The sequence below is a fragment of the Streptomyces sp. DSM 120436 genome (assembly GCF_055778765.1).
The window spans coordinates 963615-1019401 of sequence record NZ_JBSKBS010000001.1; the positions used below are offsets into that span (position 1 = coordinate 963615).

General features: G+C 73.6%; 55 protein-coding genes, 1 pseudogene and 1 riboswitch (2 of these 57 cut by a window edge). Of the genes and pseudogenes, 25 read left to right on the top strand and 31 right to left on the bottom strand.

The features are described from left to right. On the bottom strand, positions 1–769 hold the 5' portion of the coding sequence (locus ACWH4W_RS04300) for a DUF3027 domain-containing protein (RefSeq protein WP_473074502.1). 158 nt of this gene lie to the left of the window's left edge; only the first 769 of its 927 coding nucleotides appear in the window; its start codon is at positions 767–769; its stop codon lies beyond the left edge, outside the window. 334 nt (positions 770–1103) lie between these two features. Between ACWH4W_RS04300 and ACWH4W_RS04305 the strand changes: the two genes are divergently transcribed. The 4 genes from ACWH4W_RS04305 (at position 1104) to ACWH4W_RS04320 (ending at position 4885) form a co-directional block, all read left to right on the top strand. After that, positions 1104–2534, top strand: a complete 1431-nt coding sequence (locus ACWH4W_RS04305; RefSeq protein WP_473074503.1) for an MFS transporter — start codon at positions 1104–1106, stop codon at positions 2532–2534. 287 nt (positions 2535–2821) lie between these two features. Beyond that, complete coding sequence (locus tag ACWH4W_RS04310; protein WP_473074504.1) at positions 2822–3277, top strand: DUF2771 domain-containing protein; 456 nt, start codon at positions 2822–2824, stop codon at positions 3275–3277. Positions 3278–3300: 23 nt separating this feature from the next. Then, complete coding sequence (locus ACWH4W_RS04315) at positions 3301–3999, top strand: futalosine hydrolase (protein ID WP_473074505.1); 699 nt, start codon at positions 3301–3303, stop codon at positions 3997–3999. Then, entirely contained in the window at positions 3986–4885 is a 900-nt protein-coding gene (locus tag ACWH4W_RS04320; RefSeq protein ID WP_473074506.1) for a 1,4-dihydroxy-6-naphtoate synthase, read from the top strand. Before ACWH4W_RS04315 ends, ACWH4W_RS04320 begins: the two co-directional genes overlap by 14 nt. A gap of 18 nt (positions 4886–4903) precedes the next feature. Here ACWH4W_RS04320 and ACWH4W_RS04325 read toward each other — a convergent pair whose 3' ends face one another. After that, positions 4904–5287, bottom strand: a complete 384-nt coding sequence (locus ACWH4W_RS04325; protein WP_473074507.1) for a cold-shock protein — start codon at positions 5285–5287, stop codon at positions 4904–4906. Positions 5288–5450: 163 nt separating this feature from the next. Here ACWH4W_RS04325 and ACWH4W_RS04330 point away from each other — a divergent pair, with 163 nt between their 5' ends. Beyond that, a complete protein-coding gene (locus ACWH4W_RS04330; RefSeq protein WP_473074508.1) occupies positions 5451–5723 on the top strand; it encodes a hypothetical protein in 273 nt (90 codons plus the stop codon). Here the strand turns inward: ACWH4W_RS04330 and ACWH4W_RS04335 are convergent. Both ACWH4W_RS04335 and ACWH4W_RS04340 read right to left on the bottom strand, forming a co-directional pair. Beyond that, positions 5705–6337 (bottom strand): HAD family hydrolase, encoded by a 633-nt coding sequence (locus ACWH4W_RS04335; RefSeq protein WP_473074509.1) that lies wholly within the window; start codon positions 6335–6337, stop codon positions 5705–5707. The genes ACWH4W_RS04330 and ACWH4W_RS04335 overlap by 19 nt on opposite strands. Positions 6338–6368: 31 nt before the next feature. Next, positions 6369–7403 (bottom strand): hypothetical protein, encoded by a 1035-nt coding sequence (locus ACWH4W_RS04340; RefSeq protein ID WP_473074510.1) that lies wholly within the window; start codon positions 7401–7403, stop codon positions 6369–6371. Between the two features lie 117 nt (positions 7404–7520). Between ACWH4W_RS04340 and ACWH4W_RS04345 the strand changes: the two genes are divergently transcribed. Together ACWH4W_RS04345 and ACWH4W_RS04350 are read left to right on the top strand one after the other, a co-directional pair. Then, a complete protein-coding gene (locus ACWH4W_RS04345) occupies positions 7521–10205 on the top strand; it encodes a helicase-associated domain-containing protein (protein ID WP_473074511.1) in 2685 nt (894 codons plus the stop codon). Positions 10206–10355: 150 nt separating this feature from the next. Continuing rightward, on the top strand, positions 10356–11999 hold the full coding sequence (locus tag ACWH4W_RS04350) for a DNA repair helicase XPB (RefSeq protein WP_473074512.1): 1644 nt from the start codon (positions 10356–10358) through the stop codon (positions 11997–11999). Positions 12000–12017: 18 nt separating this feature from the next. Here the strand turns inward: ACWH4W_RS04350 and ACWH4W_RS04355 are convergent, their stop codons facing one another. From ACWH4W_RS04355 to ACWH4W_RS04375, 5 genes and pseudogenes are all read right to left on the bottom strand, one after another. Beyond that, positions 12018–12401, bottom strand: a complete 384-nt coding sequence (locus ACWH4W_RS04355; protein ID WP_473074513.1) for a hypothetical protein — start codon at positions 12399–12401, stop codon at positions 12018–12020. 164 nt (positions 12402–12565) lie between these two features. Beyond that, on the bottom strand, positions 12566–13378 hold the full coding sequence (locus ACWH4W_RS04360; RefSeq protein ID WP_473074514.1) for an ABC transporter permease: 813 nt from the start codon (positions 13376–13378) through the stop codon (positions 12566–12568). Beyond that, positions 13375–14352, bottom strand: a complete 978-nt coding sequence (locus ACWH4W_RS04365; RefSeq protein WP_473074515.1) for an ATP-binding cassette domain-containing protein — start codon at positions 14350–14352, stop codon at positions 13375–13377. The genes ACWH4W_RS04360 and ACWH4W_RS04365 overlap by 4 nt, the downstream gene beginning before the upstream one ends. A gap of 241 nt (positions 14353–14593) precedes the next feature. After that, positions 14594–14776, bottom strand: a pseudogene (locus tag ACWH4W_RS04370) (hypothetical protein); the annotation flags it as partial. Positions 14777–14891: 115 nt separating this feature from the next. After that, complete coding sequence (locus ACWH4W_RS04375; protein ID WP_473074516.1) at positions 14892–15845, bottom strand: aldo/keto reductase family oxidoreductase; 954 nt, start codon at positions 15843–15845, stop codon at positions 14892–14894. A gap of 102 nt (positions 15846–15947) precedes the next feature. Between ACWH4W_RS04375 and ACWH4W_RS04380 the strand changes: the two genes are divergently transcribed. Further along, positions 15948–16847: a helix-turn-helix domain-containing protein gene (locus ACWH4W_RS04380; protein WP_473074517.1), complete on the top strand. Its 900-nt coding sequence runs from the start codon at positions 15948–15950 to the stop codon at positions 16845–16847. Positions 16848–16987: 140 nt separating this feature from the next. Beyond that, complete coding sequence (locus ACWH4W_RS04385; RefSeq protein WP_473074518.1) at positions 16988–19075, top strand: HelD family protein; 2088 nt, start codon at positions 16988–16990, stop codon at positions 19073–19075. 20 nt (positions 19076–19095) lie between these two features. Here ACWH4W_RS04385 and ACWH4W_RS04390 read toward each other — a convergent pair whose 3' ends face one another. From ACWH4W_RS04390 to ACWH4W_RS04415, 6 genes are all read right to left on the bottom strand, one after another. Further along, positions 19096–19674 (bottom strand): DUF6368 family protein, encoded by a 579-nt coding sequence (locus ACWH4W_RS04390; RefSeq protein WP_473074519.1) that lies wholly within the window; start codon positions 19672–19674, stop codon positions 19096–19098. Next, positions 19571–20230, bottom strand: coding sequence for an SMI1/KNR4 family protein (locus ACWH4W_RS04395; RefSeq protein WP_473074520.1), 660 nt, complete (start codon positions 20228–20230; stop codon positions 19571–19573). Before ACWH4W_RS04395 ends, ACWH4W_RS04390 begins: the two co-directional genes overlap by 104 nt. Positions 20231–20292: 62 nt before the next feature. Continuing rightward, positions 20293–20982, bottom strand: a complete 690-nt coding sequence (locus ACWH4W_RS04400; protein WP_473074521.1) for a copper homeostasis protein CutC — start codon at positions 20980–20982, stop codon at positions 20293–20295. Positions 20983–21107: 125 nt separating this feature from the next. After that, a complete protein-coding gene (locus tag ACWH4W_RS04405; RefSeq protein WP_473074522.1) occupies positions 21108–21785 on the bottom strand; it encodes a maleylpyruvate isomerase family mycothiol-dependent enzyme in 678 nt (225 codons plus the stop codon). 82 nt (positions 21786–21867) lie between these two features. Then, positions 21868–22749 (bottom strand): alpha/beta fold hydrolase, encoded by an 882-nt coding sequence (locus ACWH4W_RS04410; RefSeq protein ID WP_473074523.1) that lies wholly within the window; start codon positions 22747–22749, stop codon positions 21868–21870. A 100-nt stretch (positions 22750–22849) separates the two neighbouring features. Further along, entirely contained in the window at positions 22850–25471 is a 2622-nt protein-coding gene (locus tag ACWH4W_RS04415) for an ABC transporter permease (RefSeq protein WP_473074524.1), read from the bottom strand. Between the two features lie 244 nt (positions 25472–25715). Between ACWH4W_RS04415 and ACWH4W_RS04420 the strand changes: the two genes are divergently transcribed. After that, entirely contained in the window at positions 25716–26357 is a 642-nt protein-coding gene (locus ACWH4W_RS04420) for a TetR/AcrR family transcriptional regulator (protein ID WP_473074525.1), read from the top strand. A gap of 253 nt (positions 26358–26610) precedes the next feature. Here the strand turns inward: ACWH4W_RS04420 and ACWH4W_RS04425 are convergent, their stop codons facing one another. Both ACWH4W_RS04425 and ACWH4W_RS04430 read right to left on the bottom strand, forming a co-directional pair. Then, on the bottom strand, positions 26611–26841 hold the full coding sequence (locus ACWH4W_RS04425; RefSeq protein WP_473074526.1) for a DUF397 domain-containing protein: 231 nt from the start codon (positions 26839–26841) through the stop codon (positions 26611–26613). Further along, positions 26838–27683 (bottom strand): helix-turn-helix domain-containing protein, encoded by an 846-nt coding sequence (locus ACWH4W_RS04430; RefSeq protein WP_473074527.1) that lies wholly within the window; start codon positions 27681–27683, stop codon positions 26838–26840. Before ACWH4W_RS04430 ends, ACWH4W_RS04425 begins: the two co-directional genes overlap by 4 nt. A gap of 109 nt (positions 27684–27792) precedes the next feature. Here ACWH4W_RS04430 and ACWH4W_RS04435 point away from each other — a divergent pair, with 109 nt between their 5' ends. From ACWH4W_RS04435 to ACWH4W_RS04445, 3 genes are all read left to right on the top strand, one after another. Next, positions 27793–28293 carry an ATP-binding protein gene (locus ACWH4W_RS04435; protein WP_473074528.1) on the top strand — a complete coding sequence of 167 codons (501 nt, stop codon included), beginning with the start codon at positions 27793–27795 and terminating at the stop codon, positions 28291–28293. An 86-nt stretch (positions 28294–28379) separates the two neighbouring features. Next, entirely contained in the window at positions 28380–29042 is a 663-nt protein-coding gene (locus ACWH4W_RS04440) for an HD domain-containing protein (RefSeq protein WP_473074529.1), read from the top strand. Between the two features lie 34 nt (positions 29043–29076). After that, positions 29077–30120: a GNAT family N-acetyltransferase gene (locus ACWH4W_RS04445; protein WP_473077413.1), complete on the top strand. Its 1044-nt coding sequence runs from the start codon at positions 29077–29079 to the stop codon at positions 30118–30120. 42 nt (positions 30121–30162) lie between these two features. Here the strand turns inward: ACWH4W_RS04445 and ACWH4W_RS04450 are convergent, their stop codons facing one another. Both ACWH4W_RS04450 and ACWH4W_RS04455 read right to left on the bottom strand, forming a co-directional pair. Then, positions 30163–30444, bottom strand: a complete 282-nt coding sequence (locus ACWH4W_RS04450) for a DUF4031 domain-containing protein (protein WP_473074530.1) — start codon at positions 30442–30444, stop codon at positions 30163–30165. After that, complete coding sequence (locus tag ACWH4W_RS04455; RefSeq protein ID WP_473074531.1) at positions 30441–30839, bottom strand: hypothetical protein; 399 nt, start codon at positions 30837–30839, stop codon at positions 30441–30443. The genes ACWH4W_RS04450 and ACWH4W_RS04455 overlap by 4 nt, the downstream gene beginning before the upstream one ends. A 57-nt stretch (positions 30840–30896) precedes the next feature. On the opposite strand from ACWH4W_RS04455, the gene ACWH4W_RS04460 reads away from it, so the two are divergent. The 3 genes from ACWH4W_RS04460 (at position 30897) to ACWH4W_RS04470 (ending at position 33465) form a co-directional block, all read left to right on the top strand. Next, positions 30897–31832 (top strand): MurR/RpiR family transcriptional regulator, encoded by a 936-nt coding sequence (locus ACWH4W_RS04460; RefSeq protein WP_473074532.1) that lies wholly within the window; start codon positions 30897–30899, stop codon positions 31830–31832. Between the two features lie 78 nt (positions 31833–31910). Then, positions 31911–32846 carry an N-acetylmuramic acid 6-phosphate etherase gene (gene murQ / locus ACWH4W_RS04465; RefSeq protein WP_473074533.1) on the top strand — a complete coding sequence of 312 codons (936 nt, stop codon included), beginning with the start codon at positions 31911–31913 and terminating at the stop codon, positions 32844–32846. A gap of 49 nt (positions 32847–32895) precedes the next feature. Then, complete coding sequence (locus ACWH4W_RS04470) at positions 32896–33465, top strand: hypothetical protein (protein ID WP_473074534.1); 570 nt, start codon at positions 32896–32898, stop codon at positions 33463–33465. Between the two features lie 167 nt (positions 33466–33632). Here ACWH4W_RS04470 and ACWH4W_RS04475 read toward each other — a convergent pair whose 3' ends face one another. The 5 genes from ACWH4W_RS04475 to thrC form a co-directional block, all read right to left on the bottom strand. Continuing rightward, the gene (locus ACWH4W_RS04475; RefSeq protein ID WP_473074535.1) at positions 33633–34760 is read right to left on the bottom strand and encodes an NADH:flavin oxidoreductase; all 1128 of its coding nucleotides are present in this window, start codon (positions 34758–34760) and stop codon (positions 33633–33635) included. A gap of 233 nt (positions 34761–34993) precedes the next feature. Further along, a complete protein-coding gene (groL, locus tag ACWH4W_RS04480; RefSeq protein ID WP_106413656.1) occupies positions 34994–36616 on the bottom strand; it encodes a chaperonin GroEL in 1623 nt (540 codons plus the stop codon). 703 nt (positions 36617–37319) lie between these two features. Then, positions 37320–37523 (bottom strand): cold-shock protein, encoded by a 204-nt coding sequence (locus ACWH4W_RS04485; protein WP_004986573.1) that lies wholly within the window; start codon positions 37521–37523, stop codon positions 37320–37322. A gap of 429 nt (positions 37524–37952) precedes the next feature. Further along, the gene (locus ACWH4W_RS04490; protein ID WP_473074536.1) at positions 37953–38228 is read right to left on the bottom strand and encodes a ubiquitin-like small modifier protein 1; all 276 of its coding nucleotides are present in this window, start codon (positions 38226–38228) and stop codon (positions 37953–37955) included. Between the two features lie 111 nt (positions 38229–38339). Continuing rightward, a complete protein-coding gene (gene thrC, locus ACWH4W_RS04495; RefSeq protein WP_473074537.1) occupies positions 38340–39629 on the bottom strand; it encodes a threonine synthase in 1290 nt (429 codons plus the stop codon). Positions 39630–39646: 17 nt separating this feature from the next. Beyond that, positions 39647–39794, bottom strand: a riboswitch (SAM riboswitch). A 136-nt stretch (positions 39795–39930) separates the two neighbouring features. Here thrC and ACWH4W_RS04500 point away from each other — a divergent pair. From ACWH4W_RS04500 to otsB, 3 genes are all read left to right on the top strand, one after another. Then, the gene (locus tag ACWH4W_RS04500; protein WP_473074538.1) at positions 39931–40899 is read left to right on the top strand and encodes a glucosyl-3-phosphoglycerate synthase; all 969 of its coding nucleotides are present in this window, start codon (positions 39931–39933) and stop codon (positions 40897–40899) included. Positions 40900–40971: 72 nt separating this feature from the next. Further along, positions 40972–42372 carry an alpha,alpha-trehalose-phosphate synthase (UDP-forming) gene (locus tag ACWH4W_RS04505; protein WP_473074539.1) on the top strand — a complete coding sequence of 467 codons (1401 nt, stop codon included), beginning with the start codon at positions 40972–40974 and terminating at the stop codon, positions 42370–42372. Positions 42373–42566: 194 nt separating this feature from the next. Further along, positions 42567–43427, top strand: coding sequence for a trehalose-phosphatase (otsB, locus tag ACWH4W_RS04510; RefSeq protein WP_473074540.1), 861 nt, complete (start codon positions 42567–42569; stop codon positions 43425–43427). A 256-nt stretch (positions 43428–43683) separates the two neighbouring features. On the opposite strand, the gene ACWH4W_RS04515 is transcribed toward otsB, so the two are convergent. Together ACWH4W_RS04515 and ACWH4W_RS04520 are read right to left on the bottom strand one after the other, a co-directional pair. Next, on the bottom strand, positions 43684–43920 hold the full coding sequence (locus tag ACWH4W_RS04515; RefSeq protein WP_106413650.1) for a DUF3263 domain-containing protein: 237 nt from the start codon (positions 43918–43920) through the stop codon (positions 43684–43686). Between the two features lie 9 nt (positions 43921–43929). Beyond that, positions 43930–45240 (bottom strand): extracellular solute-binding protein, encoded by a 1311-nt coding sequence (locus ACWH4W_RS04520; protein WP_473074541.1) that lies wholly within the window; start codon positions 45238–45240, stop codon positions 43930–43932. A gap of 76 nt (positions 45241–45316) precedes the next feature. Here ACWH4W_RS04520 and ACWH4W_RS04525 point away from each other — a divergent pair, with 76 nt between their 5' ends. From ACWH4W_RS04525 to ACWH4W_RS04535, 3 genes are all read left to right on the top strand, one after another. Then, entirely contained in the window at positions 45317–46261 is a 945-nt protein-coding gene (locus tag ACWH4W_RS04525; RefSeq protein ID WP_473074542.1) for an ROK family protein, read from the top strand. Further along, entirely contained in the window at positions 46261–47424 is a 1164-nt protein-coding gene (gene nagA, locus ACWH4W_RS04530; protein WP_473074543.1) for an N-acetylglucosamine-6-phosphate deacetylase, read from the top strand. The genes ACWH4W_RS04525 and nagA overlap by 1 nt, the downstream gene beginning before the upstream one ends. Positions 47425–47542: 118 nt before the next feature. Next, positions 47543–48472, top strand: a complete 930-nt coding sequence (locus tag ACWH4W_RS04535; protein ID WP_473074544.1) for a 1-phosphofructokinase family hexose kinase — start codon at positions 47543–47545, stop codon at positions 48470–48472. Positions 48473–48485: 13 nt separating this feature from the next. On the opposite strand, the gene ACWH4W_RS04540 is transcribed toward ACWH4W_RS04535, so the two are convergent. Next, the gene (locus ACWH4W_RS04540; RefSeq protein ID WP_473074545.1) at positions 48486–49409 is read right to left on the bottom strand and encodes a carbohydrate-binding protein; all 924 of its coding nucleotides are present in this window, start codon (positions 49407–49409) and stop codon (positions 48486–48488) included. 114 nt (positions 49410–49523) lie between these two features. Then, on the bottom strand, positions 49524–51212 hold the full coding sequence (gene cdgB, locus ACWH4W_RS04545) for a diguanylate cyclase CdgB (protein WP_473074546.1): 1689 nt from the start codon (positions 51210–51212) through the stop codon (positions 49524–49526). 316 nt (positions 51213–51528) lie between these two features. Here cdgB and ACWH4W_RS04550 point away from each other — a divergent pair, with 316 nt between their 5' ends. Beyond that, complete coding sequence (locus ACWH4W_RS04550; RefSeq protein ID WP_473074547.1) at positions 51529–52110, top strand: flavin reductase family protein; 582 nt, start codon at positions 51529–51531, stop codon at positions 52108–52110. Between the two features lie 99 nt (positions 52111–52209). On the opposite strand, the gene arfB is transcribed toward ACWH4W_RS04550, so the two are convergent. Further along, positions 52210–52635, bottom strand: a complete 426-nt coding sequence (gene arfB, locus ACWH4W_RS04555; RefSeq protein WP_473074548.1) for an alternative ribosome rescue aminoacyl-tRNA hydrolase ArfB — start codon at positions 52633–52635, stop codon at positions 52210–52212. Between the two features lie 161 nt (positions 52636–52796). Here arfB and ACWH4W_RS04560 point away from each other — a divergent pair, with 161 nt between their 5' ends. Then, positions 52797–53372, top strand: coding sequence for a TerD family protein (locus tag ACWH4W_RS04560; RefSeq protein WP_048459028.1), 576 nt, complete (start codon positions 52797–52799; stop codon positions 53370–53372). A gap of 102 nt (positions 53373–53474) precedes the next feature. On the opposite strand, the gene ACWH4W_RS04565 is transcribed toward ACWH4W_RS04560, so the two are convergent. After that, positions 53475–54887 carry a M1 family metallopeptidase gene (locus ACWH4W_RS04565; RefSeq protein WP_473074549.1) on the bottom strand — a complete coding sequence of 471 codons (1413 nt, stop codon included), beginning with the start codon at positions 54885–54887 and terminating at the stop codon, positions 53475–53477. A 50-nt stretch (positions 54888–54937) separates the two neighbouring features. Between ACWH4W_RS04565 and ACWH4W_RS04570 the strand changes: the two genes are divergently transcribed. Then, the gene (locus ACWH4W_RS04570; protein WP_473074550.1) at positions 54938–55438 is read left to right on the top strand and encodes a hypothetical protein; all 501 of its coding nucleotides are present in this window, start codon (positions 54938–54940) and stop codon (positions 55436–55438) included. A 28-nt stretch (positions 55439–55466) separates the two neighbouring features. On the opposite strand, the gene ACWH4W_RS04575 is transcribed toward ACWH4W_RS04570, so the two are convergent. Further along, a protein-coding gene (locus ACWH4W_RS04575) for a pentapeptide repeat-containing protein (RefSeq protein ID WP_473074551.1) crosses the window boundary here: on the bottom strand, positions 55467–55787 show its 3' portion. Its footprint extends 357 nt past the window's final position; the window shows 321 of its 678 coding nt (coding positions 358–678); the start codon falls outside the window, past its right edge; its stop codon occupies positions 55467–55469.

A 55787-nucleotide genomic window follows, 5' to 3' on the forward strand; every position in this document is an offset into this window, starting at 1 on the left:
CGCCGCAGCCGTAGGCGAGGGAGACGACCCGGCCGTCGGCCGGGGAGAACTCGTTGGCGCACACGCCGAACGCCTGGCCCAGCGAGCCGCCGATCGGGGCGAGGAAACCGCAGGACACGCAGGAGGCGGGGGCCGCCTGCGCCATCGGGGTCTTCGCGCCGAACGCCTCCTCCCAGCGGTCGGCGGCGGCGTGCAGCCCGTAGCGGGAGAGGACGCGGGCGCGGCGCATGCCCAGTTCCTCGGCGACCGCGGCGATCGAACCGCGGGACGGGGCGACGGTCTGCTCGGCCGGGGTGCCGCCGGTGAGCTCGGCGTCCTCGGCCTCCGCGATGCCGGTCAGGTCCTCGGTCAGCGCGGAGTTCGGCGGCGGCTCGTCCTCGCCGGTGTAGCCGGGCTCCAGGCGCGGGTCGTCGGCCTCGGTGGGCAGCAGGTCGCCGGGGCCCAGGTCGCCGGGGCGCAGCCGCTCGCTCCACGGCACCCATTCGGGCGCGAGGACGGCGTCGGGGCCGGGCAGCAGGACGACCTCGTCCACCGTGACGATCTTGGCGCGGGAGGCGCGGGCGACGGTGACGGCCCACCGCCAGCCGCGGTAGCCGAGCTCGCGGCACCCGAAGAAGTGCGTGACGACGCGGTCGCCCTCGGAGACCATCCCCTCGTGCTCGCCGACCACCCCGGGCGCGGCGGCCTCCTCGGCTGCGGCGCGGGCGAGGTCGACGGCCTCGGCGCACAGACGGTCGGGGGTGCGGCTTCGCGTTGTCGCTGCGCTCACAGGTATCGCTTCTCTCCTACGCCGTCTCACGAGTGCGCCACTCCCAGCGCGGGGGGCGGACGGAGCGGACCGGGGGACCGCGTCGACGTCCGCGCCGCATCGTGCTCGGGCGCGCCACCATCCATTCTGCGGGATGGCTGAGATACGCACGCTACCTGCTCGCGTGCGCTGGGCCTACACCGACGGTTGTTACGGAACGGCGCGCGCCGGTTTCCCCGGGCGGACGGCGGCCTTCCGCGCCGTCCCGGCGCGTTCGGCCGTACCGCGGGCACCCGGCGGGGCACGTCCCCGGTGTTACGGCACTACCTCCCGCCATCTCGGGCACTATGACGTCGTGGCCACCGCACGCACACCCCAGGGCGCCACCGGAACCGGTGGGCCCGCGAAGGACAGGGAACGCGGCCGGCGCCTCGGCACGGTCCGGGCGGGCGGCCGTCTCCGCGCGTTCGGCCGGGCCCTGCGCTTCCCGGTGACCGGAACCGCCCGCGGCATCCGCAAGGTGACCCACGCGCACGGCGCCGGCGAGTCCGGCCTGGGCAAGCTGATCGAACTGCACGGGGTGAACGGCGCCGGCGACGTGATGATCACGGTGGCCCTGGCCTCCACCGTGTTCTTCTCCGTCCCCACCGACGAGGCGCGCGGGCGGGTCGCCCTGTACCTGGCCATCACGATGGCGCCGTTCACGCTGCTCGCCCCGGTCGTCGGCCCGCTGCTCGACAGGCTCCCGCACGGCCGCCGGGCCGCGATGGCGGGCGCGATGCTCGCCCGTGCGCTGCTCGCGCTGGTGCTGTCCGGCGCGGTGGTCAGCGGCGGTCTGGAGCTGTACCCGGCCGCACTGGGCGTGCTGGTGGCGTCCAAGGCGTACGGGGTGGTCAGAAGCGCGGTCGTGCCGCGGCTGCTGCCGCCCGCCTTCTCCCTGGTGAAGGCGAACTCGCGGGTGACCCTCGGCGGGCTGCTCGCCACCGGCATCGCGGCGCCGATCGGCGCGGGCCTCCAGCAGATCGGGCCGCGCTGGCCGCTGTACGGGGCGTTCGCGCTGTTCGTGACGGGCATGTTCCTGTCGTTCCGGCTGCCGCCGAAGGTGGACTCCGCCAAGGGCGAGGACGTGGCGCTGCTCGCCGCCGACGAGCAGCACCTGCACGTGCCGCGCCGCAAGGCGGGCAAGCCCGGGCTGCGCACCGTCGGCCCCGCGGTCACCCACGCGCTGGCCGCCAACGCCTCCATCCGCTGCCTCACCGGCTTCCTCATCTTCTTCCTGGCGTTCCTGCTGCGCGAGCACCCGATGACCGGGCAGAGCGCGGCGGTGTCGCTGGGCATCGTCGGCGTGGCGGCCGGCGCGGGCAACGCGCTCGGCACGGCCGTCGGCGCGGGCCTGCGGTCCCGCGCGCCGGAGATCATCATCGTGACGGTGGTGGCGGTGGTGCTGGGGGCCGCGGTCACGGCGGCGGTGTTCTTCGGCGCGGTGCTGGTGGCGTGCCTCGCGGCGGTCGCCGGGTTCGCGCAGGCACTCGCCAAGCTGTCGCTGGACGCGCTGATCCAGCGGGACGTGCCCGAACAGGTGCGGACGTCCGCGTTCGCCCGGTCGGAGACGCTGCTCCAGATGGCGTGGGTGCTGGGCGGCGCGATCGGCATCGCGATGCCGCTGATCGGCACGCTGGGGCTCGCGGTGGGCGCGGCGATCATCGGCACGGGCTGGCTGACGACCGTCCGCGGGCTGCTCCGCTCGGCCCGCCAGGGACACGCGGGAAGCCCGCGGGTGGTGTGAGGCGGGACCGCACCGCGCACCCGCGAGTGACGCGACGCCGGACCGCACCACACAGACCCGCGAGTGACGCGACGCCGGACCGCACCACACAGACCCGCGAGTGACGCGACGCCGGACCGCACCACACAGACCCGCGAGTGACCTGACACGGAACCGCACCACATCCCCGCGAGTGGCGTAACGCGGGGCCACGCCGCACCCCACGTGGGGAGCGGGGCACACCTGCCCGATAGCCTTCCGCCATGACCACGTTGCCCCGCGGCGCAGCCGCTAAGACACACCGCGCTGTGCGACGCCGCCGTGCCGTCGCCGCCGCCGGCGCCGTATCCGCAGGACTGCTCGTCCTGACCGCCTGCGACAAGCCGACGGCGATCTCCACCATCACGGTGGGCAGCGACTCGGTGAGCTCCGAGGCGACCTGCGGTGGCGAGGGCAAGGCCCTGACCACCGAGTCCCTCAACAAGTGCCTCCAGGACAAGGGCATCGACGAGATCAAGGTCGACCCCACGGAGACCGTGCGCTTCGGTGTCGACCCGGAGATCGCCGACAACGGCTGGACGATCCTGCTGAACGGGCAGCCGCTCGTCGAGTCCAGCAAGAAGACCTACCAGGCCATCCCGGGCAGCGTGTTCTTCAACGCCCAGTACGGCGCCCAGGGCGACTCGACCCTGGTGTCGGTCAAGGAGGGCGAGGACGAGGCCACGGGTCTGTGGTCCTTCCGCCTGAAGAAGGACGAGGACTGATCACGTCCCTCGCACGCGTCCTCGTGGCCACCGCGGTCCCCGCCGAGCGGGACGCGGTGGCCCGGGCGTTCCCGGGCCCGGTGCGGGAGCGGAAGCTGCCCGGCGCGGTCGTGCACGCGGTCGCCGGCGGGCCCGGCCTGCTCGCCGCCGGGGTCGGCCCGGCGCTCGCCGCCGCGTCCACGGCCGCCGCGCTGACCGCCGCCGCCCTGGACGGCCGCCCCTACGCCCTCGTCGTCTGCGCCGGGATCGGCGGCGGCTTCGCGCCGCACGCGCCCCTCGGGTCCCTCGTCGTCGCCGACGCGATCACCGCGGCCGATCTCGGCGCCGAGACGGCCGACGGATTCCTGCCGGTCACCGAGCTCGGCTTCGGCACCGTCACCCACCGTCCGCCCGCGCCCCTGGTGGAGGCGGCCGCCGCCGCGGCCGGGGCGCGCACCGGCACCGTCCTCACCGTGTCCACGGTGACCGGCACCGCCGCCCGCACCGCCGCGCTGCGCGCCCGGCACCCGGACGCCCTCGCCGAGGGCATGGAGGGCTTCGGCGTCGCCGAGGCCGCCGCCGCGCAGGGAGTGCCCGTGCTCGAGGTACGGGCGGTGTCGAACCCCGTCGGCCCCCGCGACCGCGCCGCCTGGCGCGTCGGCGACGCCCTCGCCGCCCTCACCGAGGGCTTCGGGAAGCTCGCATCCGTATTGGAGAGTTGGAACCGGCATGACCACCGTTGAGCAGCAGCAGCGGCTGCGCATCGCCTACTCGCCCTGCCCGAACGACACCTTCGTCTTCGACGCCCTCGCCCACGGCCGCGTCCCCGGCGCGCCCGCCCTCGACGTCACCTTCGCCGACATCGACCTCACCAACGGCATGGCCGAGCGCGGCGAACTGGACGTGCTGAAGGTGTCGTACGCGGTGCTGCCGTACGTCCTCGACGCGTACGCGCTGCTGCCCTGCGGGGGGGCGCTGGGGCGGGGCTGCGGGCCGCTGGTGCTGACCCGCGAGGCGGAGGATGGGGGCACCTCCCAGCTCGAGCGAAGCCGAGAGGCTGGGGGACTCACCGGGCGCACGGTCGCGGTGCCGAGCGAGAAGTCGACGGCGTACCTGCTGTTCCGGCTGTGGGCGGCGGACGTGGTGCCCGGGAAGGTCGGGAAGATCGTGGTGATGCCGTTCCACGAGATCATGCCCGCCGTGCGGGACGGGAGGGTCGACGCCGGTCTCGTCATCCACGAGGCGCGCTTCACGTACCAGGACTACGGGCTGCACAAGCTCGCGGACCTGGGCGAGCACTGGGAGAGCACCACCGGGCTGCCGATCCCGCTGGGCGCGATCCTCGCCCGGCGCTCGCTCGGCGAGCAGACGCTGACCCGGCTCGCGGACGCGATCCGCGCGTCCGTGCGGGCGGCCTGGGACGACCCGGAGGCCTCCCGCCCGTACGTGATGGAGCACGCCCAGGAGATGGACCCGGCCGTCGCCGACCAGCACATCGGGCTGTACGTGAACGAGTTCACCGCCGACCTCGGCGAGGACGGCTACGCGGCCGTGCGCGGGCTGCTCACCCGCGCGGCGGCCGAGGGGCTGGTGCCGCCCCTCGGCCCGGACGCGCTGCGGTTCCCGTGAGGCGGGCGGCCCGGCGCCTCAGACGTCGAGCTGGTCGGCGACCGCGCGGAGCAGGCCCGCGATCTTCTTGCCGGCCGCGCGGTCGGGGTAGCGGCCGCGCTCCAGCGACGGCGTGATGTTCTCCAGCAGCGTCGTGAGGTCCTGCACGATCGAGGCCAGCTCGTCGGGCTTCTTGCGCTGGGCGGCCGCGACCGAGGGGGTCGGGTCCAGGACGGTCAGGGAGAGTGCCTGGTCGCCGCGCTGTCCGGCGACCACGCCGAACTCCACGCGCTGGCCCGGCTTCAGGGCCTCGACTCCGGCGGGAAGGACCGAGGAATGCACGAAGACGTCGCCGCCGTCGTCACGGGAGAGAAAGCCGAAGCCCTTTTCAACATTGAACCACTTGACTTTGCCGGTGGGCACGTCTGTCCTCGTCCTCGTACTCGTCGGGAAACTGCATCGGAAAACGGCTCTCGATAGCACTCGGGCGGGCCCGATGACCCGCCGGTACCCAGGCTAATGGTCCTCGGGCCGGTGACAAGACGTCACCGCGTCGTTCCCTCGCGCAGGGAACTACCCTGGTCCGGTGCGTGACAAAACCCAAGCGAATTCCGCCGCGCCCGGTGACGGCCTGGTCCGTGCCGGCGCCATCGTCTTCTTCATCGGCGCCGTGGCCACTCTGGTCACGGTCGCCCCGCTGTTCCTCGGCACGACACCCTTTCCGACGTACATGTTCGGACTGAGCATGCTCATGGGGGTCGGATTCGCCGTCGCCGGTGCCGGAGTGCTGCGTTCCGTCGCCGCGGGGCGGCGGCGGGCGCGGGCGGGTGCGGTGTCCGGTCAGCCGTCCGAGCAGTAGTCCGAGAACCAGCGGGGGAATTCCGTCAGATCGGTGAGGACGGCGTCCGCGCCGGCCTCCCGGAGTTCCGCGGCGTCGCACGGGCCGGTGGCCACCGCGACCGACACCGCGCCGGCGGTGCGCGCCCCGCGCACGTCGCCGGTGTGGTCGCCGACGTACACGGACGCGCCGTGCTCGCGCAGCGCCAGCGCCTTCCGCTCGGCCCACAGGTCGCCGATCACGGCGTCCGGCTCGATGCCGAGGTGCGCCAGGTGCAGCTTGGCGTTGGGCTCGTACTTCGCGGTCACCACGATCGCCCGGCCGCCCCGCGCCCGCACGGCGGCCATCGCCTCCCGCGCGCCGGGCAGCGCGGGCGTCGGCGTGATCGCGTACTCCGGGTACATCGCCCGGTACAGCTCCGCCGTCTCGGCGATCCGTTCGGCCGGGAACCAGTTCGCCAGTTCGTCCGCCAGCGGCGGCCCGAGCCGGCTGACCGCGAGGTCGGCGTCGACGTACGTCCCGGTCCGCTCGGCCAGCGCCCGGTAGCAGGCCCGGATCCCGGGCCGCGAGTCGATGAGGGTCATGTCGAGGTCGAACCCGACGGTGGGCGGGGCGGGCGGGGTCGTGGAAGCCATGTGCGCCATTGTGCGACACCGTGGGTCGCGGTCAGCGTTCGCGTTGGGAGCGCCAGACCAGGAACAGGGCCGAGGCGATCGCCGCCGTGCGGATGATCCAGGGCCAGGTCTCGGTGAGGGCCGCGTTCATCTGGCCCTCCGGGACGGGGGCGCCCCAGCGGCCCGCGGTGCGGCCCCAGAGCCAGACCATGCCGCCGACGAGGGAGAGGCCCGGGAGGACGACCACCGCCGCCTTGACCTCCGCCGGGGTGAGACGGCGGGAGGCGTAGGCGATGAGCCAGCCGAGGATCAGGGCGAACCAGTTGCCCAGCACCGCGCCCGCGACCAGCGAGGCCGCGGCGACCAGCAGCAGGGGGTTGCTCCAGCGGCGGGACGGCAGGAGCGGCAGGCGGCGGCGTGCGGGGGCGGGGGGCGCTTCGGCCGCCCCGGTGGCGGCCGGTTCCTCGGGGGCGGGCTCCTCCCGCGTCGGGGGCTGTTTGAGGAGCTCGGGGATCTCCACGCCGCCGACGAAGCCGGGCACCTCGTCGCCCACGCCGAACGGGCTGTCGTCCACCCGCCACCAGTCGGGCCGGGTCGCGCTGTCGCCGAGTTCGTCGGCGCCGGCGCGGTGCGGCGGGGACGGCGCGTCGGCCGGAGCGGCGGGCGGGGGCGCGGGGGTGGACGGGCGGGGGCGGGGGACGACCTTGCGCAGCATGCCGCCCACGGAGCCGCCGGGCCTGGGCGCGGCGGACTTCGACGCGGTGGTTCTGGACGCGGTCGGCTCGGCGCTCCGCTCCGGTTCGCGCTGCACCGGCACGGCCGTCGGCTGCTGCGACGCGCCCGGCGCGGAGCCGGTCGCCGGGTCCTCCGCCGCGGCGACCACCTCGGTCGGCGTGCCGATGCGGGCGATGATGCGGCGGACGGCCGCGGGCGAGTCGACCACGGCCTTGGCGCGGCGCCGGTCGATCTCGTCGCGCAGCTCCGCGACCAGCCGCATCCGTGCCGCCGACGGCAGTTGCCGTTGCTGCGCCACGTCGCCGACACGGCTCAGATACTCGTAGACGACCTGGTCGCTCTCGATACCCACGAAGTCCCCTCCGGGACGGATGCGTCGGGACACCGTCGCCCGACGGTACCGCGACGGCGGCGGGCCGGCCCAACTCCCGGCACGTCCCGGACGCACCCACCCGCTAACGTGAGGCGGATGAGCACCGAGGAGAACCCCGCGGCGACGACCCCCCGTTCCCTCGCCGAGGCGCTCCGGGGGCGGGACGACGCCTCGCTGGCCGCGCTCCTGCGCAGCCGGCCGGATCTCATCACGCCCGTGCCCGCCGACCTCACCCAGCTCGCCACCCGTGCGGGCACGCGCGCCTCGGTGGTCCGCGCGCTGGAGCGGCTCGACCGGTTCGCGCTGCAGACCGCGCAGGCGCTGGCGGTGGCGTCGGAGCCTGCGGCGTACGGGGAGCTGCTGGGGCTGATGGCGGGTGACGACGGCGACCCGGCGGTGTCCGCGGCGCTGCCGCACGCCCTCGGCACGCTCCGTGAACAGGCCCTGGTGTGGGGCGGTGACGACCGGCTGCGGCTGGTGCGCACCGCCCGTGAGCTGCTCGCGCCGTCGCCGCAGCACCCGTCGCCGACCGGTCTGGGCCCCACCGTGCGGGAGGCGGCCGCGGGGATCTCGCCGGGCCGCGTCCAGGAGATCGTGGCGGCTGCCGGGCTGCCGTCGACGCACGACCCCGTCTCCGCCGTCGCGGCGCTGACGGACCTCTTCAGCGATCCGGAGCGGATGTCCGCGCTGCTCGACCAGGCGCCGAGCGAGTCGGTGGAGGTGCTGGAGCGGCTGGTGTGGGGTCCGCCGTACGGGCAGGTGACCGCCGATCCGGCGCCCCGGCTGCGGTGGCTGCTGGACCGGGGTCTGCTGCTGCCGACGGCGCCCGGCACCGTGGTCCTGCCCCGCGAGGTGGCGCTGCGGCTGCGCGCCGGGCGGGCGCACCGGACGACGGAGCCGGTGCCGCCGCCCGTGGAGGCGGCCGCCGCGCACCGCCCTCAGATCGTGGACGCGACGGCGGCGGGCCAGGCGTACACGGCGCTGGCGACGGTGGAGGAGCTGCTGAAGGACTGGCACGAGGGCGGTCCCGCGGTGCTGCGGGCCGGCGGGCTGAGCGTGCGGGACCTGAAGCGGACCGCCGGGGCGCTGGACGTGTCCGAGCCGGTGGCCGCGTTCTGGGTCGAACTGGCCTACGCGGCCGGGTTGCTGGCGTCCGACGGGGGCGCGGGCGCCTCCCGCTCCGCCAAGGGAGGGGAGGAGGAGCGGTACGCGGCGACCCCGGCGTACGACGAGTGGCTGGAGCGGCCGGCCGGTGAGCGGTGGGCACGGCTGGCGACGGCGTGGCTCGCGGCGACCCGGACGCCGGGGCTGGTCGGGGAGCGGGACGCGAAGGACCGCACGCTGTCCGCGCTGGGCCCGGGTCTGGACCGTTCGGCCGCTCCGGAGGTGCGGCACCGGGTGCTGGCCCTGCTGGCGGGGCTCCCGGAGGGCGCCGCGCCGCACACCGGGTCGGTGCTGGCGCGCCTGCGCTGGGAGCGGCCGCCGCGCGTGGTCCGCACCGGGGACGGCGCGCCCGCTCCGTACGCCCGCCGGACGCCGGGGCAGCCCGCCGAGGGGACGCGGGAGCACCCGGACGAGCAGGGGTACGGGAGCGGCGGGGACGGGGACGACCTGCGGTCGCGGCTCGCCCGCTGGGCGCTGGCCGAGGCGGAGATGCTCGGCGTCACCGGGCGCGGCGCGCTCTCCTCGCACGGGCGGGCGCTGATCGGCGCGCCCGCGCCCCGGCGCCCGGAGGCGGAACCCGAGCCGGCGGGGCCGGGCGACAAGCTGCCCGTGCACCACCGGCGGGTCCCGCCGCCGCCCGCCCTCTCCCCCGCCGAGCGGGCGACCGCCGCCGCGGCCGCCGCCCGGCTGCTCGAACCGCTGCTGCCCGAGCCGCTGGAACACGTGCTGCTCCAGGCCGATCTGACGGCGGTCGCGCCGGGCCCGCTGGAGCGGCCGCTCGCCGAGATGCTGGGCGTGCTGGCGGACGTGGAGTCGAAGGGGGGCGCGACCGTCTACCGGTTCACGCCCGGCTCGGTGCGGCGCGCCCTGGACTCCGGGCGGTCGGCCGCCGACCTGCACGCCTTCCTCGCCGCGCACTCCCGCACGCCGGTGCCGCAGCCGCTGGCGTACCTCATCGACGACGTGGCCCGTCGGCACGGGCACCTGCGGGTGGGGGCCGCCTCCTCGTACGTGCGCTGCGACGACGACGCGGTGCTGGACGAGATCCTCGCCGACCGGCGCGCCGCCGAGCTGGGCCTGCGGCGGCTCGCCCCGACGGTGCTGGCCGCGCGGACCGACCCGGTGGGGCTGCTGGAGGGGCTGCGCGCGATGGGGTTCGCGCCGGCCGCCGAGTCGGCGGAGGGCGACGTGCTGATCACCCGTGCGGACGCCTACCGCACGCCCCCGCGCACGCCCCCCGAGCCGGTGCCGGACGGGCCGCCCGTCCCGGACGACACGCTGCTCTCGGCGGCGGTCCGCGCCGTCCGCGCGGGCGACCTCGCCGCCACCGCGCCCCGCAGGCCGGCCGGCGGCGGCCCGGCGGGCGCGGTGCGCGGCGAGCTGCCCCGCACGACCGCCGCCGAGACCCTGGCCACCCTCCAGGCCGCCGTCCTCACCAACGACACCCTGTGGATCGGTTATGTGAACGCCGAGGGGGCCGCCAGTCAGCGCGTCATCGCGCCCGTCCGCGTCGAGGGCGGCTTCGTGACGGCCTACGACCACACGGCCGACGAGGTCCGCACGTACCCGCTGCACCGGATCACGGGGGTGGCGGAACTGGCGGACGACGCCGGCTGACGGCCGGCCGGGGCGTCCGGTGGCGAAGGTCACGTGCGCCCCGGGGCTCGGGGTCGCGCGACGGGCGGTCCGGGTGGAATGCCGTCGGGCAGACTGGACGTTTGGCCGTGCAGTGCCCGTGCCGAGCCCGTCGCAGAAAGGCAGCCGCGCGTGAATGGTCCGCTCATCGTCCAGTCCGACAAAACCCTGCTCCTGGAGGTCGACCACGAGCAGGCCGACGACTGCCGTCGCGCCATCGCGCCGTTCGCCGAACTGGAGCGGGCCCCCGAGCACATCCACACCTACCGGGTGACCCCGCTCGGCCTGTGGAACGCGCGGGCCGCCGGACACGACGCCGAGCAGGTCGTCGACGCGCTGGTGCAGTACAGCCGCTACCCCGTGCCGCACGCGCTGCTCGTCGACATCGCCGAGACGATGGACCGCTACGGCCGGCTCAGCCTGGTCAAGCACCCCGCGCACGGCCTGGTCCTCACCACCACCGACCGCCCGGTGCTGGAGGAGGTGCTGCGCTCCAAGCGCGTCGCCCCGCTCGTCGGCGCCCGCATCGACCCGGACACGGTCGCCGTGCACCCCTCCGAGCGCGGCCAGATCAAGCAGACCCTGCTGAAGCTGGGCTGGCCCGCCGAGGACCTCGCCGGGTACGTGGACGGCGAGGCGCACCCGATCGAGCTGGCCGAGGACGGCTGGGCGCTGCGCCCGTACCAGAAGCAGGCCGTGGAAAACTTCTGGCACGGCGGCTCCGGCGTCGTCGTCCTCCCCTGCGGCGCCGGCAAGACGCTGGTCGGCGCGGGCGCGATGGCGCAGGCGAAGTCGACCACGCTGATCCTGGTCACCAACACCGTCTCGGCCCGGCAGTGGAAGCACGAGCTGGTGAGGCGGACGTCGCTGACCGAGGACGAGATCGGCGAGTACAGCGGCACGAGGAAGGAGATCCGCCCCGTCACCATCGCCACCTACCAGGTGCTGACGACGAAGCGGAAGGGCGTCTACCCCCACCTGGAGCTGTTCGACTCCCGTGACTGGGGCCTGATCGTCTACGACGAGGTGCACCTGCTGCCCGCGCCCGTCTTCAAGTTCACCGCCGACCTCCAGGCCCGCCGCCGGCTCGGTCTGACGGCGACCCTGGTGCGCGAGGACGGCCGCGAGTCGGACGTGTTCTCGCTGATCGGCCCGAAGCGGTTCGACGCGCCGTGGAAGGAGATCGAGGCGCAGGGCTACATCGCGCCCGCCGACTGCGTGGAGGTCCGCGTCAACCTCACCGACTCCGAGCGGCTGGCGTACGCGACGGCCGAGCAGGAGGAGAAGTACCGCTTCTGCTCGACGACCGCCACCAAGCGACGGGTGACGGAGGCGATCGTCCGCCGGTTCGCGGGGCAGCAGATCCTGGTCATCGGCCAGTACATCGACCAGCTCGACGAGCTGGGCGAACACCTGGACGCGCCGGTCATCAAGGGCGAGACGTCCAACGCCCAGCGGGAGAAGCTGTTCGAGGCGTTCCGGCAGGGCGAGCTGAGCGTGCTGGTGGTGTCGAAGGTCGCGAACTTCTCGATCGACCTGCCGGAGGCGACGGTCGCCGTCCAGGTGTCCGGCACCTTCGGGTCCCGGCAGGAGGAGGCGCAGCGGCTGGGCCGCGTGCTGCGGCCGAAGGCGGACGGCCACCAGGCGCACTTCTACTCCGTGGTCGCCCGCGACACCGTCGACCAGGACTTCGCGGCGCACCGCCAGCGGTTCCTGGCCGAGCAGGGGTACGCCTACCGGATCGTGGACGCGGAGGAACTCCTCGCCGAGAGCTGACCGGCCGACCGTCGCACGTCACCCCTCGGGCAGGTGGAACACCAGCGCGAGGACGGTCAGCCAGGGCAGCAGCGACAGTCCGGCCAGCCAGAGGCGCGGCACCGTCCAGCGGCGGGTCCGGGGCAGCAGCCACGCGGCGGCGCAGGCGGCCACGCCGAGGAGACCGCCGAGGGCCAGGGTGCCGTGCACGACGTCGAGGGCGGTCGTCAGGGCCGGCGAGCAGTCGTCGGGACCGCAGCTGTCCGTCGCCATGACGGAGAGCGCCCCGAACAGCAGCGCGAGCGGCGCCAGTACCGACCCGAGCGCGGTGGCCACGGCGGGCGCCACCCACGCGCGGGGGTCCCGCTCGGCCCGGTACTGCCGGTCCGGCGGGACGTCGGGTGCGGCGCTGTTCCGGTTCATGCGGCCAGTGAAGCGGCCCCGGGCGACAGGCGCACCGGGGCCGCTACTCAATCCGGCGGGCGTACGCGTACTCAGACGGTCCGCCCGCGGGGCCGTCGTCCGTTCTTCGGGTCGCGGGTGCCTCGTTCGGGGCGGCGGGTGGTTCGCCTCGGGTCGCGGGCGGCTCACTTCGGGTCGCGGGCGAACGAGGACGTCGACCAGACGTAGCCGAGCACCACCAGCGCCACGCACCAGGCCACGGCCAGCCACCCGTGGTGCCCGATCCCGCTGCCCAGCAGCAGCCCCCGCAGGGTCTCGATGGCCGGTGTGAACGGCTGGTACTCCGCGACCGGCCGGAACCACCCCGGCATCCCCTCGACCGGGACGAACGCGCTGGACAGCAGCGGCAGCAGGATCAGCGGGGTCGCGTTGTTGCTGGCGGCCTCCGCGTTCGGGGCGCCGAGCCCCATGCCGACCGCGATCCAGGTGAGCGCCGTCGCGAACAGCACCAGCAGACCGAAGGCGGCCAGCCACTCCAGCGCCGTGGCGTCCGTCGAGCGGAAACCGATCGCCACGGCGACCGCGCCCACGACGACCACGCTCAGGACGGCCTTCAGCACGCTGCCGACCACGTGCCCGACGAGCACCGAGCCGCGGTGGACGGCCATCGTGCGGAAGCGGGACACGATCCCCTCCGTCATGTCCATCGACACGGACACCGCGGTGCCGATCGCGGTGGAGCCGATGGTCATCAGCAGCAGCCCGGGCACCAGGTAGGCGACGTACGCGGACCGGCCGCCGCCGCCCAGCCCCGCGCTCATCACGTCCCCGAAGACGTACACGAAGAGCAGGAGCAGCATGACCGGCGTGAGCAGCAGGTTGAGGGTGAGGGACGGGTAGCGCCGCGCGTGCAGCAGGTTGCGGCGCACCATCGTGGACGAGTCGCGCAGGGCGAGGGAGAGGCCGCTCGGGCGGGCGGGGGTCTGCAGGGCACTCATCGGACGGTCTCCTTCGAGGGGGCGGAGGGCGGGGCGGGGACGGCGGCGCCTCCGGTGAGGGCGAAGAAGACGTCGTCGAGGTCGGGGGTGTGCACGGTCAGCTCGTCCGCCTCCACACCGGCGGAGTCGAGCCGGTCGAGCACGGCGCGCAGTTCGCGCTGGCTGCCGCCGCTGGGGAGGCTCAGGGTCAGGGCCGCGTCGTCCGGGGCGGCCCCGGACAGGACGGCGGCGGCGGACCGGTAGCCGGCCGGGTCGGTGAAGCGGAGCCGGACGTGTCCGCCGGGGACGATCCGCTTCAGCTCCTCCGCGGTGCCGTCGGCGGCGATCCGGCCGTCGTGCAGGACGGCGATGCGGTGGGCGAGCTGGTCGGCCTCCTCCAGGTACTGGGTGGTGAGGAAGACGGTCACCCCGCCGGTGACCAGCTCGCGGATGATGCCCCACATGGTGTGACGGGAACGGGGGTCGAGTCCGGTGGTCGGCTCGTCCAGGAAGATGATCCGCGGATTCCCGACCAGGGTCATGGCGATGTCGAGCCGGCGCTTCATGCCGCCCGAGTAGGTGGACGCGGGCTTCTTCGCCGCCTCGGCGAGGTCGAAGCGTTCCAGCAGCTCGGCGGCGACCCGCCGGCCCTCGCGGCGGGGCAGGTGGTGCAGGTCCGCCATCAGCAGCATGTTCTCCTCGCCGCTGATCAGACCGTCGACGGCGGAGAACTGTCCGGTGACGCCGATCGCGGCCCGCACGGCCTGCGGGTCGGCGGCGAGGTCGTGCCCGCCGACCCGCAGGTCGCCCGCGTCCGCGCCGACGAGCGTGGAGAGGATCTTGACGACCGTGGTCTTGCCCGCGCCGTTCGGCCCGAGCAGGGAGAAGACCGTGCCTTCCGCGACGGCGAGATCGACGCCGTCGAGGACGGTCCTGTCGCCGTACGACTTGCGCAGCCCGCTCGCCGCGATGGCGAGGGGAGTGTCGGACCGCATGGGGTCTCCTTTGCGTCGCAGCGTGTTTCTGATATCGAAAACGCTACGGTGCGTTCACTGAACGGGCAACGCACTTATTGCACAGGAAACACATTCGCGCAGTTCAGAGCTATTAAATTGTTGCAATACCTTGCAGAACAATGCAATAGGACAAGGTGCAGTCGTTGCAATGAAAAGAAGGCGAACGCTATGCCTGCGCGGGCGCGCGAGCTGCCGCACGCGGTGCCGGAGGGAGGAGCTGGCGGCGGCGGACGCCGGCCTCCGGGCCGTACTCGCCGAGGACGATCACGTCGAGGGCCGCGCCGAGGAACACCTTCACGGCGCGCAGGGCGTCACCGACGCGGTGCGGGTGACTGCCCCGGGCCGGGGCGGCGCCGCTCGGGCGGACCGGCGGACTCGTGGGGTGCACGGTGGCTGCGCTCATGTGCCCCTGGTTGCCCTCCGGCCCGGTACGGGCGTCGGCCCACGGGACCGGACCGTCGGGCCGCCGCGTACACCCGCGGAACGAGCCGTCCCTCTCCGGCAGGACGGGGCCACCCCTAGGGGGTGGCGGCCCCCGGGGCGCCCCCGATCGTGTCGAGGGCGGCCAGGTCCTCCTCGGTCAGGGTGAGGCCCGCGCCGGCGACGTTCTCCCGCAGGTGCGCCACCGACGACGTGCCCGGAATCAGCAGGATGTTCGGCGAGCGGTGCAGCAGCCAGGCGAGGGCGACCGCCATCGGCCGCACGCCGTGCCGGTCGGCCACCGCCGACAGCGTGGCCGACTGAAGGGGCGTGAACCCGCCGAGCGGGAAGTACGGCACGTACGCGATGCCCTGCTCCGCGAGCCGGTCGATCAGGTCGTCGTCCTGCCGGTGGGCGAGGTTGTAGAGGTTCTGCACGCAGACGAACGGCGCGATGGTCTCCGCCTCGGCGACCTGGGCGGCGGTCGCGTTGCTCAGGCCGAGGTGCCGGATCAGGCCCTCCCGCTGCAGTTCGACGAGGGTCTCGTACGCCTTCGCCGGCGAACCCGGCCGCGGTCCCGTGGCGTCACCGAGCCGCAGGTTGACCAGGTCCAGGGTGTCGACGCCGAGGGTCTCCAGGTTCTCGTGGACGGCGCGGCGCAGGTCGTCGGGTTCGCGGGCCGGGGGCCAGCCGCCGTCGGCGTCCCGGCGCGCGCCCACCTTGGTGACGATGTGCAGCGTCTCCGGGTACGGGTGCAGGGCCTCGCGGATCAGCCGGTTGGTGACGTGCGGGCCGTAGGCGTCGGCGGTGTCGATGTGGGTGATGCCGAGGCGCACGGCCTCGCGCAGCACGGCGAGGGCGCCCTCGTGGTCGGCCGGCGGGCCCATCACGCCGGGCCCGGCGAGCTGCATGGCGCCGTACCCGAAGCGGGTGACGGTCAGGTCGCCCATCGTCCAGGTGCCGCCGGGGAGGGTGGTCGGCTCCGTGGTCGTGGTCGGCTCCGTGGTCGTGGTCGGACCCGTGGTCGTGGTCGTGGTGCGCGATGTGGTCATGTCCCCACGGTCCGCCGTGGGCGGCGGCCCGCCCAGTTCCCCGCCGGTCCTGGGAGTGACAGGACCAGGATCGGAACGCCCCGCCCTCTTACGCTGGGACGCATGTCTGAGGAGAACCGGCTCGGTGACTACCTCCGGGCGCGCCGGGAGCAGGTGACCCCGGCCGACCTGGGGCTGCCGTCCCACGGCGTGCGCCGGGTGCCCGGACTGCGCCGCGAGGAGGTCGCCCTGCTCGCGGGCATCAGCTCCGACTACTACCTGCGGCTGGAACAGGGCCGCGACCGCAATCCGTCCGCGCAGGTCCTCGACGCGCTCGCCCGGGTGCTGCTGCTCGACGACACCGCCACGGCGTACCTCCACCAGCTCGCCGCGCCCCGGCCGCGCGCCCGGCGCCGGCCGTCCCGGCGGCCCGCCGTCCCGCCGGCCACGGCGCAGCTGCTGGAGTCGATCGGGCTGCCGGCGTTCGTGACGGACCGGGCCCTCGACGTGATCGCGGTGAACCCGCTGGCCGCCGCGCTGGTGCCGACCCTGCGGGTGGGGGAGAACCGGCTGCGGTCGTTCTTCCTCGACCCGGCCGAGCGGGATCTGCACGCGGACTGGCCGGCCACGGCCGCGCAGTGCGTCGCCGTGTTCCGGAAGCGGCTGGGGCCGGACGCGGACGATCCGCGGGTGGTGCGGCTCGTCGGCGAACTCTCGCTGGCGAGCGCGGAGTTCCGGAAGGTGTGGGCCCGGCACGACGTGCGGCCGGTCGTGGACAAGCCGATCCGGATGAACCACCCGCAGGTCGGCGAGCTGAGCCTCACCCTGTCCAAGCTGGACGTCGACGGCCCGGACGGGCTGGCGCTCGCGGCGTACCACGCGGCGCCGGGCAGCGAGGACGCGGAGCGGCTGGCGCTGCTGGCGTCCCTGGCGACGGGGCCGGCGCGGCGCGGCGTGTCGGGCGCGGACCGCCGTACGGGGCGCGCGGAAAACCGTTTGGACCGCCCCCGCCCCACGACCTAGAATCTCCGCTCTCTTCCCGCCTCCCTCACGGAGCGCCGCCGTCCGGACGGAAACCGGCCGGCATTCCTTCCCCGCGGCACACCCGCAGCAGGTCTTTCGGAGGCACCCCCTTGTCCGCGTCCGCGCCCGTAGACGAGCCCGTGAACGACCCCGTGGACGGTCCCACCGCCCCGGCCGACGACCCCCTCGCCCGCGAACGCGCCCACCTCGCCGCGTCCCGCGCCGCCCTGCGCGCCATGCGGGAGGACGTGGAGGCGCTCGACATCCGCGACGTCACGGCCAACTGGGTGAACGCGGAGGTGCTGCAGCACCAGATCGACGAGCGGATCAAGGCGCTGGCCGACCTCAGCGACACCCCGCTGTTCTTCGGCCGCCTCGACCACCTGCACGCGCCGGGCGCGGAGCGGGCCGAGGGGGCGGAGGGCGAGCACCCGCAGCCGGAGGCTGCTTACCGAACACTGCACATCGGGCGCCGGCACGTGCACGACGCGGACGGCGACCCGATGGTGATCGACTGGCGTGCGCCGGTGTCGCAGCCGTTCTACCGGGCGTCCAAGAAGGACCCGATGGACATCGGGCTGCGCCGCCGCTTCGGCTACACCGGCGGCGACCTCACCGCGTACGAGGACGAGCACCTCTCCGACCCGGCCGAGGCGGCGACCACCAGCAAGCTGCTCCAGCAGGAGATCGAGCGCCCGCGCGTCGGCCCGATGCGCGACATCGTCGCCACGATCCAGCCGGAGCAGGACGAGATCGTACGGTCCGGGCTGTCGGGCAGCGTGTGCGTGCAGGGCGGCCCCGGCACCGGCAAGACGGCCGTCGGCCTGCACCGGGTCGCGTACCTCCTCTACGCCCACCGCGAGCGCCTGGCCCGTACGGGCACCCTGGTCGTCGGCCCGAACCGCTCCTTCCTGCACTACATCGAGCAGGTGCTCCCCGCGCTGGGCGAACTCACCGTCGCCCAGGCCACGGTGGACGACCTGGTGGCGCACGTGGAGGTGCGCGGCACGGACGACGCGACGGCGGCGACGGTCAAGGGCGACGCGCGCATGGCCCGGGTCCTGCGCAAAGCCCTCTACTCCCACGTCACGATGCCGGCGGAACCGGTCGTGGTCGTGCGCGGCTCCCGCCGCTGGCGCGTCCCGGCGTACGAACTCGAGAAGATCGTGCGGCAGTTGCTCGGCCGGGACATCCGTTACGGCGCGGCCCGGGAGGCGCTGCCGCAGCGGATCGCGCACGCGGTGCTGGTGCGGATGGAACGGGCGGGCGAGGCGCCGGACGACCGGGTGCAGGACGCGGTGGCGCGCAACGCGGCGGTGAAGGCGGCCGTGAAGGCGGTGTGGCCGGCCGTGGACCCGGCGAAGCTGGTGCTGCGGCTGCTGGGGGACGCGGAGTTCCTGGCGGAGCACGCGGAGGGGCTGCTCGACGAGCAGGAGCAGAAGGCGATCGTCCGGGCGAAGCCGGCGCGTTCGGTGAAGTCGGCGACGTGGTCGGCGGCGGACGCGGTGCTGATCGACGAGGCGGCGGACCTGATCCAGCGCACGCCCTCGCTGGGGCACGTGGTGCTGGACGAGGCCCAGGACCTCTCCCCCATGCAGTACCGGGCGGTGGGCCGGCGCTGCACGACCGGCTCGGCGACCGTGCTGGGCGACCTGGCGCAGGGCACCACGCCGTGGGCGACGCGCAGTTGGGAGGAGGCGCTGACCCACCTGGGCAAGCCGGATGCCGTGATCGAGGAGCTGACGGCGGGCTTCCGTGTCCCCACGGACGTCATCACGTACGCCTCCCGCCTGCTCCCGCACATCGCCCCGGGCCTCACCCCGGTCGCGTCGATCCGGGAGAACCCGGGCTTCTTCGAGGTGCGCCGCTCCTCCGGCCCGGATGACGTGCTGGCCGCGTGCCGCGAACTGCTGTCCCGCGAGGGCTCGGTGGGCCTGATCGCGGCGGACCCGCGCATCCCGGACCTGACGCGGGCCCTGGCATCGGCGGGCCTCCCCCACGTGGCCCCCGGCGAGGAGACGACGGGGACGACCCGCCTGACCCTGGTCCCGGCCTCCCTGGCGAAGGGCCTGGAGTACGACTACGTCCTCCTGGACGAACCCCGGGCGATCGTCGACGCCGAACCCGACGAACGCACGGGCCTCCGCCGCCTCTACGTCACCCTGACCCGCGCGGTGTCGGGCTTGGTCGTCACGCACTCGGCACCGCTGCCGGCGCAGTTGACGTGACCGGGCCCAGTGGTCGGCCGCTACTTGACCAGGTGAAACGCTGGATGCCGCAACCAGGCCCGCAGGAACTCCACGTCCCCGACGTGCCGATGCCACCGGGTTCCGCCTCCGGTGTCGTAGGAGACCTCGGTGACAGTCCCCGGCAGGGAGGCGACCAGGGTCCTGGCCCTGTCCAGGAGCGCCGTGTCGCCCGTGTCGTCACGCGGGGTGCGGTAGCCCAGGACGCCGTCGAAGTCGACCAGCGCACCGAGGCGTTCGGCGAGGCCGAGGGCCAGATGACCGAGCATCCGGTCATTCACCGGGCCCGAACTCCCGGCACCGAGCACCAGCCCTCGCACCGGCGGCTGCGGGAAAGCCGAGTAGTCCTCGTCCTCCGCCGGTATCTCCTCGTCCTCCGCCAGAAAGAACGCCCCGGCGTCGGCGGGATCCCACGCGGGCGACCCCACGGCCGCGCCGTCCCGCACCCAGAAGTCCAGATCGCCGTCGACCCTGGTCTCAACCGGGTCGCAGAAGCTTCCCAGCCACGGGACCACATCGGCCAGAACGTCCCCGAACTCGCGCGCCTCGGACAGCCACAGCCCGACCGCCGGCCCCGCCATGCCGCTTCCTCCCCACGATGACATCCGACACCACCTGAACGAACCCGACTTCGCCGTCGGTGCGGAACCCGGCCAGGGCGCGCTCCAGCAGCGACAGGAACTGCCGGAGATCATCAGCCACTCGGTCGAACTCGGGTTCGCACAGCGAGGCGGTCCGCGTCCGGCGCATCACGCCGTCGGACCCGGCAACGTAGGACAGACCGCCACCGTTGGTGCCGATGACCAGCCCACCGCCTTTCGGCCCCGTACCGGGACCGACGGCGCCGTCCTGCTCGAACCGCGCCAGCACATCGGCTGCCGGCTCGATGAAGCAGCCGTTGCCGACGTCCGGCCAGCTGAGCTCGCCGACGCTCTCGTAGAAGGTGACCAGGTCGGCCGGAACGACGTCGATCCGGGCGAGCGCGCGGGCCGCGGCCCGGTCAGCCGGCCGGACCTCGTGGGCCGACGGAGGGAAGCCGTGCCGTTCCTCGAACTCGTCCGTCATCGCGGCCAGCACGTCCGAGACGCGGCCGGTCCACGAAGCCAGCCAGGCGGGCGACAACGCACGGGCGCTCATGGGGCGGAATCATGGCATGAGCCGCAGAGACCCACACCCGTCCGGCCTCGGGGACGTCCCTCCTACTCCCCCAGCACCCCCCGCCACCGCGCCACGGCCTCCGCCGACACCGGCCCGGTCCAGCCCTCCGGGCGGGCCGCGCCGCCGATGTGGAAGGCGTCCACCCCCGCGTCCAGCAGACCCGGTACGTGTTCCAGCCGCAGGCCCCCGCCCACCAGCAGCTGCTGGCCGTACCCGGGCTCGCCGCGCCGGCCCGCCTCCGCGCACAGGACGGGCAGGCCCGCGTCCACGCCCGCCGCCGAGCCGGCGGTCAGGTAGGTGTCCAGACCGGGGAAGTCCGCGAGCTGCTTGCGCACCGCGGCGCGGTCGGCCGCGTGGTCGATGGCGCGGTGGAACGTCCACCGGCAGCCCTCCAGCTCGCCCGCGACCCGCTCCACCGCCGCCAGGTCCACCTGGCCGTCCGCGTCGAGGAAGCCGAGGACGAACTCCTCCGCCCCCGCCTCCCGCATCTCGCACGCCGCCGTCGCCAGCCGTTCCACCGCGCCCGCCGCGAAGCCGTCCGCCAGCCGCAGCATGACCCGGACCGGGATGTCCACGGCGGCGCGGATCGCCGTCACCGTCGCCGCGGCCGGCGTCAGCCCGTCCGCCGCCATGTCGGTGACCAGCTCGAGACGGTCCGCCCCTCCCGCCTGGGCGGCGACGGCGTCCTCGACGTCGAGGGCGATCACCTCCAGCACTGCACGCTTGCTCATGGGGCCCCATTCGTCGGTTCGGAACGGCTCCTACAGGTCTAGTCCAATCTAAGCCTACGCTCGGCCCCCGACCTGCGGTCCGCCCACCCGCCGACCGCGCCCGGTCACTCGGTCGTCCGGTCCGCTCAGCCGAAGATGTCCAGCTCCGCCGCCTCCACCCCCGCCAGCTCGTACGACACCCCGTCCACCGGGCGTCCCGCGTACAGCCGCATCAGCGTCGGCCCGTCCCCGATGAAGCGCGCCGGGGGCCGCTCCCCGGAGACGTCGCCCAGCCGCACCGGCTCGTCCACGTCGTCCAGGTCGGCGTGCAGCGGCAGGTGCCCCCGCGCACGGGTGACCTGCGCCAGCAGGGCGAGCGCGAACGGCAGCCCCGCGCCCGCGTACGCCCCCGGCTCCCCGAGTGCGACGCGCACGTCCCCGGCGTGCACCCACTCGCCGAGCGCCACCGCGTCCAGCGGTCCGTCCGCCTTCGCGATGACCGGCCCGGCCCCGGTCATGCCGCGTTCCAGTTCGTCGAGGATCCGGGCGTTGCTCCAGCCGGCCCGCTCGTCGATGTCCCGCTGGTTGCTCGCGGGCGAGAACACGTCCTTGTCGTACCGGCTCTCCACCACCCGGGACAGCGCCGCCGAGCAGTGCGCCAGCACGTCCCGCACCGTCCAGCCCGGACACGCCGTCACCGGCAGCGCGAAGTCGCCCTCGTCCCTCCCCCGCAACAGCGGGAGCAGCGCGTCCCGCTCGACGCTCAGCAGCCGTCCCGGCAGTTCGGGGTCCCGTACCTCGTGCACATCCGCAGGAGTCGTCATGCCGTCCACGCTAGGCCCTGCGTCACCGCCGGGACGGGAATCGCCCGGGAACGGCCGCGGGAGTCACCCCGGCCCGCACCGGTCACGAGCGGGCGGACGGGGCCGTGAGAGCCGCGAGTTCACCGAGGAGCCGGGCCGCCGGCGCCGGGTCCACCAGCCACTTCAGGTGGCTGCTCGGGAGGGTGCGGACGTCGTACGGGTTGTCCGGCGTCAGCTCGTCGCCCTCGCGGATCAGCCGGTCCTGCAGAGCGAGCGGCATGCTCGCGTCGTCGGCCAGCCGGACGAAGGTCTTCGGGATCCTGCCCCAGGTCGCGGCCTGCGCCCGGTCGGCGGAGGTGCCGACGTCCAGGTTCTCGTCGGGCTGGAAGGTGCTGAGGAAGGCCAGGAGCTCCTCGTCGGTGCCGTCGGCGAGGAAGGCCGCCTTGAACGCCGCGAAGGCGGCCGGGTCCGCGGTGCGGAAGTTGACCCGGAGCAGGCCGAGTTCGGCGGGATTCCCGGCTGCCGCCAGGGCCAGGGAGGCGGCGTCCACCTCGGCCATCTCCGGCTCGGCGTAGTAGTCGCCCGCGTCGAGCGCGACCGGGCACCAGGCCGCGACGTAGACGATGCGGTCGATCAGGTCGGGCCGCGCGTTGGCCGCCGCGGTGGCCGTGACGCCGCCGCGGCTGTGGGCGACGAGGATCACCGGGCCGTTCCGCTTCGCCCGCTCCAGGATCCCGATCAGGTGCGCGGCGTTGTCGGCGAGCGTGACGCCCTTGATCACGCCGGGCGCGGTGGCGAGCCCTTCGGGGTCCTGCGGCGCCTGGTAGGCGCGGGTGTAGGTGGCTCCGAAGCCGTGGCCGGGCAGGTCGACGGCGACCGAACGGTGCCCGAGGAGGCCGAGTTCGGCCTGGAGCGGCGCGAAGGAGAAGGAGTTGGCGAAGGCCCCGTGGACCAGGACGAACGTCGGTTGCACCTGGCTGCTCACTTCTTGCGGTCTCCTTCAGGCCGGGGCCCGCGCGGCGTGCCCCGGCGAGGAGCCCGCCGGGGTGGTGTGCGGGCGGCGATTCGCGCTCCGGCGGGTCACACTACTCAGGGGAAGATCGTCCGCACCAGCAGTTATCAGCCCTTCCGCTTGTGTACGTCGCCCTGACGTGCGGGCGGGGACGCCCCGCCGAACGGGAACGCGCGTCGGCCGGCGCACTGCAACGTGCCCGGCACGCCGCCGGCGTCCGCCTGTCGCGCGGGAAGGACGACCGCCCCGGCCGTGACGGGCTTCCCCGGTCCGCACCTGCGCTCCGGCTCACCCAGGGGGACCACGGCGGGGCCGGAGGCGGGCGTTCCCGCCCGGTGCCCCCCGGGGAGCCGCCGGCGGGAGGCCGGACGCACGACGCCGCAGCCCCCGTGCGAGGGCTGCGGCGCCGGGCGGCCGGGTCCCCCGGCGCGTCGGGAGACCCGGACCGCCGGGTCAGTGCGCCAGCGCGGGCTCCGCGTCGTCCACGTCGTCGGCGTCGCCCTTCTTCGGGGCGCCGGCGGTGACGCCGTCCTCGGGCGTGCCGGAGCCGAGGTTCCCGGAGGCGGCCGGCGGGTGCGGCGCCTTCTTCTCCCGGCGGGCCAGCCACAGGTCCACCAGGAGTCTGCAGGACCAGTCCGGCCCCGCCCCAGACGGCGATGGTCAGGAGGTTGCCGCCGATGCCGTGACCGTCGAAGTAGACCAGCGAGCGGACGGTGTCCACGGCGGCCGGCAGCGGCAGGACGTCCTGGAGGGGGCGGAACACGTCCGGCACCATGTAGAGGGACATGCCGCCCCCCGAGGCGGGAACGCCGGCGAGCATCAGGACCAGCATCACGGGGATGATGGCGGCGAGGCCGAACGTCCGGGTGAAGGCGCCGGTCACCAGCGAGACGCAGAAGATGGTGACCGCGCCGAAGCCGATCATCTCGAGGGCGTGGCCGTTGACGGCTCCGATCAGGACGTCGAAGAGGAACCACAGCCACAGCGCCATGCCGGCCGCCCAGCCGGCGAGCTTCCCCACGAAGTGACGCAGCCGCGTCAGCTCCGGCGCCCCGCCGCGCAGCACCGCCATGATCAGGAAGCCCGCCATGATCCACGACATGCCCACGTACATGCTGTTGCTGCCCATGGTGTCGTTCTCGGTCAGCGGCTTGACGTCGGTCAGTTCCAGGGGGATCTTCTGGCCGGCGGCGACCTGCTGGAACACCGACCGCAGCGCCGTCTGCTGGCTGAATCCGGCCGCCGAGGAGCTGTGGAGGACGGCGGCGCCGTCCGCCGTGGACGGCAGGACGTAGGCGCCGACGATCTCCTGCTCGAGGATCTGGTCCTTCGCCGCGTCGACGGAGGTACCGGTCCGGATGTCGAGTACGGCGCCGAGCTGCGGCTTCAGCCCTTCCGCCGTCCGCTCCGCCTGTGCGGCGTCGGCGGCGACGACCACCACGGGCATGTCGTGGAGCTCCGGGCGGTGCATCGCGGCGCTCATGCTGCCGACCACGCCCACCAGAATGGCCAGCGGGAAGGCGACCGCGGCGAAGTAGCGGACCTTCGGCGACCGCACGGGGCCGCCGGACAGCGCGGGCAGCGGGGTGCTCGCGTCCTCGACCGGAGGCGCGGCCGGGATCACGGTCCCGGAGCGGCGCTCCTTCAGCAGCGCGAGCAGGAAGGCGGCCACGATCCACCCGGCCAGCGGCGCCAGGTGGCCGACGACGCCCCGGTCGTCGAAGTACAGCAGGGAACGCAGGGCCTCGCCCGCGGCGGGCAGGGGCAGCACCCCGTGCAGCCACTGGAAGAAGCCCGGCATGCTGTGGACCGAGAGCGCCAGGTTGGACGCGGGCATGCCGAAGACGACCCACAGCAGCATCCCGAACAGGACGGCCAGCGGCCCGACGAGCTTGGTGAAGAGGAGCTGCGTCATGCCGACCGCGCCGACGGTCAGCATGCCGACGCCGAGGAACTGCAGGTAGTGGCCGTCCACCGCGCCCACGACCGGGCCGAGGATGGTCCAGATGACGGTGCTGGTCACCGCCGCCCAGCCGATGAGGAGCGGGACGAACCGCCGCAGGGTCAGCAGGAACGGCAGGGACATCGTCAGCACGCTCAGCGGCACGTAGCCGGCCAGCATCATGCCCATGCCCGCGAAGAGGACCGCGACGCCCGACAGGTCGCCGTCGGGGAGCGGGGCCGCGTCCTCGGTGGTGATCCGCCACTGGTTCTCGGCGGCCACCGGGGTCAGCAGTTGCTGGACCGTGCTCGCCGCGGAGGCGCCCCCGGCCGACGCCGTGTGGATCACGGCCTCGCCCCGGCCCCCCGCGGGTATCTCCAGGGCTCCGGAGACCTCGCGGTCCTTGATCAGGTCGAGCGCCTCGCCGACGGTGGCGACCAGCCGCGGTTCGAGGGGGTCGCCCGGCAGGGAGTCCAGGGCGGCGACGGTCTTCTCCGCCACCTGCCCCGAGCCCACGACGGCCACCGGGACGTCCTTCGGGGCGGGCGCGTGCATGGTCCCGACGTAGGTCGCGTACATCATCGTCACCATCAGGAAGGGCATGGCGAAGAGGGCGACGTAGCGGCCGATCCGGGTCTTGCGGTCTTCCACCCGGGGCGCGCCGGGCAGGCCTGGGCCGCCGGTCGGGGCGGCGGCGCCGGACCGGCCGGGTGAGGGGCCGCCGGCGGGCGGGGCGGGGGTGGAGGGTTCCACGAAGTCTGGCTCCTTGTCGGACTCGTCGGAGACGGGCAGGGCCGAGGTGAGGCCGGGCGGCCGGCTCGGCCGCGGAGAGGTGCGGTGGTCGCGGGCCCCGGGCCCGGCAGCGGACCGGCACCCCAGGACTAAGTCACACGACTTACGAACGAGCTTCTAATGTAAGTCACGCGCCTTACGTTCGCGGACGTGGGTTACGTTGGCGGTTCCGCAGGGCGCGGTCAGCAGGAGATGACGACTACCGATGGCCAGATCAGAGGCGGCGCGCACCGCGCTGCTCGACGCCGCCGAACGCCTGTTCGTGCAGGTGGGCATGTCCCACGTCTCGGACCGCAAGATCGCCGAAGCCGCCGGGAACACCAACCACTCGGCCGTGGGCTACTACTTCGGCGGCCGCGAGGGCCTGCTGCGCGCCCTGCTCACCCGCCACCTGCGTGACCTGGAGGAACCCCGCCGGGCGATGTTCGAGCGCTCCGACTCACTCCTGGACGACGTACGCGCCCTCGTGGTGCCGGTGACCGACGCCCTCGCCGAGCTGCCGCAGCCGACCTGGCGGGCGCGGTTCGTCAGCCAGGCGATGCACGATCCCACCGCCACGCACCTGCTCCACGGCATGGCCGAGGACGCGCCGACCGCCACGCTGATCGTCCGGTCGGTGATCTCCCGCCTCGACCACCTGCCCCGGGAGATCGTCCGCGGCCGGGCGCTGCTGATGACCCGCGTCGTCATGACGTGCTGCGCCGACATGGAGGAGCGCGCCGAACGGGACGGCCGGACGCCGCACTGGCACGCCGCCGGCGACTTCCTGTCGGACGCCCTCACCGGGATGCTGACGGCTCCGGTGAACAGGCGCCCGGCCGGGGCCGAGGGGGGCCCCGTCTTCTGAGGCGCGGGGAGAGGGAAGGGACCGGGTCGCGGACGCTGCTCGCCCCCTCCGTCCGCGTCCGGACAGCACCAGGGGCCGAGCGTCCGGCCGCTGCCCGCCTCGTCGATGGAGCACGGGTACGACGGTCCCTCCCGGAAAACACTCGGGCCGCTCCCGAAGGAGCGGCCCCAGGACCTGGTGCAGCCATGTGCACCGTGTGTTGTTCGCTACCGTCGATGCCGCCAAGACGGACGGAAGCTGGTCAAGCCGACCGTCACGCCATGTTGGCGTCTGTCTTCTTCCAGTGAGCGTGACGCGCGTGAGCGACGAAGGCGGACCAGGCGGCGGGGGCCACCGTGAAGGCGCCCTGGCCTGTGTCCTTGGAGTCGCGGACGTGGACGGAGGCGGGGAGGGTGGCGACCTCGATGCAGTCGCCTCCGGCACCACCGCTGTAACTGGACTTGAACCAGTTGAGCGACTGGCCCTTGAACTGCTCGCTTGTCATGAGTCTCCTTGCAGCAGCTTCTCGATGCGGCGCAGGGACTCCTTCGGGGTCAGCGCCTGAGCCCGGATGATTCCATAGCGCGCCGCGATGCCACGGACGATTTCCCTCTCGGTGATCACCCGACCGCTTCCCTGGCTCTCCAAGTAGGCCACCTGCTCCCCTCCTTCCGGCACCATCAACGTGAACGGACCGTCCACGCAAGCATGGTCGGTTGCTCCGGTCGGCATCACCTGGATCTCTACGTTCGGGTTCCGGCCGGTAAGGAGCAAGTGTTCAAGCTGCCCCCGTAGCACCTCGGAACCGCCGATGGGCCGTTGGAGAACAGCCTCTTCCAGGACGAAGCTGAGCACTGGCGCGGGCATACGGCCGAAGAGCTTGTGCCGCGCTAGCCGCGCCGACACCATCTGTTCGATCTCCGCCTCGTTCCGGCGCGGGCGCCACACCGTGAACATCGTCCTGGCGTAGGCCTCGGTCTGGAGCATGCCCGGCACGATCAACGGCGCGTACTGATGGAACTCGACTGCGGTCTCCTCGATCCGCGCAGCATCCCGGAAGAAGGCCGGGTACCGCGTCAGGGCGACCGCTCGCTTCATCGCAAGCAGAACCCCGTCCGCCTCAAGCAGCGTGTCCAGTTTCTCGATGGTGTCCGGCCTGGCGATACGCCGGCCCTGCTCGATCGCGGCGATCTGCGCCTCGCTGTATCCGATGAGCGGGCCGAGGGCGGCCTGGGTGAGACCGGCACGTTCCCGAAAGAGTTTGATCTGTCTGCCGAAGCACCGCAGAAGCTCGTCGGCAGGATCCTGGCCGCGCGCCGCGACCGCCTGTTCCGGAACCTGCACCATGGGCCACCCCTGTTCCTGCCCTCACAGACACATTCGGCACCCTTACAGCCACACTGTGTAAGGGCGTGGTTGCTGGTCACCGTACGTACACCGCACAAGGCTCGCCCCCATGACGACCGAAAATCCCCCCATCGAGCGCACCGGGCAGCCCTCAGCCCACGCCGAAGAGTTCTCCATGTGCTTCACCTCCACCCCGCGAGGCGCCCGCCTGGCCCGGCGGCTCGCTTCCCACCGCTTGGACGCCTGGGGTTTCCCGTACGAGTCCGAGGTGAACGAGACCGCGACGCTGGTCGTGGCCGAGCTCACCGCCAACGCGGTGACCCACGGCCGTGTTCCGGGCCGCGACTTCCGCCTGAGCCTGACGCTGACGGCCGCCCGCGGCCTTGTGCGCATCGAGGTCACCGACACCCGAGACGGTGGCTTGCCGTCGGCCCGGCCCTGTGCTCCTCAGGATGCCGAGGCGGAGGAGGGCCGCGGCCTCTGGTTGGTCTCCTGCCTGGCGAGCCGGCTGTCCGTCGGGCCGCGCGAAGAGGGAGGGCCGGGCAAAACGGTACGAGCCGAGCTGGACCTCTGCGGCGAAGTCCCCGCGGTCAACCGAGTCCCGGAGTGACCGGATGACCGTGCGGTGCTGACGTGAGCGGTCCGGGCCCGGACTCCAGGGCAGCGGAGCCGGCACGCACCGGGAAGAATGACGGCATGGCCGACACCCAAGACCTCCGTGCCCGTTTCGCCCGTGCGCTGGAAGGGGCCCGGGGATCCGCGGAGGGTCCGGACCCGGCGCCGTACGCGGATCGTCTGATCGCCCGCTGGCAGGAGCCGCAGCGGCGGTACCACACGCTCGATCACCTCACCGCGGTCCTCGACCGCGTCGACGAGCTGGCGGACCACGCCGACGATCCCGACGTCGTACGGCTCGCCGCGTGGTTCCACGACGCCGTCTACCTGCCGGACCGGTCCGAGAACGAGGAGCGGTCCGCCCGTCTCGCCGAGCGCGCGCTGCCCGAGGCCGGGGTGTCCGCGGCGAAGACCGAGGAGGTCGCCCGGCTGGTGCGGCTCACCGTGACGCACGACCCCGCCGACGACGACCGCGACGGCCAGGTGCTGTGCGACGCCGACCTCGCGGTGCTCGCGTCCCCGCCGTCGGCGTACGCCGCCTACACCGCCGCGATCCGGGAGGAGTACCAGTTCGTGCCGAACGACGCCTTCCGCGAGGGCCGCGCCGACATCCTGCGCCGACTCCTCGACCTGCACAGCGTGTTCCGCACCCCGTACGGCCAGGAGCACTGGGAGGCCACCGCCCGCTACAACCTGCGCGGCGAGCTGGACATGCTGTCGACCCCGCCCCCGCCCGCCGCCTAGCCTCTCCCTCATGCATGCTTCGGGAGCGGACCAGGTGGAGGCGGCCGTCGCGCACAGCGTGGCGGTCCTGGGGGCGGTCACCGGCCGGGACTGGACCGAGGTGCGGGCGGGCCGGCTGGAGTGGGACTGCCGGGAGACGGCGGAGCACGTCGCGGGCGACCTCATCGGGTACGCGGCCCAGCTCACGGGCCGGGGCCGGCACGCGTACGCGCCGTTCGACTTCTCGCTGCGGGCCGACGCCGGCAACGACGGCGCCCTCCACGTGATCTCCGCCATGGGCGCCCTCCTCGCCGCCGCCGTCCGCACCACCCCCCGCTCCGTGCGCGCCTTCCACCCGTACCCGTTCCGGCACGCGAACCGTGAGGGTTTCGCCGCGATGGGCGTCGCCGAGGTGCTGCTGCACACGCACGACATGGCCGAGGGACTGGGCGTCGCGTACGAACCGCCCGCCGATCTCTGTGAGTTCGTGCTGACGCGGATCTTCCCGCACGTCCGGCCGGGGCCGTCGCCCTGGCCGACGCTGCTGTGGGCGACGGGCCGCGGCGAGCTGCCCGGGCGGGAGCCGGTCACCGCCTGGCACTGGTACAACAACCCGGTGCTGCGGTCGGAGCGGCTCGACCTGGAGGGCGTCACCCCGGCGGTCGCCGCGAGCCTGTCCCTCGCGGGCGACGGCGGCTTCGCCTGGGCGGGCGGCGCGCCCGCCGACGGCACCCGGGTGGGCGCCGGGTTCGGGCTCACCCAGTACGAGGAGGGCGCGTACCGCCCGGAGTGGGGCATGTACGTGCTGGTCCGCCGGGAGGACGACCGCGCGGTGGGCGCGATGGGCTTCCACGGCGCGCCCGACGACGGCGGCCGGGTGGAGATCGGCTACGACCTCGTCGCCGAGGCGCGCGGGAACGGGTACGCGACCGAGGCGCTGCGCACCCTGTCGGCGTGGGCGCTCGGCCAGGACGCCGTGCACACCGTGACGGCCGTCGTCGAGGAGGACAACGTGCCGTCGCAGAAGGTCGTCACCCGCGCCGGGTTCACCGAGGTGTCCCGGCAGGAGGGGCGCATCACCTACGAACTGCGCGCCTGAGCCACGGACTCCACACCCGGCCCACGGACCGCGCCCCCTGGCCTACCCCGAACCGCCCGTCCGGTCCGCCCGCTTGCGCCGCCGCAGGCCCGCCGCGTGCAGCAGCCGCACCACCTCGCGGCTGCTGACCTCGACCGCGCCCGCGCGCACCGCGTCCGCGTACCGGTGCGCCGGGATGTCGTAGTGGTCGCGTTCGAAGGCGCGGCGGGGCACGCCCAGGCCGGCGGCGAAGAGGTGCAGCTCGGTGTAGGAGACGTCGCTCACCAGGTGGGACCACAGGCGGCCGTGCCCCGGCCAGGTGGGCGGGTCGATGTACACGGTCACGACGAGGGGGCCGCCTCGCCCAGTCCGCCCACCGCCGCGACCTTCACGCCCGCCTTGTGGCACACCCAGTGCGGGTCGGGGCCCAACTCCGGCTCGACCTCCAGCGCGTGCGGGTCGCCGCTGCCGCACACCGGGCACAGCGGCCAGCGTCCGTGCCGCTCCAGCAGGGCGTCCTGCACGTCCTGCGCGACCAGCCCGGCCAGGAAGCCCGCTCCTTCCGGCCACTGCTCGACCCACCAGCGGCGGTGCGCGACGGAGTCCTCGACCAGGGACACCACGTCCGCCTCGGCGACCCCGCGCGCCACGAGATCGGCCAGCACGAGGGCCCGCGCCGCGTGCAACGCTTGTTCCAGGGGGCCGACCGGAGGGGTGCCGGGTTCACGCTCGGGGTGCATGTCCCCCATTGTGCGCACTCTTGACCGGAAGCCCGTGCCGAAAATATCTTTCATGGTGTGACCCGTGACGTGAAGGAAATTTTCGGGAGCGCCGGCGCCTCACCCGCTCCCCCCGCGCCCGCCGCCCTCGCGGCCAAGGTGCGCACGCTGGCCCCGTCGATGACCCGCTCCATGCAGCGCGTCGCCGAGGCCGTCGCCGACGACCCGGCCGGCTGCGCGGCGCTCACGGTCACCGGCCTCGCCGAGCTGACCGGCACCAGCGAGGCCACCGTCGTCCGCACGGCCCGCCTGCTCGGCTACCCGGGCTACCGCGACCTGCGGCTCGCCCTGGCCGGCCTCGCCGCCCAGCAGCAGTCGGGGCGCGCCCCCGCCATCACCACGGACATCGCGGTGGACGACCCCATCGCCGACGTCGTCGCCAAGCTCGCCTACGACGAGCAGCAGACCCTCGCCGACACCGCCGCCGGACTGGACACCGTCCAGCTCGCCGCCGCCGTGACCGCCCTCGCGGGCGCCCGCCGCACCGATGTGTACGGCGTCGGCGCGTCCGGGCTGGTCGCCCAGGATCTCACCCAGAAGCTGCTGCGCATAGGCCTGCTGGCGCACGCCCACAGCGATCCGCACCTCGCCGTCACCAACGCGGTGCAGCTGCGCGCCGGGGACGTGGCGATCGCCGTCACCCACTCCGGCACCACCGGCGACGTCATCGAGCCGCTCCGGGTGGCCTTCGAGCACGGGGCCACCACGGTCGCCGTCACCGGCCGCCCCGACAGCCCCGTCACGCAGTACGCCGACCACGTCCTGACCACGTCCACGGCCCGCGAGAGCGAGCTGCGCCCGGCCGCGATGTCCTCCCGCACGGGTCAACTGCTGGTCGTGGACTGCCTGTTCGTGGGCGTCGCCCAGCGCACCTACGAGGCGGCGGCGCCCGCCCTGTCGGCGTCGTACGAGGCGCTGGCGCACCGGCACCGGGCGACCCGCAGGGGCCCGTGAGGGAAGCGCGCCCCGCGCCCGGCGCGCCCCCGTCGTACCCCGTCCGTGCCGTCCGGCCCGACCGAAAGAACACCGCCCATGACCTCCACCTCCCGCGACCGTGATCTGCGCTCCCAGCTCGAGACCCTGACCACCGAGGCGTTCCGGCCCGAGCTGGCGGAGGTCGACCGGCTGCCCACACTCGAGATCGCCCGGCTGATGAACGCCGAGGACGCCTCGGTCGCGGGCGCCGTGGCCGAGCAGGTGCCCGCCATCGCCGCCGCGATCGACGCCGTGGCGGAGCGGATGGCGCGCGGCGGGCGGCTGGTCTACGCGGGCGCGGGCACGGCGGGACGGCTGGGCGTGCTGGACGCCTCCGAGTGCCCGCCCACCTTCAACACCGACCCGGCGCGGGTCGTCGGCCTGATCGCGGGCGGCCCGGACGCCATGGTCAACCCGGTCGAGGGCGCCGAGGACTCCCCCGAACTGGCCGAGTCCGACCTCGCCGCGCTCGGCATCACCCCCGACGACACGGTGGTCGGCGTCTCCGCCTCCGGCCGCACCCCCTACGCGGTCGGCGCGGTCGCGTACGCCCGCGGGCGCGGGGCGCTCACGGTGGGGCTGTCGTGCAACCGGGGCAGCGCGCTCGCGGCGGCGGCCGAGCACGGCATCGAGGTGGTCGTGGGCCCGGAGTTCCTCACCGGCTCCACCCGCCTCAAGGCCGGCACGGCGCAGAAGCTCGTGCTGAACATGCTGTCGACGATCACGATGATCCGGCTGGGCAAGACGTACGGGAACCTGATGGTCGACGTGCGCGCCTCCAACGAGAAGCTGCGCGCCCGCTCCCGGCGGATCGTCGCCCAGGCGACGGGCGCCGGCGACGAGGCCGTGGAGCGTGCCCTCGCCGCCACGGACGGCGAGGTCAAGAACGCCATCCTGGTGCTGCTGGCCGGGGTGGACGGGCCGACGGCCGCCCGGCTGCTGGACGAGGCCGACGGGCATCTGCGGGCGGCGCTGGCGGCCGCGGGGAGCTGACCGTCCGGCGCTGGGATACTGGAGCGGTCCCCCACCCGGAGAATCCACCATGAACCACGCACAGCTCACCGCCCTCGGCCGGGCCCTGCGTGTGCTCGGTGAGCACGGCGAGGCGCTCTCCGCCGACACCCCGGACGCCCGGCTGCACGAGGTGCGGGCCGACCTGCGGCGGGCCCTGGACCTGCTGGAGGACAGCGTCACCACCGCCCCGCCCAGCACCCGCTGCGCCGAGCACCCCACGGGACCGGTCGACGAGAGCGCCCCGGACCTGTGCCTGCTCTGCGAGACCCGGCGCCGCGCCGCCCGCCGCGCCGAGTTCAACGGCCCGGCCCCGCAGGCCCGCCCCGCCGGCCCCGCGCCCTCCCGGTACGGGGTGCGCGGCGACCGCCCGCAGCCGCAGCAGCGCTGGCTGCCGGAGCTGTGGAACGGCCAGGCCTGGCAGCTGTGCGGCACCCCGCGCCGCGACCGCCGCGAGGCGGAACTCTTCGTCAAGGCCCAGCTCCGCGGCCCCCGCCCGGCGACGGCCTACCGCGTCGTCCACGAGTTCACCGACTACGAGGTCCTGCGGATATGGGGCACCCCGGTACGGATGGACATCGAGCCGATGGGCAACGCCTGAGGCGCACGGACCTCACGGCTCCCCGCCCCCTCGCCGCCCGGAACGGGGTCGCGCCGCTCCGGCCCGCCCACGGCCGGCACGGCCACCGAGGCCGCGCGTGAAAAGGCGCGGCGCCCCTGGCGGGAGGGGCGCCGCGCCTCGGCCGCCCGGACCGGGCGGGCCCGGACTCAGCTCAGCGACGTCAGCGAGGACGCGTCGTACGACGTCAGTTCGTCGAAGCGGCCGGCCAGGACCTTGGCCGCCCACTCCGGGTCCTGGAGGACCGCGCGTCCCACCGCGACCAGGTCGAACTCGTCGCGCTCGAAGCGGTCGAGGAGGTCGTCGATGCCGCGCGTTGCGGCGCCCTCGCCCAGGAAGGCGCGGCCGAACTCGCCGTCCAGGCCGACCGAGCCGACCGTGATGGCCGGCCTGCCGGTCAGCTTGCGGGCCCAGCCGGCCAGGTTGAGGTCGGAGCCGTCGAACTCGGGGAGCCAGTAGCGGCGCGTGGACGCGTGGAAGGCGTCGACGCCGGCCGTGGCGAGCGGGGTGAGGATCGCCTCCAGCTCCTGCGGGGTCTCGGCGAGCCGGGCGCCGTAGTGGTCGGCCTTCCACTGCGAGAAGCGGAAGACCACCGGGAAGCCGGGCGACACGGCCGCGCGCACGGCCCGCACGATCTCCACGGCGAACCGGGTGCGGGCCACCGGGTCGCCGCCGTAGGCGTCGGTGCGGCGGTTGGTGCCCGCCCACAGGAACTGGTCGATGAGGTAGCCGTGGGCGCCGTGCAGCTCCACGCCGTCGAAGCCGATGCGCTCCGCCGCGGCCGCCGCCTCGGCGAACGCGGCCACGACGGCGTCGATGTCGGCCTGGGTCATGGCCCGGCCGCCCTCGGCGCCGTCCAGGCGCAGCCCCGACGGACCGACCGCCGGCGCCTGCGGGAAGGGCGGCTGCCCCTGCTCGCGGACCATGCCGACGTGCCACAGCTGGGGCATGATGCGGCCCCCCGCGGCGTGCACGGCCTCCGCGACCTTCGCCCAGCCGGCGAGCTGCTCCTCCCCGTGGAACCGGGGGATGCGGTCGCTGACGCCGGCGGACGGGTGGTCGACGTACGTGCCCTCGGTGACGATCAGCCCGACCCCGGCGGCGGCCCGCCGGGCGTAGTACGACGCGACGTCCTCCCCCGGCACCCCGCCCGGCGAGAACTGGCGGGTCATGGGCGCCATGACGATGCGGTTGGGCACGGTCAGCCCGTTGAGGGCGACAGGCCGGGCCAGGACCTCGGCGGCACGTCCGGTGGCCTCGGAGGCGGTGACGGTCATGAGAGGGACTCCTCGCGCATACTGAACGGTATGTGTACGTGCATGTAACGTTCCCCTCGTCGAACCGGCGCGAGGCGGCGGGCATTCCCGCCCCTCCCCCGCCACCGTTGTGACACCCGTCACCCGCGACGCCCCCCGGGCGAGACCCCCGGACACGCCGGAGGGCGGCACCCCCCGTGCGGGGAGTGCCGCCCTCCGGACCGTCGGACGGGTCCGAACCTGACGGATCAGGCTCAGAAGTCCATGTCACCGCCCGGCATGCCGCCGCCGGCCGGGGCCGCGGCCTTCTCCGGCTTGTCGGCGATGACGGCCTCGGTGGTGAGGAACAGCGCGGCGATCGACGCGGCGTTCTGCAGCGCGGAGCGCGTCACCTTGGCCGGGTCGATGATGCCTTCCTTGACCAGGTCGACGTACTCGCCGGTCGCGGCGTTCAGACCGTGGCCCGGGGTCAGGTTGCGCACCTTCTCCACCACGACGCCGCCCTCGAGGCCGGCGTTGACGGCGATCTGCTTCAGCGGGGCCTCCAGGGCGATGCGCACGGCGTTGGCGCCGGTCGCCTCGTCACCCTCGAGCTCCAGCTTCTCGAACACCTGGGAGGCCTGCAGCAGGGCCACGCCACCACCGGCGACGATGCCCTCCTCGACGGCCGCCTTGGCGTTGCGCACGGCGTCCTCGATGCGGTGCTTGCGCTCCTTGAGCTCCACCTCGGTGGCGGCGCCGGCCTTGATGACGGCCACACCGCCGGCGAGCTTCGCCAGGCGCTCCTGCAGCTTCTCGCGGTCGTAGTCCGAGTCGCTGTTCTCGATCTCGGCGCGGATCTGGTTCACGCGGCCCTGGACCTGGTCGGCGGAGCCGGCGCCGTCGACGATGGTGGTCTCGTCCTTGGTGATGACCACCTTGCGGGCCTTGCCCAGCAGGTCGAGGGTGGCGTTCTCCAGCTTGAGGCCGACCTCCTCGGAGATGACCTCGCCGCCCGTGAGGATGGCGATGTCGCCGAGCATGGCCTTGCGGCGGTCGCCGAAGCCCGGGGCCTTGACGGCGACGGACTTGAAGGTGCCGCGGATCTTGTTGACCACCAGCGTGGACAGGGCCTCGCCCTCGACGTCCTCGGCGATGATCAGCAGCGGCTTGCCCGACTGCATGACCTTCTCCAGGAGCGGGAGCAGGTCCTTGACGTTGGAGATCTTGGAGTTGGCGATCAGGATGTACGGGTCGTCGAGGACGGCCTCCATACGCTCCATGTCGGTGGCGAAGTACGCCGAGATGTAGCCCTTGTCGAAGCGCATACCCTCGGTGAGCTCCAGCTCCAGACCGAAGGTCTGGGACTCCTCGACGGTGATGACGCCTTCCTTGCCGACCTTGTCCATGGCCTCGGCGATGAGCTCGCCGATCTGGGTGTCGGCGGCGGAGATGGAGGCCGTGGAAGCGATCTGCTCCTTGGTCTCGACGTCCTTCGCCTGCTCCAGCAGGGCGGCGGAGACCGACTCGACGGCCTTCTCGATACCGCGCTTCAGGGCCATCGGGTTGGCGCCGGCGGCGACGTTGCGCAGGCCCTCCTTGACCAGGGCCTGGGCGAGAACGGTCGCGGTGGTCGTACCGTCACCGGCGACGTCGTCCGTCTTCTTGGCGACTTCCTTGACCAGCTCGGCGCCGATCTTCTCGTACGGGTCCTCGAGCTCGATCTCCTTGGCGATGGAGACACCATCGTTGGTGATCGTGGGGGCGCCCCACTTCTTCTCGAGGACGACGTTGCGGCCCTTGGGGCCGAGCGTCACCTTCACGGCGTCCGCGAGCTGGTTCATGCCGCGCTCGAGGCCGCGCCGCGCCTCCTCGTCGAACGCGATGATCTTGGCCATGTGAAGTGGTCCCTCCAGGACTGGGGGTGATTCCTTCGGACCGCGCCCGCGCCCGCGACGGACGGCTCGCCGGCCGTGTGGTTCCTTGCCCCACGTGACCTGGCGGGCCTCACCGACCCGGTCCTTCGTTGTCACTCTCACCTTCAGAGTGCTAACGCAATGATTAGCACTCGACCCCCGAGAGTGCAAGGCGCGCTCGCGAAGCGAGTGCTCGTCGAGGGGTGGTGGCCGGGTGACGGGAGGGCGCACGGCGCGCTCGCGAAGCGAGTGCTCGTCGAGGGGTGGTGGCCGGGTGACGGGAGGGAGCACGGCGCGCTCGCGAAGCGAGTGCTCGTCGAGGGGTGGTGGCCGGGTGACGGGAGGGAGCACGGCGCGCTCGCGAAGCGAGTGCTCGTCGAGGGGTGGTGGCCGGGTGACGGGAGGGAGCACGGCGCGCTCGCGAAGCGGCACCGCACGAGAAAGATCGTGGAGGGCCGGACGGGCCAGGCGCGCCACGGGCTCGCGCCCGCGCTCAGCTCCCGGCGAACACGGCGCACGCGGCGCGTGCGCCCATGGCGCTCCTACGGCACTCCCCGGTACCTCGCGCGCCCCACCGGCCCGCCCCACCGCCCCCCGCCGGTTCCGGGCACGACGAAGGGCCCGCACCCCGGAAGGTGCGGGCCCTGTCGCCGGCAGAAGATGTCGCGTGCGGCTGGTAGCGCGTTCAGGCAGTGACGCGAACCATGTCGGCCTGCGGGCCCTTCTGACCCTGCGAGATCTCGAATTCGACCCGCTGGCCCTCTTCAAGGGTGCGGTAGCCGTCCATCTGGATGGCGCTGTAGTGGACGAAAACATCCGCACCACCGTCGACCGCGATGAAGCCGTACCCCTTCTCCGCGTTGAACCACTTGACGGTGCCCTGAGCCATGCCTAACTCCCCTATTACTGGCCCTTGCACAGATCCACACTTCGCGGACCCGGGTCAGACCTCACCCCCCAACGGTTGGGGGCGTGCGCCGGAACGCGTCGACCGCGGCTGAATGTATCTGTCCAACTGCCGTCTGCAACAGGTCAATCGGACGAGAAATCTGGACGCCACCGGTCCGGAATGTGGCCAGAATTCGTCAGAACTCAGGGCAAGTCGGGCCGGGCAAAGGAGACAAAAGCCGCGAAAGGAGCCCGCACTTTGGCTACATCCAGTCGGGTCCGCGGCAGGAATTCAGGCTTCTCGATCACCGGATCGGGAGCGTGTTCCCCAACTCTACCGCGCTCAACCTCATGGAATTGCCCCTCCGCATCTCTCACGGAGGGGGCAATGCCGTAAACGCTCGGTCACCGTCATTACCGAAGGTAATGATCAGCCCCCGGCGACCGCCGGGATGATCGAGACGCCGGCGCCGTCCGGGGTGGCCGTCTCCAGCCCCTGCTCGAAGCGCACGTCGTCGTCGTTGACGTAGACGTTGACGAACCGGCGCAGCTTGCCCTGGTCGTCCAGGACGCGGGCGGCGATGCCGGTGTGGTTCTTCTCCAGGTCCTGGATGACCTCGCCCAGGGTGGCCCCCTCGGCGGCGACCTCGGCCTTGCCGCCGGTGTAGGTGCGCAGAATGGTAGGGATACGGACGGTAACGCTCACTTTGAACCTCCGGTCAGGTGACACACCCAGGGGCGCGGGGCTGTGTTCGATGTGCGGCTGCCGCCGCGCGGGCGCGCACAGCCCCCGCCGCCCGCGGTGAAAGGTGAAGCCTCAGACGAGCCCGGCCGCACGGAACGACTCCAGGCTGGGACGGATCGTCGCGGTCAGCCCGGTCCCGGCCACCGCGTCCAGCGTCTTCAGACCGTCCCCGGTGTTCAGCACGACCGTCGTGAGGGACGGATCGAGCACCCCGTCCTCGATCAGCTTCTTCGTCACGCCGACCGTGACGCCGCCCGCGGTCTCCGCGAAGATCCCCTCGGTGCGCGCCAGCAGCTTGATCGCGTCGACGACCTGCTCGTCGGTGACGTCCTCCACCGCGCCGCCGGTGCGCCGGGCGATGTCGAGCACGTAGGGGCCGTCCGCCGGGTTGCCGATGGCCAGCGACTTGGCGATGGTGTCCGGCTTCTGCGGGCGGACCACGTCGTGGCCGGCCTTGAACGCGGTGGACACCGGCGAGCAGCCCGCGGCCTGCGCGCCGAAGATCTTGTACGGCCGGTCCTCGACCAGTCCCAGCCTGATCAGCTCCTGCAGCCCCTTGTCGATCTTCGTGAGCTGCGAGCCGGAGGCGATCGGGACCACGATCTGGTCCGGGAGCCGCCAGCCGAGCTGCTCGCAGACCTCGTACGCGAGGGTCTTGGAACCCTCCGCGTAGTACGGCCGCAGGTTGACGTTGACGAAGCCCCAGCCCTCGCCGGCCGGGTCGCCGATCAGCTCGGAACAGAAACGGTTCACGTCGTCGTAGTTGCCCTCGATGCCGACGAGCTCGCCGCCGTAGACGGCGGCCATGACGACCTTGCCCTGCTCCAGGTCGTGCGGGATGAACACGCAGGAGCGGAAGCCGGCCCGGGCGGCGGCGGCGCCGACCGCGCCGGCCAGGTTGCCGGTGGAGGAGCAGGACAGCGTGGTGAAGCCGAAGGCGCGCGCGGCCTCCAGGGCCTGGGCGACGACCCGGTCCTTGAAGGAGTGCGTGGGGTTGCCGGAGTCGTCCTTGACGTGGAGGCCGCCGGTGACGCCCAGCTCGCGGGCGAGGTTGTCGGCCCGGACGAGCTTGGTCCAGCCCGGGTTCAGGTTGGGCTTGTCCGCCACGTCCGCGGGGACGGGCAGCAGCGGGGCGTAGCGCCAGATGTTCGCGGGGCCCGCCTCGATGCGCTTGCGGAGCTCCTCGGTGTCGTACCCGGAGAAGTCGTAGGCGATCTCCAGCGGGCCGAAGCACTCCTCGCAGGCGAAGACCGGGCCGAGGGGCACGCGGTGGCCGCACTCGCGGCAGGACAGCGCGGCGGCGGGACCCAGGTCGACGGAGTCCGCGGAGTCGGTGGTGTTTGCAACAGTCTGCACAGCCATGGAGGCGAGGCCCTTTCTCCTCATCTTCCTCACGACGCATCTCGCCGTGAGACGGATTTGGCACCTTCCCTAGCCGGGAGCCTCGCCACGTCCGCGTGACAGGAACCGACTGGAGGGTTGCCGGGGCTTCATCGGGCCGTATCCCTCTGCCCCTCTGGATGAGCGGTGTTCAGTTGTGCGCACCGACACCCCCCGGGATGCGGGGTCCGTCGGCGCTGTTCAAGACTGTAACCGAAGGCCCGGACGGCGCAGAGAGCCGTCCGAACCCCGAGATGGATCACCAGCCAGTGAGGAGTCCGCCGTGCTGGAAGAAGTCGAGCGCTGGCTGTCGGAGCGCTCCTGGTCGGTGTCGGACCGCCCCCTGCACAGGATCCTGGCGGCGAAACGGGCGACGGGACAGACGGTGAGCGTGGTGCTGCCCGCGCTCAACGAGGAGGCCACGGTCGGTGACATCGTCTCCGTCATCCGGCACGACCTGGTGCTCCAGGTGCCGCTGGTCGACGAGGTCGTGGTGATCGACTCCGGCTCCACCGACCGCACCTCCGAGGTGGCCGCGGCGGCCGGTGCGACCGTGGTCCACCGGGACGCGATACTGCCCCGCATACCGGCCGTGCCCGGCAAGGGCGAGGTGCTGTGGCGGTCGCTGCTGGTGGCCCGCGGCGACATCGTGTGCTTCGTCGACGCCGACCTGAGGGACTTCTCCTCCGACTTCGTCACCGGCATCGTCGGCCCGCTGCTCACCGACCCCGGCCTGCACCTCGTCAAGGCCATGTACGACCGCCCCCTGACCCTGGCCGGCGGGAACACCGCCGGCGCGGGCGCCGGGCAGGGCGGCCGGGTCACGGAACTGATGGCGCGCCCGCTGCTCAACATGCACTGGCCGCAGCTCGCCGGGTTCGTCCAGCCGCTGGGCGGCGAGTACGCGGCCCGCCGCGGCCTGCTCGAACAGCTCCCGTTCCCCGTCGGCTACGGCGTCGAGCTGGGCATGCTGGTCGACGCCCTGCACCTGGTGGGCCTGGACGCGCTGGCCCAGGTGGACGTGGGGGTGCGCAAGCACCGGCACCAGGACGGGCAGGCGCTCGGCCGGATGGCCGCCGCGATCTACCGCACCGCGCAGCTGCGGCTGGCCCGCGCGCACCTGCTGCGGCCGTCGCTGACCCAGTTCGAGCGCAGCGGGGCCGCCTTCGAGCCGCACACGTACGCGGTGGACACCGAGGAGCGGCCGCCGATGCGGGAGATCGCGGAGTACCAGGCGCGGCAGGTGGCCTGACCCCGCCCGTCGCCGGCCGGTGTGACGCACCGGCACGTTTGAGGCCCTGGGGGCCGGGCTAGGTTGTGGCGTATGGCTTCAAGCTTCGGTGCAGCTCAGGTACTGGTCGCCTCCAACCGGGGGCCGGTGTCGTACGCGGTGGCGGCCGACGGTTCGCTGCGGAGCAAGCGGGGCGGCGGCGGACTGGTGTCCGGTCTGTCGGCCATCGGCCCCGAGTCGGGCGCGCTGTGGGTGTGCTCGGCGCTGTCCGACGGCGACCGCGAGGCCGTGCGGCGCGGGGCCGGCGAGGACGGCGTGCGGATGCTGGACATCCCGGCGGACGTGCACGCGGACGCGTACAACGGCATCGCGAACTCGGTGCTGTGGTTCGTGCACCACATGCTGTACCAGACCCCGCTGGAGCCGGTCTTCGACGCGGAGTTCCGCCGCCGGTGGGCCTCCTACGAGAGCTACAACCGCGCGTTCGCCGAGGCGCTGGCCGAGGAGGCCGCCGAGGGCGCGGCGGTCATGGTGCAGGACTACCACCTGACCCTGGTCCCGGGGATGCTCCGCGAGCTGCGCCCCGACCTGCGCATCGGGCACTTCTCGCACACGCCGTGGGCGCCGCCGGAGTACTTCCGGATGCTGCCGGACGACATCGCGGAGCAGGTGCTGCGCGGGATGCTCGGCGCCGACCGGCTCGGCTTCCTCACCCGCCGCTGGGCGGACGCCTTCACCGCGTGCTGCGAGCGCTTCGTCGGCGGGCTGGGCGACACCCGCGTCGGGGTGCACGGCCTGGGCGCCGACGCGGACTTCCTGCGCGCCCGCTCGCACGAGCCGGACGTCGACGAGCGGATGGCCGCGCTGCGCGAGGAGATCGGCGAGGGACGCCGGACCATCGTCCGGGTCGACCGCACCGAACTGTCCAAGAACATCGTCCGCGGCCTGCTGGCCTACCGGCAGCTGCTGGACGACCGCCCCGAATGGCGTGAGCGCGTGGTGCACGTCGCCTTCGCCTACCCGTCCCGGCAGGACCTCGCCGTCTACCGCGACTACACGGCCGAGGTGCGGCGGCTCGCCGAGGAGATCAACGCGCGGTACGGCACGCCGGGCTGGCGTCCGGTCGTGCTGCACGTCAAGGACGACTTCGCGCGCTCGCTCGCCGCGTACCGGCTGGCCGACGTGGCCCTGGTCAACCCCATCCGCGACGGCATGAACCTGGTCGCCAAGGAGGTCCCCGTGGTCTCCGACGCGGGCTGCGCGCTGGTGCTGTCCCGGGAGGCCGGCGCCCACGAGGAGCTGGGCGAGGACGCGATCACCGTCAACCCGTACGACGTCGTGCAGACCGCCCGGGCACTGCACGAGGCGCTGTCGATGCGCCCGGAGGACCGCACGGAACGCAGCAAGCGACTGGCCGCGGCGGCCACGGCACTGCCCCCGGCACGCTGGTTCCTGGACCAGCTGGAGGCGCTGCGCGGCGAAACCGGCCACTGACCGGAACGGCCCGCCGGACAGGCGTGACACCGGGTGGACAGGTGGGGGCGCACGGACTCCACGGACCCCCGCGCCCTGCCGACGCCCGCGAAGGCGCTGCGCGGCCGAAACACCCGCCGGCCGGAACAGCCCGCCGGCCGGAACGGCCCGCCGGACAGGCGTGACACCGGGTGGGCGTGGATAGGTTGGGGCGTATGGCCAGTCATACGCATTCCACGGACCCCGGCGCCCTGCCGACGCCCGCCACGCAGGCCGGGCGGGACGGACTGGACGCGCTCCTGGCCCGTCCGGGCAAGGCGCTGATCGGGCTCGACTTCGACGGCACGCTCGCGCCGATCGTGTCCGACCCGGAGCAGGCCCGCGCGCACCCGGACGCGGTGCCCGCGCTCGCCGCGCTCGCCCCGAAGGTGGCCGCGGTGGCCATCGTCACCGGGCGGCCGCCGGGCGTCGCGGTCCGCCACGGCGGTTTCGCGGGCGTGCCCGGGCTGGAGCACCTGGTGGTGCTCGGTCACTACGGCGCCGAGCGCTGGGACGCGGTCACGGGTTCCGTCACCGCGCCCGCCCCGCATCCCGGCGTCGCCGCCGTCCGCGCGGAGCTGCCGGGTCTGCTGGACCGGGTGGGCGCGTGGCGGGGCACGTGGGTCGAGGAAAAGGGGCGGGCGGTGGCCGTCCACACCCGCAGGGCGTCCGACCCGCAGGCCGCCTTCGAGGCGTTGCGCGAGCCGCTGACCGGCCTCGCGACCCGGCACGGTCTGGTCGTCGAACCGGGCCGCATGGTCCTCGAACTGCGCCCGCCGGGGATGGACAAGGGGGTCGCGCTGCTGGAGTACGCGCGGGAGATCGGCGCGGAGGCGGTGCTGTACGCCGGGGACGACCTGGGCGACCTGGCCGCCTTCACCGCCGTCGACAAGCTCCGCGCCTCCGGCACGCCGGGGCTGCTGGTGTGCAGCGGCAGCGAGGAGGTCACGGAACTCCGCGAGCGGGCCGACCTGGTGGTCGACGGCCCGGAGGGGGTGGTGGGGTTGCTGCGGGCGCTGGCGGAGCGGCTCGTCTGACGCGGGTTTCCCGCCCTCGCCGTCCCTTCCCTCCGCCCGCTCCCGGCTCCGCTCGAGCGGGGGCCCCCGCCGTCCCTGGGGGCTGCGCCCCCAGCTCCCCCTTGTCGGCCCTGACGGGCCTCGTCCTCACACGCCGGAGGGGCTGATCCTCAGCCCTCCGGCGTGTGAGGAGCGGGGTCCTGCGCGGGAGCCCCGGGGCGGGGACGGGAAGGGGCGGCGAGGGCGGGGGGAAGCCGTGCCGCGCCCCGGCCTGCCGTCACCGTTCCGCGCGCCGCGCCTCCCGGACCCGTCGCAGGCGGTTGACGGTGACCGGGTCGTGGGCCAGCGCCCGCGGATCGTCGAGCAGCGCGTTCAACAGCTGGTAGTACCGCACCGGCGCCAGCCCCAGCTCCTCCCGGATCACCCGCTCCTTCGCCCCGGGCGACACCGCCCCCCGGCGCTCCAGCGCGAGCACGTCCCGCTCGAGGCGTCCCAGCCCCTCACCTTCACCCATGCCGGCAGGCTATCCCGCGCTGTCCGCGCGCACGGCCGTCGCCTGGAGCTCGCCCAGCACGCCCGCGGGGCTCCCGTCCGGCTCCACGGCCTTTCCGATCCTCTGCTTGACCGCCGCGCTCACCGCCGCCCACGACGTCTTCCCCACCGGATACAGCTCCGAGAGGGGCAACTGGTCCAGGAACGGCTTGAGTTCCCTGTCCTGCCCCGACGCCGCCATCGCCTGCGACGCGGAGTCGGTGACCGGCAGCAGGTCGTACTCGCGCGAGAAGTCCAGCACGTTCTTCTCGCTGTAGACGAAGTCGAGGAAGTCCCCGATCCGGTCGCGGTTCCCGTTCTTCTCGAACGCCGTCATCCAGTCGGTCACGCCGAGCGCGGACGGGCTCTCGCCGTCGGCGCCGGGGATCGGCACCATGCCGTACTCCACGCCCTTCTTCCGCGCCATCTCCATCAGCGAGGGGTGCCCGTTGAGCATGCCGACCTCGCCGGCGGCGAACGCCTCGAACGCCTCGGCGCGGTCGAGCTCGCCGGGCGCGACGGGGCCGGTGAGCCCCTTGCCGACCAGTTCGTCCCGCAGCCAGGTGAAGGTCGCGACGTTCTCCGTCGCGTCGATGCGGTAGCTGCCGCCGATGTCGGTGTAGCCGCCGTCGCCGCTCAGCAGCCACTGCAGGGTCTCGGCCTGCGCCTCCTCCGGGCCGAGCGGCAGCGCGTACGGGAACTTCACCCCGCGCGCCTTGAGCTCCTCGGCGCACTCGACCAGCTCGTCCCAGGTCTGCGGCGGGGTGAGCCCGGCCTCGGCGAACAGCTCCTTGTTGTAGAACAGCAGCCGCGTGGACGCCGCGAACGGCATGCCGTACTGCACGCTGCCGACCTCGCCCGCGGCGGAGAGCTGGGAGAGGAAGTCCGCCTGGACGGGGATGGAGAGCAGGTCGCCGACCCGGTGGAGCAGGCCCTGGGAGGCGTAGTCGGCGTACGCGCCGATCTGCGCCATGTCCGGCGGGTTCCCGGCGTCGACCATCTCCTTGACCTTGCGGTCGACGTCGTTCCAGGAGTACACGCGGACGTCGATGTCCACGCCGGGGTGGTCGGACTCGTACCGGTCGACCAGGTCGCCCCAGTACTTCTTGGAGCTGTCGGCCGCGCCGTTGCCGTACTCGGCGGCGACCAGGGTGAGGGTCGCGTCGGAGGAAGCGCCCCCGGCCCCGCATCCGCTCAGGACCGCTGCCAGTCCCAGCGCGGACACCGCCGCGATCGTCCTTGTCCTGACCCGCCGTCGCACGTGCTCTCCTCCGGTTCGGCGCCGAGCGCCGCCTGTTGCCATTCCGATAATCGGACTAAGGTCTACACCATGTAACTGGACTAGACCTCTCGCGGGTCCGCGGGCCACACTGTTTCCCGTGAAACATGTCATCGCCCTCGACGTGGGCGGCACCGGGATGAAGGCCGCCCTGGTCGGGGCGGACGGCGAGCTGCTGCACCGGGCCCGCCGCCCCACCGGCCGCGAGCACGGCCCGGACGCGGTCGTCGAGGGCATCCTCGACTTCGCCGCGGAACTCCGCGCCCACGGCATCCGCGCCCACGGCGAACCGGCCTCCGCCGCCGGCGTCGCCGTCCCCGGCATCGTCGACGAGGCACGGGGCGTCGCCGCCTACGCCGCCAACCTCGGCTGGCGGGACGTCCCGCTGCGCGCCCTGCTCGCCGAGCGGCTCGGCGGCGTCCCCGTCGCCCTCGGCCACGACGTGCGCACCGGCGGTCTCGCCGAGGGCCGCATCGGCGCCGGGCGCGGCGCCGACCGCTTCCTCTTCGTCCCGCTCGGCACCGGCATCGCGGGCGCCATCGGCATCGACGGCACGGTCGAGGCCGGCGCGCACGGCTTCGCGGGCGAGATCGGCCACATCGTCGTACGGCCCGGTGGCGCGGAGTGTCCCTGTGGTCAGCGCGGCTGTCTGGAGCGGTTCGCGTCCGCGTCGGCCGTGAGCCGGGCGTGGGCCGATGCCTGCGGCGACCCGGACGCGGACGCGGCGGACTGCGCGAAGGCGGTCGCCTCGGGCGACGAGCGGGCCCTACGGGTGTGGCAGGACGCGGTGGACGCGCTCGCCGACGGCCTGGTCACCGCGCTCACCCTGCTGGACCCGCGCACGCTGATCATCGGTGGCGGGCTCGCCGAGGCGGGGGAAACCTTGTTCACACCGCTGCGGGAGGCCGTCCGGCGGCGGGTCACCTTCCAGAAGCTGCCGTCCCTGGTCCCCGCGGCCCTCGGGGACGCCGCGGGATGCCTGGGCGCGGGGCTCCTCGCCTGGGACCTGATCGAGACCACTGACCCCTCGGAGGTAACCGCCTGATGGCCCCCACCAAGGTTCTCACCGGTGCCCGGGTGGTCCTGCCCACCGGGACCGTGGACGGCGGCAGCGTGACCGTCGAGGGCACGCGCATCGCCGGCACGGGCCCCGCGCCCGCGACGACGGCCGGGGCGGCCGAGACGGTCGACCTGCGCGGCCACTGGCTGGTCCCCGGCTTCGTCGACCTCCACAACCACGGCGGCGGCGGGATGTCCTTCGCCGGCGGCACCGCCGAGGACGTCCTGGAGGGTGTCCGCACCCACCTGCGGCACGGCACCACCACCGTGGTCGCCTCCGCCGTCACCGGCGACCTGGACCTCCTCGCCCGGCACGCCGGGATGCTGGCGGAGCTGGCCCAGCAGGGCGACATCGCCGGCATCCACTTCGAGGGGCCGTTCATCTCCCCCTGCCGCAAGGGCGCGCACGACGAGACGCTGCTGCGCGACCCCGACCCGGCCGAGGTCCGCAAGCTGATCGACGCGGCCCACGGCCACGCCCGGATGATGACGCTGGCCACCGAGCTGCCCGGTGGCCTGGACTCCGTACGGCTGCTCGTCGAGCACGGCGTGATCGCCGCCGTCGGCCACACCGACGCCACCTACGAGCAGACGGTCGCCGCCGTCGACGCGGGCGCGACCGTCGCCACCCACCTGTTCAACGCCATGCCGCCGTTCGGCCACCGCGCCCCCGGTCCGATCACCGCGCTGCTGGAGGACGAGCGGGTCACCGTCGAGCTGATCAACGACGGCACGCACCTGCACCCGGCCGCGCTGCAGTTCGCCTTCCACCACGCGGGCCGCGACCGGGTCGCCTTCATCACCGACGCGATGGACGCGGCCGGTTTCGGCGACGGCCGCTACATGCTCGGCACCCTGGAGGTCGAGGTCGCGGACGGCGTGGCCCGGCTGGTGGAGGGCAACTCGATCGCCGGCTCCACGCTCACCCTGGACCGCGCCTTCAAGCGGGCGGTGACGGTGGACGGGCTGCCCGTCGAGGACGTCGTCGCGGCGATCTCCGCCAACCCGGCCCGGCTGCTCGGCCTGGACGGCCGCATCGGCTCGCTGGAGCCCGGCAAGGACGCCGACCTGGTCGTGCTGGACGACGCCTTCGAGCTGGTGGCCGTCATGCGCAAGGGGGAATGGGCGGTCGCTCCCCAACTGGCCTGATCCGTCCCCGGGACCGGCCGACGACGGCCGGTCCCGGGGGTGGGCCGACCGCCTTCCTTTTGGCATGATCGTGTCCCCGGGGCCACGGAAGGCCAGGCAAGAGGGGGAGGTCGGCCCGGTGATTCTCACGGTCACGCTGAACACCGCTCTCGACGTCGCGTGTCGCGTCCCGTCCCTGCGGACCGGAGTCTCCCACCGGGTCTCCGAGGTGCTGGAACGCCCCGGCGGCAAGGGCGTCAACGTGGCTCGCGTCCTGGCCGCGCTCGGCCACGAGGCGACCGTCACGGGTTTCGCCGGCGGCCCCACGGGACGCGTCCTGCGCGACCGCCTCGCCGAGGTCCCGCGCCTCACGGACGCCCTGGTGCCGGTGTCCGGCGCCACCCGCCGCACGGTGACCCTGGTCGACGACCGCACCGGCGCCACGACCCATCTGAACGAGCCCGGCCCGGACATCACCCACGCCGAGTGGTCCGCCTTCCAGGAGGTCTACACGGACCTGCTGGCGTCCGCCTCCGCGGTGGCCCTGTGCGGCAGCCTGCCGCCGGGCGTCCCGGTGGGCGCGTACGCGGGTCTGGTCCGCACGGCCCGCGCGGCCCGGGTCCCGGTCCTGCTCGACACCGGCGGGGAGGCACTGCGCCGCGGCGTGGCCGGCCGGCCCGATCTCCTGAAGCCCGGCGCCGAGGAGCTGGCGGAGCTCACCGGCTCCCACGAGCCGCTGCGCGCGACCCAGGACGCCCGCCGCCGGGGCGCCGGCGCGGTGGTCGCGTCCCTGGGCGCGGACGGCCTGCTCGCGGTCACCCCGGAGGGCCACTGGCGCGCGACCCCGCCGGCCCGCCTGACCGGCAACCCCCCGGGCGCGGGCGACGCGGCCGTGGCGGGTCTGCTGTCGGCCCTGGTGGAACACCGCCCCTGGCCGGAACGCCTGGTCCGCGCCACGGCCCTGGCCGCGGCCACGGCCCTGTCCCCCACGGTCGGCGACTTCGACCGGGCGGCCTACGAGCGGTTCCTGACCACGGTCAGCGTCACGGGCGTGGCCGCGGCGGCCTGAGGGGCGTGCTCCGCTACTCCGGCTCCGCGAGCCAGAACTGGTCGAGGACGGCGTTGCACTGGTTGCCCTCGTTGCAGACCAGCTCGATGGTGTTGGTGCCGTCGTTGAGGTTCACGCTGGCCCAGGTGTTCTGCCAGCCCTTCTCCCAGTCGCCCTTGGGGCTTCCCGCGAAGTTCTTCATGTTCAGCGGGCGGCTCTCGGGCTTGCCGTTGACCACGATGGTCGCGTCGGCGTCCTCCCCGGGGATGCCGTACTGCACGTAGAAGCGGTAGTTGCCGGCCTTCACGCTGTTGATGGTCCAGGTGACCTTCGCGCCGACCTTGTTGAACCCGGTGACGTAGACGCCGCCGTCGGCCTTGGCGCCCTTGAAGTCCGACGCGAGGGTCGCGCCGCCGTCCAGGCGGAGCGCCTTGCCGTCGATGGCCGGCAGCTCCGCCTCTTCCTCGTCCTTGCCGTCGTCCGAGGACGACGGGCTCGGCTCGCTGCTTTCCTGGGTGACGGTCGGGGTGGGCCCCGCCTCGGTGCCGCCCTTGTCGTCGTCGTCACCGCTGATCATGGCGATGCCGATGCCGATCACGACCGCGGCGACCACGGCGATCGCGCCGATGAGCAGCCCCTTGGTGTTCGGACCGCCGCCGCGGCCGCCGCCGCGCGAGGGCTGGGGCGAGCGTGCGGCGGGCGCGGCCCCGGGCAGCGTCTCGGGTGCGGCGTAGTGCGCGCTGGGCTGGCCGAAGGCGCCCTGCTGGGGCGGGGCCTGCGGGGCGGGGCCCTGCTGGCCGTACTGGCGGGAACCGACCGGCCGCACCCGGTTGACCGAGTTCGGGTAGCCGTAACCCCCGGACGGCGGCTGGGCTCCGTTGGCCTGCCCGTCGGCGTACAGGTAGCCGAACGGGTCGTCGTCCTCGGGCGTGCTCGCGCCGTTGTTGCCGGGCGTCATCCCCTGTGCTCCTAGCTGCGGATCGGGTACGTACGTGTGCGGAGAAGGCGAGCCTACCCGGTCCCTCTGACCCGGAAGGGTGACCCGGATCGCATCAACTCGCTGACCTGCGCATCATCCAGCGCGTCGGTGCTGTTTGGGACGAGATCGTTTCTCCACGTACATCCGCTCGTCGGCGGACTTCAGCACTTCGTCGGCCGTCATGCCGCAGTGGGCCCACCCGATGCCGAAGCTGGCCCCGACCCGCACGGCCCGCCCCTCGGCCCGGATGGGCTGGATGATCTCGTTGCGCAGCCGCACGGCGAGGTCCTGGGCGTCGGCCCGGCCGAGGCCGTCGGCGAGGATGACGAATTCGTCACCCCCGAGCCGGGCCACGGTGTCGCCGTCCCGCACGCCGTTGCTGAGCCTGCGGGCGACCTCGATGAGGACCGCGTCGCCCGCGTTGTGCCCGAACCGGTCGTTGATCGACTTGAAGCCGTCGAGGTCGCAGAAGAGCACCGCGAGCCCTTTGGCGCCGTCGTCGGCGTCCCCGGCGGGCGCGACGGTGTGCACATGGTGGTCGTAGCCGTCGTACGCGTCGCTGCCGGGCGGGAAGTCGAAGTCGTGGCCGCGGTCGAAGGGGGGCGGGCCGTAGGCGGCGTCGTGGGAGCCGAAGGACTCGTAGGGCGCCATGGAGTCCACGGCCGCCGGCAGCACGCTCTGCGGCTGCTGGCCGCACAGCCGGGAGGAGAGCCGGGAGCGCAGCTCGGCGGAGTTCGGCAGTCCGGTGAGCGAGTCGTGGGAGGCGCGGTGGGCGAGCTGGAGCTCGCGGCGCTTGCGCTCCTCGATGTCCTCGACGTGGGTGAGCAGGAAGCGCGGCCCGTCGGCGGCGTCGGCGACCACCGAGTTGCGCAGGGAGACCCACACATAGGTGCCGTCGCGGCGGCACAGCCGCAGCTCCGCCCGGCCGCCCTCGGCGGAGGTGCGCAGCAGGGTGCCTATGTCCTCGGGGTGGACCAGGTCGGAGAAGGAGTAGCGGCGCATCGCGGAGGCGGGCCGGCCGAGCAGTCGGCACAGGGCGTCGTTGGTGCGCAGGATCCGGCCGTGCTGGTCGCCGCCCATCTCGGCGATGGCCATGCCGGAGGGGGCGTACTCGAAGGCCTGCCGGAAGCTCTCCTCGCTGGCCCGCAGCGCCTGCTGCTCGCGCTCCAGGCGGACCAGGGCGCGCTGCATGTTGGAGCGCAGCCGGGCGTTGCTGATCGCGATGGCGGCCTGGAAGGCGTACATCTGCAGGGCCTCGCGGCCCCAGGCGCCGGGCCGGCGGCCGTTGCGCGGGCGGTCGACGGAGAGCACGCCGATCAGTTCGCCGGAGGTGCCGCCGCCCTGCGGTCCGGGCGCGTACATCGGGGCGAAGAGCCGGTCGGAGGGGTGCCACTCGTCCTCGAAGCGGGGGTCGGGCCCGTCGGTGTACCACTGCGGGACGTCGTCGCCGTCGAGGACCCAGCCCTCGGTGTGCGGTATGAACACCAGGTCGCCCCAGCGCTCGCCCATGGTGAGCCGGCGGTCCCAGGACTCGCGCGAGCCGACCCGGCCGGTGATGAGGGCCTCGGCCGCCGCGTTGCCGGCGAGGGCGGCGACCACGAGATCGCCGTCGGGGCGTACGAGATTGACGCAGGCCAGCTCGTACCCGAGGGCTCCCACGACGCCGTCGGCGACGGTCTGCAAGGTGTCCGCCAGACTGCGCGCCGTGTTCATGTCGGCCATGGCCTGGTGGAGTTGCCGCAGCGACGCCAGACGGACGTAGGGTTCCGACTCGGTCTCCATCCTCGCCCTCCCCCCGAGACCTCGCAGCGCATCAAGGGTCATCATCGGCGTATCGTCGCAGCACCTTCCCCGCCACTGAATCACAGCGCGCTGCCCACCCGGTACACAGGGTCAACAATACTTGCCCCTTGTGACTCAAGTCACAGCCAAACGTGAACAATTGCGTGGTCTACGTGCGATATCCCGGCCCGTTTCCGCGACGCGGATTGTGTGGTGATTGTGCACGATTCCTGCGCGGATCGGCCGCTGGTCCTAGGTCCCGGTTCGGGCCACGGTCCGATGCGGCGTCCGTGCAGCGGAGACTAGCGTTCCCGGTGTGCCGAACACTCCCGCCCCCGCATCGATCACCGCTCCGCCCGCCGCCCGGCATGCTGAGGGGGTGAGCAACGACGAGTTCCGTGCCGCCATGTCCCGCCTGGCCGCCGGTGTGGTCCTGGTGACCGCCGTGGAGCCGCCGCTGGACCCGGACGACCCCGGGGCGCCGGCCGGCGAGGACGTCGGCATGACCGCGACCGCGTTCCAGTCGGTCTCCCTGGACCCGCCGCTGGTGCTGGTCAGCCTGCGCACCGGCTCCCGCATGGACGAACTGCTGGAGGAGCAGCCGCTGTGGGCGGTGTCCGTGCTGTCCGAGAGCCAGCGCCACATCGCGGGGCGCTTCTCGATGAAGGGCCGGGTCAGCGACCGTCTGCTGTTCGCGGACCTTCCGTACCGGCGCGGCGAGTACACCGGGGCCCCGCTGGCCGGCGGCGCGCTGGCGACCCTGGAGTGCCGCACCGAACAGCGGGTGACGGCCGGCGACCACACCCTCGTGATCGGCCGCGTGATGACGGCCGCCGTGCCGAGCGCGGAGGGCGGCCCGCTCGTCCACTTCCGGGGCCGCTACCGCCAGTTGGGCTGAGCGCCCCCGTCATTCCAGCGCCCCGCAGGGGCGCGGGGAACCGCGCGGGCAGACCTCCGCCGGCCCGCGGGTGACCACGAGGGCGGAACCCGCCCGCCCCTACCAGTCCCGGGCGGAGCGCCCCCGCTTCGTCTCCCCCCGCCGCTTCTTCTCCCGCAGGCGCCGCTCGTTGATCCCCCGCGGCACCCGCGTGGGCCGCCGCGGCTTCGGCGGCGGCGCCGTCGCCTCCGCCAGCAGCGCGGCCAGCCGCACCGCCGCCGCCTCGCGGTTGCGCCACTGCGACCGGTGCTCGGACGCCCGTACGGTGATCACCCCGTCGGTCAGCCGCCCCGCGAGCCGCTCCAGCGCCCGCCGCTTCCACACCTCGGGCAGCGCCTCGGTCCTGGCGAGGTCGAACCGCAGCTCGACCTGCGTGTCGCTGGTGTTGACGTGCTGCCCGCCGGGCCCGGACGACCTGGAGAAACGCCACATGAGCTCGGCCTCGGGGAGGAAGACGGAGCCGCGTACGACATGGGGACCGGACATGACACACAGGTTCCCGCGCCCGTGCCGGCCACGTCACCCGAATATCCGTACCCGGGTAAAGAAAGTAAAGAGACCTGGAACCTGACGCACCCCTCCGGGCGTTCAAGGTGGTAGCTGTAGCTTCATAGCCGTACGCAAACGAGGGAAGGGACTCCCAAACAATGGCTGTAAGCCTGTCCAAGGGTGGCAACGTCTCGCTCACCAAGGAGGCTCCGGGCCTGACCGCCGTCACCGTGGGCCTCGGCTGGGACGTCCGCACCACCACGGGAACGGACTTCGACCTCGACGCGTCGGCGATCGCGGTCAACACGCAGGGCAAGGTCTACTCGGACGCCCACTTCGTCTTCTTCAACAACAAGCAGACCCCGGACAACACGATCGTCCACACCGGCGACAACCGCACCGGTGAGGGCGAGGGCGACGACGAGGCGATCAACGTCAACCTGGCGGCCCTCCCGGCCGACATCGACAAGATCGTCTTCCCGGTCTCGATCTACGACGCCGAGAACCGCAGCCAGAACTTCGGCCAGGTGCGCAACGCGTACATCCGCATCGTCAACCAGGCCGGCGGCGCCGAGATCGCCCGCTACGACCTGTCGGAGGACGCCGCCACCGAGACCGCCATGGTCTTCGGCGAGCTGTACCGCAACGGCGCGGAGTGGAAGTTCCGCGCGGTCGGCCAGGGCTACGCCTCGGGCCTCGTGGGCATCGCCCAGGACTTCGGCGTGAACGTCTGACGGACGCACCGCGACCGACCTGACGGAGCCCCCGCCCGCGACCGGGCGGGGGCTCCGCCGCGCCCGCCCGGTCCCGCGCGAACGCCTCACGGGCCGGTGCGCCTAGGACGCGGTCGCCGGCCGCCCGTCCCCGTACAGCCACTCCTCCCAGACCCGGGAGAAGTCCTTCCCCGGCGCCGTCCTCTCGACGTACGCGGTGAAGTCGGCGGTGCTCGCGTTGCCGTGCCGGTGCTCCGCCGCCCAGCCGCGCAGCAGCCGGCCGAAGGCCTCGTCGCCGGCCGTCCTGCGGACCATGTGCAGGACCATCGCGCCGCGCCAGTACACGGGCGTGGCGGAGATGTGCGCCGCGTCCGGCGGGTCGGCGGGCGGGAAGGACCACAGCGCCGCGTCGGTGCCCACGTCCGGGAAGTACGTGCCGGCGTACAGCGCCTCGAAGGTGCGCTGCGCGCTGTCGCCGCCGTGGTCCTCCTCCCACAGCCACTGCGCGTACGTGGCGAAGCCCTCGTTGAGCCACATGTCCCGCCAGGTCTTCGGGCTGACGGAGTCGCCGTACCACTGGTGGGCGATCTCGTGGACCAGCAGCGCCGTGTCGGGGGCGCCGGGGAAGACGGGACGGTTCTGTGTCTCCAGGGCGTACCCGGCGTCCCCGGGGCGTTCGACGATCGCGCCCGCGGAGGAGAAGGGGTACGGCCCGAACCGCCGTTCCGCCCACTCCACGACCTCCGGCAGCAACCCGACCGTCGCGCGGCTCGCGGCCGCCTGCTCCGGGTCGACGGCGGTGAACAGCGGCAGCCCGCCGGCCGTCTCGCCGCGGTGGACGTCGTACCGGCCGATCGCGACCGTCGCCAGGTAGCTCGCCATGGGCTCGGGGGTGTGCCAGCGGTACGTCGTGCGGCCGTCCTTCGTCTCCTCGCCGGCCGGTTCCCCGTTGGAGACCGCCCGCAGCCCTTCGGGGACGGTGACGGCGAGGGTGTAGGTGGCCTTGTCGGAGGGGTGGTGATTGCCCGGGAACCAGGTCATGGAACCCACCGGCTGGCCCAGGGCGACCGCCCCGTCGGCGGTGCGCAGCCAGCCCTCCTCGGAGCCGTCGGGGTCGGTGACGGTCCCGGGGCGCCCCGAGTAGCGGACGACGATCCGGAAGCGGGCGCCCCGGCCGAGGGCGCGGCGCGGCCGAACGGTCAGCTCCTGGCCCTCGCGGCGGACGCGGGCGCCGGCGCCGTCGACGGTGACGGCGTCCACGTCGAGGCCCTGGAGGTCGAGGTTCAGCGCGGTGAGGTCGTCGGTGGCGCGGGCGTCGAGCGTGGCGGTGCCGGTGAGGCGGCGGTCACCGGGGTCGTAGGCGAGGGCGAGGTCGTAGTGGGTGACGTCGTAGCCGCCGTTGCCCGCCTTCGGGAAGTACGGGTCGCCCGCGCCGAAGTCACCGGCGCCCTCGGTCCCGGAGCCGGGCCCGCACGCGGCGAGCGCCACCGCGAGCAGGGCGGCGGCGGCGCGGCGAAGCGGGCGGGGGGTGCGCACGCGGGGATCCTATGGCGGAGGGGGCGCCGGACCGTGACACCATCACCCACGTGCTCGACATCGGTTACGCCCTCTCCAACCGCTTCCCCGACCCCCCGCAGACCGACTACCGCCGCGCGGACGTCCACGCCCTGCGGCACGACCTGTTCTGCGGCGACGTCTACCTCGCCGACACCGCGTCGGACCGGGAGATCTCCACAGCCTGGGGATGGGTGCCGGTGCTCGACTTCGCGTGGGCGCTGTGCGACATCGTGGAGCGCGTCGACCGGGACCCGGTGGGCTCGCGCGCCTCACGGCCGCAACACGCCGAGCTGGACTTCACCGAGTCCACCGACCGGCTGCTGTTCGAGCGGCGCTTCGGCTGGGTGGACATCGAGGCGGAGTGGCTGCCCGCGTCCGAGCCGCCGCTGACCTTCTCCCACGCCGAACTGCGCCGGGAGGCCCGCGACTTCCTGCACGACCTGATCGCCGACCTGGTCGACCTGCACGACGACCTCGGCGAGAACCCGGCGATCTGGACCCTCCAGGCCCGCTTCCCCCGCGTGAGCTGACCGCCCCGGTCCCCCGGCACCGCCCCCCTCACCCCTCCACGGCGATCCCCAGCTCCCCCGCCAGCGACGGCGCCAGGTCCAGCAGCTGGGCCGTGCTGATCACCGCCCCGGACAGCCGGTCCACCCCGCGCGCGATCTCCAGCGAGGCCGCCCGCCGGAGGTCCACGTCCTTCAGCACGGCACCGGACAGGTCCGCGCCCTTCAGCGTGCAGTCGACGAACTCCACGCGCTCCAGCCGGGCCCCGCCGAAGTCCGGCTCCACCAGCACGCAGCCGTCGAAGACGACGTCCTTGAGCACGGCCGCGCGCAGGTTCAGGAAGTCGATCTTCCCTCCCCGGACCAGCACCCG

Bases quoted from the DNA above. Each gene is read 5' to 3' on its own strand.
- ACWH4W_RS04335 (WP_473074509.1), bottom strand. From the start codon at position 6,337: ATGGCTTCCACGACCCCGCCCGCCCCGCCCACCGTCGGGTTCGACCTC.
- ACWH4W_RS04485 (WP_004986573.1), bottom strand. From the start codon at position 37,523: ATGGCTCAGGGCACCGTCAAGTGGTTCAACGCGGAGAAGGGGTACGGC.
- ACWH4W_RS04390 (WP_473074519.1), bottom strand. From the start codon at position 19,674: ATGGCGGGGCCGGCGGTCGGGCTGTGGCTGTCCGAGGCGCGCGAGTTC.
- ACWH4W_RS04505 (WP_473074539.1), top strand. From the start codon at position 40,972: ATGGCTTCAAGCTTCGGTGCAGCTCAGGTACTGGTCGCCTCCAACCGG.
- ACWH4W_RS04455 (WP_473074531.1), bottom strand. From the start codon at position 30,839: ATGCACCCCGAGCGTGAACCCGGCACCCCTCCGGTCGGCCCCCTGGAA.
- groL (WP_106413656.1), bottom strand. From the start codon at position 36,616: ATGGCCAAGATCATCGCGTTCGACGAGGAGGCGCGGCGCGGCCTCGAG.
- ACWH4W_RS04365 (WP_473074515.1), bottom strand. From the start codon at position 14,352: ATGCGGTCCGACACTCCCCTCGCCATCGCGGCGAGCGGGCTGCGCAAG.
- ACWH4W_RS04425 (WP_473074526.1), bottom strand. From the start codon at position 26,841: ATGACAAGCGAGCAGTTCAAGGGCCAGTCGCTCAACTGGTTCAAGTCC.
- arfB (WP_473074548.1), bottom strand. From the start codon at position 52,635: ATGTCCGGTCCCCATGTCGTACGCGGCTCCGTCTTCCTCCCCGAGGCC.
- ACWH4W_RS04400 (WP_473074521.1), bottom strand. From the start codon at position 20,982: ATGAGCAAGCGTGCAGTGCTGGAGGTGATCGCCCTCGACGTCGAGGAC.
- cdgB (WP_473074546.1), bottom strand. From the start codon at position 51,212: ATGGAGACCGAGTCGGAACCCTACGTCCGTCTGGCGTCGCTGCGGCAA.
- thrC (WP_473074537.1), bottom strand. From the start codon at position 39,629: ATGGCTGTGCAGACTGTTGCAAACACCACCGACTCCGCGGACTCCGTC.
- otsB (WP_473074540.1), top strand. From the start codon at position 42,567: ATGGCCAGTCATACGCATTCCACGGACCCCGGCGCCCTGCCGACGCCC.
- ACWH4W_RS04435 (WP_473074528.1), top strand. From the start codon at position 27,793: ATGACGACCGAAAATCCCCCCATCGAGCGCACCGGGCAGCCCTCAGCC.
- murQ (WP_473074533.1), top strand. From the start codon at position 31,911: ATGACCTCCACCTCCCGCGACCGTGATCTGCGCTCCCAGCTCGAGACC.
- ACWH4W_RS04360 (WP_473074514.1), bottom strand. From the start codon at position 13,378: ATGAGTGCCCTGCAGACCCCCGCCCGCCCGAGCGGCCTCTCCCTCGCC.
- ACWH4W_RS04430 (WP_473074527.1), bottom strand. From the start codon at position 27,683: ATGGTGCAGGTTCCGGAACAGGCGGTCGCGGCGCGCGGCCAGGATCCT.
- nagA (WP_473074543.1), top strand. From the start codon at position 46,261: ATGGCCCCCACCAAGGTTCTCACCGGTGCCCGGGTGGTCCTGCCCACC.
- ACWH4W_RS04345 (WP_473074511.1), top strand. From the start codon at position 7,521: ATGAGCACCGAGGAGAACCCCGCGGCGACGACCCCCCGTTCCCTCGCC.
- ACWH4W_RS04375 (WP_473074516.1), bottom strand. From the start codon at position 15,845: ATGACCACATCGCGCACCACGACCACGACCACGGGTCCGACCACGACC.
- ACWH4W_RS04405 (WP_473074522.1), bottom strand. From the start codon at position 21,785: ATGACGACTCCTGCGGATGTGCACGAGGTACGGGACCCCGAACTGCCG.
- ACWH4W_RS04440 (WP_473074529.1), top strand. From the start codon at position 28,380: ATGGCCGACACCCAAGACCTCCGTGCCCGTTTCGCCCGTGCGCTGGAA.
- ACWH4W_RS04320 (WP_473074506.1), top strand. From the start codon at position 3,986: ATGACCACCGTTGAGCAGCAGCAGCGGCTGCGCATCGCCTACTCGCCC.
- ACWH4W_RS04380 (WP_473074517.1), top strand. From the start codon at position 15,948: ATGTCTGAGGAGAACCGGCTCGGTGACTACCTCCGGGCGCGCCGGGAG.
- ACWH4W_RS04560 (WP_048459028.1), top strand. From the start codon at position 52,797: ATGGCTGTAAGCCTGTCCAAGGGTGGCAACGTCTCGCTCACCAAGGAG.
- ACWH4W_RS04540 (WP_473074545.1), bottom strand. From the start codon at position 49,409: ATGACGCCCGGCAACAACGGCGCGAGCACGCCCGAGGACGACGACCCG.
- ACWH4W_RS04355 (WP_473074513.1), bottom strand. From the start codon at position 12,401: ATGAACCGGAACAGCGCCGCACCCGACGTCCCGCCGGACCGGCAGTAC.
- ACWH4W_RS04475 (WP_473074535.1), bottom strand. From the start codon at position 34,760: ATGACCGTCACCGCCTCCGAGGCCACCGGACGTGCCGCCGAGGTCCTG.
- ACWH4W_RS04395 (WP_473074520.1), bottom strand. From the start codon at position 20,230: ATGAGCGCCCGTGCGTTGTCGCCCGCCTGGCTGGCTTCGTGGACCGGC.
- ACWH4W_RS04420 (WP_473074525.1), top strand. From the start codon at position 25,716: ATGGCCAGATCAGAGGCGGCGCGCACCGCGCTGCTCGACGCCGCCGAA.
- ACWH4W_RS04470 (WP_473074534.1), top strand. From the start codon at position 32,896: ATGAACCACGCACAGCTCACCGCCCTCGGCCGGGCCCTGCGTGTGCTC.
- ACWH4W_RS04520 (WP_473074541.1), bottom strand. From the start codon at position 45,240: ATGGCAACAGGCGGCGCTCGGCGCCGAACCGGAGGAGAGCACGTGCGA.
- ACWH4W_RS04515 (WP_106413650.1), bottom strand. From the start codon at position 43,920: ATGGGTGAAGGTGAGGGGCTGGGACGCCTCGAGCGGGACGTGCTCGCG.